At 64.7% G+C, this 56,738-nt stretch carries 53 protein-coding genes, 3 pseudogenes and 1 riboswitch (1 of these 57 running past the window's edge); of the genes and pseudogenes, 28 read left to right on the top strand and 28 right to left on the bottom strand.

Annotated features, from left to right (window positions below; genetic code table 11):
• The 9 genes from VIQ49_RS20120 to VIQ49_RS20080 form a co-directional block, all read left to right on the top strand.
• A protein-coding gene (locus VIQ49_RS20120) for an amino acid adenylation domain-containing protein (RefSeq protein WP_331887919.1) crosses the window boundary here: on the top strand, positions 1-904 show its 3' end. The gene continues 12,191 nt to the left of window position 1, outside the view; the window shows 904 of its 13,095 coding nt (coding positions 12,192-13,095); its start codon lies beyond the left edge, outside the window; it ends in the stop codon at positions 902-904.
• Positions 905-917: 13 nt separating this feature from the next.
• Positions 918-1,694, top strand: a complete 777-nt coding sequence (locus VIQ49_RS20115) for an SDR family oxidoreductase (RefSeq protein WP_331887917.1) — start codon at positions 918-920, stop codon at positions 1,692-1,694.
• 100 nt (positions 1,695-1,794) lie between these two features.
• The gene (locus VIQ49_RS20110; RefSeq protein ID WP_331887915.1) at positions 1,795-2,442 is read left to right on the top strand and encodes an isochorismatase family protein; all 648 of its coding nucleotides are present in this window, start codon (positions 1,795-1,797) and stop codon (positions 2,440-2,442) included.
• Complete coding sequence (locus VIQ49_RS20105; protein WP_331887913.1) at positions 2,426-4,072, top strand: (2,3-dihydroxybenzoyl)adenylate synthase; 1,647 nt, start codon at positions 2,426-2,428, stop codon at positions 4,070-4,072. The genes VIQ49_RS20110 and VIQ49_RS20105 overlap by 17 nt, the downstream gene beginning before the upstream one ends.
• 55 nt (positions 4,073-4,127) lie before the next feature.
• Positions 4,128-4,409: a phosphopantetheine-binding protein gene (locus tag VIQ49_RS20100; RefSeq protein WP_331887911.1), complete on the top strand. Its 282-nt coding sequence runs from the start codon at positions 4,128-4,130 to the stop codon at positions 4,407-4,409.
• Positions 4,406-5,908: a tryptophan 7-halogenase gene (locus tag VIQ49_RS20095; protein ID WP_331887909.1), complete on the top strand. Its 1,503-nt coding sequence runs from the start codon at positions 4,406-4,408 to the stop codon at positions 5,906-5,908. The genes VIQ49_RS20100 and VIQ49_RS20095 overlap by 4 nt, the downstream gene beginning before the upstream one ends.
• 2 nt (positions 5,909-5,910) lie before the next feature.
• Positions 5,911-7,206 carry a cation:proton antiporter gene (locus VIQ49_RS20090; protein ID WP_331887907.1) on the top strand — a complete coding sequence of 432 codons (1,296 nt, stop codon included), beginning with the start codon at positions 5,911-5,913 and terminating at the stop codon, positions 7,204-7,206.
• A 19-nt stretch (positions 7,207-7,225) separates the two neighbouring features.
• Positions 7,226-8,485 carry a lysine N(6)-hydroxylase/L-ornithine N(5)-oxygenase family protein gene (locus VIQ49_RS20085; RefSeq protein ID WP_331887905.1) on the top strand — a complete coding sequence of 420 codons (1,260 nt, stop codon included), beginning with the start codon at positions 7,226-7,228 and terminating at the stop codon, positions 8,483-8,485.
• A 40-nt stretch (positions 8,486-8,525) separates the two neighbouring features.
• Positions 8,526-9,299 (top strand): lipase, encoded by a 774-nt coding sequence (locus VIQ49_RS20080; protein ID WP_331887903.1) that lies wholly within the window; start codon positions 8,526-8,528, stop codon positions 9,297-9,299.
• A gap of 103 nt (positions 9,300-9,402) precedes the next feature.
• On the opposite strand, the gene VIQ49_RS20075 is transcribed toward VIQ49_RS20080, so the two are convergent.
• The 5 genes from VIQ49_RS20075 to VIQ49_RS20055 form a co-directional block, all read right to left on the bottom strand.
• Positions 9,403-10,005 carry a transglycosylase family protein gene (locus VIQ49_RS20075; protein ID WP_331887901.1) on the bottom strand — a complete coding sequence of 201 codons (603 nt, stop codon included), beginning with the start codon at positions 10,003-10,005 and terminating at the stop codon, positions 9,403-9,405.
• Between the two features lie 7 nt (positions 10,006-10,012).
• A riboswitch (cyclic di-AMP (ydaO/yuaA leader) is annotated at positions 10,013-10,212 on the bottom strand.
• Positions 10,213-10,514: 302 nt separating this feature from the next.
• Positions 10,515-10,763: a MoaD/ThiS family protein gene (locus VIQ49_RS20070; protein WP_331887899.1), complete on the bottom strand. Its 249-nt coding sequence runs from the start codon at positions 10,761-10,763 to the stop codon at positions 10,515-10,517.
• 1 nt (position 10,764) lies between these two features.
• Positions 10,765-11,856 (bottom strand): GTP 3',8-cyclase MoaA, encoded by a 1,092-nt coding sequence (gene moaA, locus VIQ49_RS20065; RefSeq protein WP_414731673.1) that lies wholly within the window; start codon positions 11,854-11,856, stop codon positions 10,765-10,767.
• Positions 11,857-11,931: 75 nt separating this feature from the next.
• Positions 11,932-12,444: a flavin reductase family protein gene (locus tag VIQ49_RS20060; protein WP_331887897.1), complete on the bottom strand. Its 513-nt coding sequence runs from the start codon at positions 12,442-12,444 to the stop codon at positions 11,932-11,934.
• 8 nt (positions 12,445-12,452) lie between these two features.
• Positions 12,453-12,704: a hypothetical protein gene (locus VIQ49_RS20055; RefSeq protein WP_331887895.1), complete on the bottom strand. Its 252-nt coding sequence runs from the start codon at positions 12,702-12,704 to the stop codon at positions 12,453-12,455.
• A gap of 153 nt (positions 12,705-12,857) precedes the next feature.
• On the opposite strand from VIQ49_RS20055, the gene VIQ49_RS20050 reads away from it, so the two are divergent.
• A complete protein-coding gene (locus VIQ49_RS20050) occupies positions 12,858-13,271 on the top strand; it encodes a cold-shock protein (protein WP_331887929.1) in 414 nt (137 codons plus the stop codon).
• Positions 13,272-13,294: 23 nt separating this feature from the next.
• Here VIQ49_RS20050 and VIQ49_RS20045 read toward each other — a convergent pair whose 3' ends face one another.
• Together VIQ49_RS20045 and VIQ49_RS20040 are read right to left on the bottom strand one after the other, a co-directional pair.
• A complete protein-coding gene (locus VIQ49_RS20045; RefSeq protein WP_331887893.1) occupies positions 13,295-13,825 on the bottom strand; it encodes a DUF2771 family protein in 531 nt (176 codons plus the stop codon).
• Positions 13,822-15,585, bottom strand: coding sequence for an MFS transporter (locus VIQ49_RS20040; RefSeq protein ID WP_331887891.1), 1,764 nt, complete (start codon positions 15,583-15,585; stop codon positions 13,822-13,824). The genes VIQ49_RS20045 and VIQ49_RS20040 overlap by 4 nt, the downstream gene beginning before the upstream one ends.
• A 286-nt stretch (positions 15,586-15,871) precedes the next feature.
• Between VIQ49_RS20040 and VIQ49_RS20035 the strand changes: the two genes are divergently transcribed.
• From VIQ49_RS20035 to VIQ49_RS20025, 3 genes are all read left to right on the top strand, one after another.
• Entirely contained in the window at positions 15,872-16,663 is a 792-nt protein-coding gene (locus tag VIQ49_RS20035) for a DUF3027 domain-containing protein (protein ID WP_414731672.1), read from the top strand.
• Between the two features lie 129 nt (positions 16,664-16,792).
• Positions 16,793-19,465 carry a sacsin N-terminal ATP-binding-like domain-containing protein gene (locus tag VIQ49_RS20030; RefSeq protein ID WP_331887889.1) on the top strand — a complete coding sequence of 891 codons (2,673 nt, stop codon included), beginning with the start codon at positions 16,793-16,795 and terminating at the stop codon, positions 19,463-19,465.
• On the top strand, positions 19,431-20,123 hold the full coding sequence (locus VIQ49_RS20025) for a phosphatase PAP2 family protein (protein WP_331887887.1): 693 nt from the start codon (positions 19,431-19,433) through the stop codon (positions 20,121-20,123). Before VIQ49_RS20030 ends, VIQ49_RS20025 begins: the two co-directional genes overlap by 35 nt.
• Here the strand turns inward: VIQ49_RS20025 and VIQ49_RS20020 are convergent.
• Positions 20,011-20,253: a DUF2530 domain-containing protein gene (locus VIQ49_RS20020; protein WP_331887885.1), complete on the bottom strand. Its 243-nt coding sequence runs from the start codon at positions 20,251-20,253 to the stop codon at positions 20,011-20,013. The genes VIQ49_RS20025 and VIQ49_RS20020 overlap by 113 nt on opposite strands.
• A gap of 168 nt (positions 20,254-20,421) precedes the next feature.
• Between VIQ49_RS20020 and VIQ49_RS20015 the strand changes: the two genes are divergently transcribed.
• A complete protein-coding gene (locus VIQ49_RS20015; protein WP_331887883.1) occupies positions 20,422-20,853 on the top strand; it encodes a MarR family transcriptional regulator in 432 nt (143 codons plus the stop codon).
• A gap of 30 nt (positions 20,854-20,883) precedes the next feature.
• On the opposite strand, the gene VIQ49_RS20010 is transcribed toward VIQ49_RS20015, so the two are convergent.
• The gene (locus VIQ49_RS20010) at positions 20,884-22,110 is read right to left on the bottom strand and encodes a GNAT family N-acetyltransferase (RefSeq protein ID WP_331887881.1); all 1,227 of its coding nucleotides are present in this window, start codon (positions 22,108-22,110) and stop codon (positions 20,884-20,886) included.
• A gap of 41 nt (positions 22,111-22,151) precedes the next feature.
• Between VIQ49_RS20010 and VIQ49_RS20005 the strand changes: the two genes are divergently transcribed.
• On the top strand, positions 22,152-23,021 hold the full coding sequence (locus VIQ49_RS20005) for an RNA methyltransferase (protein ID WP_331887879.1): 870 nt from the start codon (positions 22,152-22,154) through the stop codon (positions 23,019-23,021).
• Positions 23,022-23,057: 36 nt separating this feature from the next.
• On the opposite strand, the gene VIQ49_RS20000 is transcribed toward VIQ49_RS20005, so the two are convergent.
• The 4 genes from VIQ49_RS20000 to VIQ49_RS19985 form a co-directional block, all read right to left on the bottom strand.
• Entirely contained in the window at positions 23,058-23,837 is a 780-nt protein-coding gene (locus VIQ49_RS20000) for a DUF6928 family protein (protein ID WP_331887877.1), read from the bottom strand.
• 56 nt (positions 23,838-23,893) lie between these two features.
• A complete protein-coding gene (gene sepH / locus VIQ49_RS19995) occupies positions 23,894-24,988 on the bottom strand; it encodes a septation protein SepH (RefSeq protein ID WP_331887875.1) in 1,095 nt (364 codons plus the stop codon).
• A gap of 146 nt (positions 24,989-25,134) precedes the next feature.
• Positions 25,135-26,268, bottom strand: a complete 1,134-nt coding sequence (gene serC, locus VIQ49_RS19990; RefSeq protein ID WP_331887873.1) for a phosphoserine transaminase — start codon at positions 26,266-26,268, stop codon at positions 25,135-25,137.
• A gap of 96 nt (positions 26,269-26,364) precedes the next feature.
• The gene (locus VIQ49_RS19985; protein ID WP_331887871.1) at positions 26,365-27,492 is read right to left on the bottom strand and encodes a citrate synthase 2; all 1,128 of its coding nucleotides are present in this window, start codon (positions 27,490-27,492) and stop codon (positions 26,365-26,367) included.
• A gap of 124 nt (positions 27,493-27,616) precedes the next feature.
• On the opposite strand from VIQ49_RS19985, the gene pdxH reads away from it, so the two are divergent.
• Positions 27,617-28,306: a pyridoxamine 5'-phosphate oxidase gene (gene pdxH / locus VIQ49_RS19980; protein WP_331887925.1), complete on the top strand. Its 690-nt coding sequence runs from the start codon at positions 27,617-27,619 to the stop codon at positions 28,304-28,306.
• A 29-nt stretch (positions 28,307-28,335) separates the two neighbouring features.
• Positions 28,336-28,927, top strand: a pseudogene (locus VIQ49_RS19975) (MFS transporter); the annotation flags it as partial.
• Positions 28,928-29,012: 85 nt separating this feature from the next.
• Here the strand turns inward: VIQ49_RS19975 and VIQ49_RS19970 are convergent.
• Entirely contained in the window at positions 29,013-30,338 is a 1,326-nt protein-coding gene (locus VIQ49_RS19970) for an AarF/ABC1/UbiB kinase family protein (protein ID WP_331887869.1), read from the bottom strand.
• A gap of 169 nt (positions 30,339-30,507) precedes the next feature.
• Between VIQ49_RS19970 and VIQ49_RS19965 the strand changes: the two genes are divergently transcribed.
• On the top strand, positions 30,508-30,933 hold the full coding sequence (locus tag VIQ49_RS19965) for a pyridoxamine 5'-phosphate oxidase family protein (RefSeq protein WP_331887867.1): 426 nt from the start codon (positions 30,508-30,510) through the stop codon (positions 30,931-30,933).
• A gap of 43 nt (positions 30,934-30,976) precedes the next feature.
• Here VIQ49_RS19965 and VIQ49_RS19960 read toward each other — a convergent pair whose 3' ends face one another.
• The 6 genes and pseudogenes from VIQ49_RS19960 to zwf all read right to left on the bottom strand — a co-directional run bounded on the left by VIQ49_RS19960 (position 30,977) and on the right by zwf (position 36,440).
• Complete coding sequence (locus VIQ49_RS19960; RefSeq protein ID WP_331887866.1) at positions 30,977-32,020, bottom strand: oxygenase MpaB family protein; 1,044 nt, start codon at positions 32,018-32,020, stop codon at positions 30,977-30,979.
• A gap of 493 nt (positions 32,021-32,513) precedes the next feature.
• The gene (locus VIQ49_RS19955) at positions 32,514-33,374 is read right to left on the bottom strand and encodes a biotin-dependent carboxyltransferase family protein (RefSeq protein WP_331887864.1); all 861 of its coding nucleotides are present in this window, start codon (positions 33,372-33,374) and stop codon (positions 32,514-32,516) included.
• The gene (locus VIQ49_RS19950; protein ID WP_331887862.1) at positions 33,371-34,042 is read right to left on the bottom strand and encodes a 5-oxoprolinase subunit B family protein; all 672 of its coding nucleotides are present in this window, start codon (positions 34,040-34,042) and stop codon (positions 33,371-33,373) included. Before VIQ49_RS19950 ends, VIQ49_RS19955 begins: the two co-directional genes overlap by 4 nt.
• A 118-nt stretch (positions 34,043-34,160) precedes the next feature.
• Positions 34,161-34,490 (bottom strand): annotated as a pseudogene (locus VIQ49_RS19945) (glycoside hydrolase family 15 protein); the annotation flags it as partial.
• 287 nt (positions 34,491-34,777) lie between these two features.
• The gene (locus VIQ49_RS19940; RefSeq protein WP_331887858.1) at positions 34,778-35,068 is read right to left on the bottom strand and encodes a trehalase-like domain-containing protein; all 291 of its coding nucleotides are present in this window, start codon (positions 35,066-35,068) and stop codon (positions 34,778-34,780) included.
• On the bottom strand, positions 34,965-36,440 hold the full coding sequence (gene zwf, locus VIQ49_RS19935; RefSeq protein WP_331887856.1) for a glucose-6-phosphate dehydrogenase: 1,476 nt from the start codon (positions 36,438-36,440) through the stop codon (positions 34,965-34,967). The genes VIQ49_RS19940 and zwf overlap by 104 nt, the downstream gene beginning before the upstream one ends.
• Positions 36,441-36,992: 552 nt before the next feature.
• Between zwf and VIQ49_RS19930 the strand changes: the two genes are divergently transcribed.
• A complete protein-coding gene (locus VIQ49_RS19930; RefSeq protein ID WP_331887854.1) occupies positions 36,993-38,438 on the top strand; it encodes a cytochrome ubiquinol oxidase subunit I in 1,446 nt (481 codons plus the stop codon).
• Positions 38,431-39,441: a cytochrome d ubiquinol oxidase subunit II gene (locus VIQ49_RS19925; RefSeq protein WP_331887852.1), complete on the top strand. Its 1,011-nt coding sequence runs from the start codon at positions 38,431-38,433 to the stop codon at positions 39,439-39,441. Before VIQ49_RS19930 ends, VIQ49_RS19925 begins: the two co-directional genes overlap by 8 nt.
• Before the next feature lie 136 nt (positions 39,442-39,577).
• Here VIQ49_RS19925 and VIQ49_RS19920 read toward each other — a convergent pair whose 3' ends face one another.
• Positions 39,578-39,799: a hypothetical protein gene (locus VIQ49_RS19920; RefSeq protein ID WP_331887850.1), complete on the bottom strand. Its 222-nt coding sequence runs from the start codon at positions 39,797-39,799 to the stop codon at positions 39,578-39,580.
• Positions 39,796-40,044 carry a hypothetical protein gene (locus VIQ49_RS19915; protein WP_331887848.1) on the bottom strand — a complete coding sequence of 83 codons (249 nt, stop codon included), beginning with the start codon at positions 40,042-40,044 and terminating at the stop codon, positions 39,796-39,798. Before VIQ49_RS19915 ends, VIQ49_RS19920 begins: the two co-directional genes overlap by 4 nt.
• Positions 40,045-40,720: 676 nt before the next feature.
• Between VIQ49_RS19915 and VIQ49_RS19910 the strand changes: the two genes are divergently transcribed.
• From VIQ49_RS19910 to VIQ49_RS19880, 7 genes are all read left to right on the top strand, one after another.
• On the top strand, positions 40,721-41,638 hold the full coding sequence (locus VIQ49_RS19910) for an aldose 1-epimerase family protein (RefSeq protein ID WP_331887846.1): 918 nt from the start codon (positions 40,721-40,723) through the stop codon (positions 41,636-41,638).
• Positions 41,639-41,656: 18 nt separating this feature from the next.
• A complete protein-coding gene (locus VIQ49_RS19905) occupies positions 41,657-42,577 on the top strand; it encodes a carbohydrate kinase (protein WP_331887844.1) in 921 nt (306 codons plus the stop codon).
• Positions 42,578-42,693: 116 nt separating this feature from the next.
• Complete coding sequence (locus tag VIQ49_RS19900; protein ID WP_331887842.1) at positions 42,694-44,016, top strand: citrate synthase; 1,323 nt, start codon at positions 42,694-42,696, stop codon at positions 44,014-44,016.
• Between the two features lie 3 nt (positions 44,017-44,019).
• A complete protein-coding gene (locus VIQ49_RS19895; protein WP_331887840.1) occupies positions 44,020-44,379 on the top strand; it encodes an FKBP-type peptidyl-prolyl cis-trans isomerase in 360 nt (119 codons plus the stop codon).
• 133 nt (positions 44,380-44,512) lie between these two features.
• The gene (locus VIQ49_RS19890; protein WP_331887838.1) at positions 44,513-45,985 is read left to right on the top strand and encodes an alpha-amylase family glycosyl hydrolase; all 1,473 of its coding nucleotides are present in this window, start codon (positions 44,513-44,515) and stop codon (positions 45,983-45,985) included.
• Entirely contained in the window at positions 45,985-48,660 is a 2,676-nt protein-coding gene (locus VIQ49_RS19885) for an MGH1-like glycoside hydrolase domain-containing protein (protein WP_331887923.1), read from the top strand. Before VIQ49_RS19890 ends, VIQ49_RS19885 begins: the two co-directional genes overlap by 1 nt.
• A 94-nt stretch (positions 48,661-48,754) precedes the next feature.
• Complete coding sequence (locus VIQ49_RS19880; RefSeq protein WP_331887836.1) at positions 48,755-50,104, top strand: deoxyribodipyrimidine photo-lyase; 1,350 nt, start codon at positions 48,755-48,757, stop codon at positions 50,102-50,104.
• Between the two features lie 160 nt (positions 50,105-50,264).
• On the opposite strand, the gene VIQ49_RS19875 is transcribed toward VIQ49_RS19880, so the two are convergent.
• From VIQ49_RS19875 to VIQ49_RS19850, 6 genes are all read right to left on the bottom strand, one after another.
• Positions 50,265-51,014, bottom strand: a complete 750-nt coding sequence (locus VIQ49_RS19875) for an enoyl-CoA hydratase-related protein (protein WP_331887834.1) — start codon at positions 51,012-51,014, stop codon at positions 50,265-50,267.
• A 54-nt stretch (positions 51,015-51,068) separates the two neighbouring features.
• The gene (locus VIQ49_RS19870; protein ID WP_331887832.1) at positions 51,069-52,127 is read right to left on the bottom strand and encodes an ABC transporter substrate-binding protein; all 1,059 of its coding nucleotides are present in this window, start codon (positions 52,125-52,127) and stop codon (positions 51,069-51,071) included.
• Positions 52,128-52,236: 109 nt separating this feature from the next.
• A complete protein-coding gene (locus VIQ49_RS19865; protein ID WP_331887830.1) occupies positions 52,237-53,106 on the bottom strand; it encodes an ABC transporter permease in 870 nt (289 codons plus the stop codon).
• On the bottom strand, positions 53,103-53,804 hold the full coding sequence (locus tag VIQ49_RS19860; RefSeq protein WP_331887921.1) for an ABC transporter permease: 702 nt from the start codon (positions 53,802-53,804) through the stop codon (positions 53,103-53,105). The genes VIQ49_RS19865 and VIQ49_RS19860 overlap by 4 nt, the downstream gene beginning before the upstream one ends.
• A 119-nt stretch (positions 53,805-53,923) precedes the next feature.
• The gene (locus tag VIQ49_RS19855; protein WP_331887828.1) at positions 53,924-54,787 is read right to left on the bottom strand and encodes an ABC transporter ATP-binding protein; all 864 of its coding nucleotides are present in this window, start codon (positions 54,785-54,787) and stop codon (positions 53,924-53,926) included.
• Between the two features lie 95 nt (positions 54,788-54,882).
• Positions 54,883-56,367: a flavin-containing monooxygenase gene (locus VIQ49_RS19850; RefSeq protein ID WP_331887826.1), complete on the bottom strand. Its 1,485-nt coding sequence runs from the start codon at positions 56,365-56,367 to the stop codon at positions 54,883-54,885.
• A 165-nt stretch (positions 56,368-56,532) separates the two neighbouring features.
• Here VIQ49_RS19850 and VIQ49_RS19845 point away from each other — a divergent pair.
• Positions 56,533-56,738 (top strand): annotated as a pseudogene (locus VIQ49_RS19845) (type IV toxin-antitoxin system AbiEi family antitoxin domain-containing protein); the annotation flags it as partial.

Here is a 56,738-nt window from a genome sequence, read left to right as displayed (position 1 = left end):
CGCATTGCGGGTGATCTTCGATCGGCGCACCGTCGCCGGGATCGCCGACGCGATCGACAACGCCGACCACGAGGCACCGGCGGCCGATCCGATCGCGGTGGAACTGGCGCCGTCGACCACCGGCCGGTACATCTTCTGCGTGCACGCCAGTTCCGGTGTCGGGACCATGTATTCGTCGTTGCTGCCGCACCTGGCGGACGGCACCGGGTTGATCGCGCTCCAGGATCCCTCGCACGGCGGTTCGTCCCTCGACTTCGACCGCTTCGACGATCTGATCACGACATACACCGACGTGGTCCGTACCCATCAGCCCGAGGGCCCCTACGAGCTCGTCGGCTGGTCGTACGGCGGGCACATCACCTTCGGCATCGCGCGCGAGTTGGAACGTGCCGGTGAGGAGGTCAGTGGGCTCACGATCCTCGACACCCCGCCCATCACCGCCGATTCGCTGGACATCGATCCGGAACCTGCCGAACGCGAACGCGAGGCGATCCGGATGTTCGCGCACTTCGCGTCGTTGCCGTCATCCGATGTCGATGCGGTGTCCGCATTGTCGTGGGATGACGCCCGAGTCGAGATCGCGCAGCGGAATGCCCGTTCGGGCGGACCGATGGCCGACTTCGGTCTTGATGAGTCGCAGGCCTTCATGGTGTCGTACGCCCGCTGCCTGAAGCTGATGAAGCAGGAACCCACACGTGGCGAGCTCGCCGTACCCATCGACCTGGTTCTCGGCTACCTGCACTTCGGTACCGAGGACCAGACCGCTGCCCTGTGGCGAGAGCACTGCCGCAGTGATGTCCGGGTGGTGACGGTACCGGCGATGCACGAGCACCTACTCACTCCGGACGTGGTGAGCCAGTGGTTCCCAGGCGAAGGGTTCCCAGGCGAAGGGATTCCGAGATGAAAGGCGTTCCGAGATGAAAGAACCTGAGATCGCTGTTCCGGGTGTCAGTGGCACAACCGTCGTGATCACCGGTGCCGCCGGCGGAATCGGATCGGCGACGGCTCGTGCGTTCGCGCGGGCCGGCGCGCACGTGGTACTGACCGATCTGGATCCGCAGTCGACGGATCCGCCCCGGGATTTCGCGAATACGTTCATCCCGGCCGACGTCACCGATCCGGACGCCGTTTCGGACGTCTTCGAGCAGGCGCAGCGGATCCACGGTCGCGTGGATGCCGTGGTTCATGCAGCCGGCGTCTTGGCGACCGGCCCGGTGTCGGAGCTGACCGATTCCGACTGGGCCCGGGTGCTGACCGTCAATGCGACCGGAACGATGGTTGTGACCAGGGCGGCGGCGCGCGTCCTGCGGGGACCCGCATCGATCACGGTGGTCTCGTCCAACGCCGGGGCAACACCTCGGGCGGGGATGGCGGCGTACGCGGCATCCAAGGCCGCGGCGACGGCGTTCGTCCGGTCACTCGGACTGGAGTTGGCGCCGCTCGGGATCCGCTGCAACGTGATCTCGCCGGGTTCGACCGACACCACGATGCTTCGTGGGATGTGGGATGACGGGAATGGGACGGCTGCGACGATCGCCGGGGCACCGGAGAGTTTTCGCCTCGGAATTCCGCTCGGCAGGCTCGCGGCCGCCGACGATGTCGCAGGGTGCGCTGTGTTTCTCGCGTCGACTGCCGCGCAGCACATCACCTTGCACGACCTGCGCGTCGATGGGGGAGCGACACTTGACCAATAACCGATCAGGGTTCCAGATATGAAAATTAGTTAGTTGTGCCTAAACTAACTTCCCGGGGCGATTTTTTCAGTGACAAGGTGCAGAAAGTGAAGGGCCATCCGTGGCGATTCCGGCGATAGACCCATACGACCTACCGACTCTGTCGACGATCCCGGAGAACAAGGCCCCCTGGGAACTGGTTCCCGAGCGTGCGGCACTGCTCATTCACGACATGCAGAACTACTTCATCGACGCATACCAGGTCGACGCCGAACCGATGGCAACCGTCCTGCCGAACATCGCTCTGATCAGGCAGTGGTGCAGCCGGCTCAACATCCCGGTGATCTTCACGATGCAACCGGGTGATCAGCATCCGTCGCGCCGGGGACTGCTGGCCGATCTGTGGGGGCCGGGATTGACCGTGGGGCGCGATACCGAGGTGGTGTCCGAACTGGCGCCGGTCGAGTCGGACATCCAGGTGACCAAATGGCGATACTCGGCGTTTCAGCGCACAGATCTGCGGGCGCTGCTGGCACACCACGGACGCGATCAGCTGCTGGTGACCGGGGTCTACGCGCACATGGGCTGCATGCTCTCGGCGGCCGAGGCGTTCATGACCGACATCCAGCCGTTCTTCATCGCGGACGCAACCGCCGACTTCAGCCGGGACGAGCACGAGATGGCGCTGGGTTACGTTGCCAAGCGATGTGCCGTGGTCACCACCACCGATGATGTGACGCAGATCTTTCGCCATGCCGCCGCGGCCTGAGAAAAGCGCCGCCGTCGCGCCCCTCGAACTGGACGGCGTGGTGCCGTACCCGGCCGATGTGGCGCGTTCCTACCGTGAACTCGGATACTGGACCGGTGAAACCCACTGGAGCGCGTTCGAGGCTTCGGTGGCCCGGAATCCCGACGCCATTGCCGTGTGTGATGAGCGCAGGACGCTGTCGTACCGCGATCTGCGGAATCACGCCCTGGCAAGCGCGGACTCGTTGTCCACGATGGGAATCGGGCGAGGCGATCGGGTGGTTGTCCATTTCCCGAACGTCGTCGAGTTCGTCGAGACCACCTTTGCGCTGTTCGCGTTCGGGGCATTGCCGATCTTCGCGCTACCGGCCCACCGCGCCAGCGAGATCCGTTACTTCATCGAATTCGCCGACGCCACAGCGTATGTGACCGTCGACGAGGCGGCCGGCTTCGACTATGGGCGTCTTGCCGCCGAGATGAGAAGCGAGTTCGACGGACTGCTCACCGTGGTGCTGCCACTGGCGGCCGAGGTGCCGCCGTCGCCGACCCGCGGACCATACCGGTGCGACGCATTGCCGTCGGACGTTGCGTTCCTGCAGCTTTCAGGTGGGACAACGGGTCGTTCGAAACTGATCCCACGCACCCACGACGACTACCTGTATTCGGTGCGTGAGAGCAACAACATTTGCGGAGTCACCTCCGACACGGTGCTGCTGGTGGTACTGCCGGTGTCCCACAATTTCACGATGAGTTCGCCGGGGATCCTCGGCGCACTCCACGTCGGCGCGACCGTGGTGCTGGCACCGAACCCCAGCCCCGACACCGCATTCGCCTTGATCGAGAAACACAGGGTCACAATGGTCTCGGTCGTCCCGCCGGTGGCACTGGCCTGGATGAACTCTTCCTTGCGTGACACCCGTGACCTGTCGAGCCTGGACACGATTCAGGTCGGCGGGGCCAAGTTCAGCCAGAGTGCTGCGCAGCGAGTCGCAACAGACCTCGGCGCCCGGCTGCAGCAGGTGTTCGGGATGGCGGAGGGTCTGGTGAACTACACCCGCCTCGATGACGACACCACCACCGTCACCACCACCCAGGGGCGTCCGATCTCGCCGGCCGACGAGGTGCGCGTGGTCGATGACAACGACCGGGATGTTCCATCGGGCTCGGCCGGTCATCTGTTGACCCGAGGTCCATACACGATCCGCGGTTATTACCGCGCTCCCGAGCACAACGCGAAATCCTTTACTGCTGACGGCTTCTACCGCACCGGTGACATCGTGACGAGCGACGAGCGCGGCTACCTCACAGTGGTCGGCCGGGCGAAGGATCAGATCAACCGCGGCGGCGAGAAGGTCGCACCCGAAGAGGTCGAGAACCATCTCCTCGCGCACGAGCGAGTGCATGACGCATCGGTTGTCGGCATACCGGATGAGCACCTCGGCGAGCGCACCAAGGCGTACGTCGTGCTGAGGGCCGAATACCTGGCCGATCCGCCCGGGGCACTGGCGATCCGGCGATTTCTGCGGGAACGGGGCCTCGCCGCCTACAAGATCCCAGACGTCGTCGAGTTCGTCACCGAGTTCCCACGGACATCGGTGGGCAAGATATCGAAGAACGACCAACGGAGCGCGCCACCGCAGGCGGTTCGATGACGAACCGTCGACGTATGCGAAGGACCAACAACAGAAATGAACGAGGGTGAGTGAAGTGAGTGTTACCGCCGCACTGTCGAGGGAACAGATCGTCGCCGACATCGCCGGTCTGCTCGAGGTGGCACCGGAAGAGCTGACCGTCGAGACGAATCTGCTTGACGCCGGGCTCGATTCGATTCGTCTGATGTCGCTGGTCGAGAAGTGGCGCGCAGCCGGATCGCCCGGGGCCGATTTTGTGAATCTGGCCTCCGAACCGGTGGTCGGGGTATGGCTCGACGCGGTGGCGGTCGGGCCGGAAAACGTTGGGGAAGAACAGGACAGAGGAGCCAACCGATGACGGTGGTACGCGAAGAAGTGGACGTTGTTGTTGTCGGTGGCGGCCCCGGAGGCTCGTCGGCGGCCACCTTGCTGGCCAAGAGCGGCAGTCGGGTGATCCAACTCGAGCAGGAGCAGTTCCCGCGGTACCAGATCGGCGAATCACTGTTGCCGTCAACGATTCACGGCGTGTGCCGCCTGCTCGGCGTCGACAAGAAGCTGCACGAGGCCGGGTTCATGCACAAGCGCGGCGGAAGCTTTCGGTGGGGTAAGAACCCGGTGCCGTGGAACTTCCTGTTCGCGATTTCGCCGGAGTTCGCCGGCGACGCCTCGTACGCGTACCAGGTGGAGCGGATGAAGTTCGACAACATCCTGCTCGAACACTCCGCCGAATGCGGTGTCGATGTCCGACAGCGTTCGCGGGTGACCGGAGTTGCGAAGAACGCCGACGGGCGCGTGGACCGCGTGCAGTACGTCGATGCCGATGGTGGCGAGCACGAGATCACCGCCAAGTTCGTGGTCGACGCATCAGGCAACAAGACACGCCTGTCCCGCCATGCCGGTGCCGACCGGGTCTACTCGGAGCACTTCCAGAACGTGGCGATCTTTGGGTATTTCGAGGGCGGCAAGCGATTTGACGCACCTGACACCGGGAACATCCTCTGCGCGGCCTTCGACGAGGGCTGGATGTGGTACATCCCGCTCTCGGACACACTGACCAGCGTCGGAGCGGTGATCGCGAAAAGCCATGCGGCGAAGGCATTGGGGGACACCGAAGCATCCCTGCACGGATTCATCGATCGCTGCACCATCGTGAAGGACATGCTCAGTGACGCCACCCGCGTCACCGAGGGCACCTATGGAGAGGTTCGGGTTCGGCAGGATTACTCCTACGCGAACACGCGCTTCTGGGGCAACGGCATGGTCCTGGTCGGCGATGCCGCATGCTTCATCGACCCGGTATTCTCGACCGGGGTGCACCTCGCGACGTACTCGGCTGTGCTCGCCGCACGGTCGATCAACAGTGTGCTGCGCGGCGAACTCTCCGAGGAACGCGCGTTCGGAGAGTTCGAGGGCCGCTACCGCCGTGAGTACGCGGTCTTCTACGAGTTCCTCTCAGCGTTCTATGACATGGAACAGAGCGAGGATTCGTACTTCTGGAAAGCCCGTAAGGTCACCAACTTCGATCGTGACGACATGGCCGCCTTCGTCTCACTGGTCGCCGGTGGATTCTCGCAAGAGGACGCACTGACCGACCCGGACGCAGTCATCGCGAAGTTCAGCGCGTCGACCCAGGCCTTGACCGAGGCCGCCGAGAAGACCGGTGGAATGGACACCGACTCGGGGCAGCGGATGAAGCACATGTTCAACACACCCGTCGTGCGTGACGTCATGGAGGAGATGAATGCCTTCCAGGCTCGCGGCGCCGGCGGATTGATCGAGCCGCCGCTTCTCGACGGCGGTCTGGTCCCTTCGGCTGATGGTCTGGCCTGGGCAGAACCGGCACCGGTCATCGCCTGACCATGCCGATCGCCTCGGCGCCTGCGCCTTTCATCGACCAGCACGCCCTCCTGGTGCTGCTGTTGCAGTTGGCGTGTCTGCTTGCCGTTGCCGTCGTGATGGGCTGGGCGGCAAGGAAAGTGGGATTGCCCACGATTGTCGGAGAGTTGCTTGCGGGTGTGGTGCTGGGGCCGTCGATACTCGGTCTCGGCCTTCCAGACCTGCAGGCATGGTTGTTCCCGGCCGACGCCGGCCAGCAGAACCTCCTCGATGCGGTGGGGATGTTCGGGGTCATCCTGCTGGTGGGCCTGGCCGCCACCGAACTCGACACGGCGTTCATCCGGCGAAAGGCCGCGGTGGTCACGTCGGTCAGCGCGTTCGCATTCCTGGTCCCACTCGGGTTGGGCGTGGGTGCCGGCCTGCTGATGCCCCCGAGCCTGATCGGGGAGGGCACCTCGCCGACGGTGTTCGCGCTCTTCCTCGGTACCGCACTGTCCGTCAGCGCGATACCGGTGATCGCAAAGATCCTGACCGAGATGAAGCTGTTGCACCGCAACCTCGGTCAGGTGATCCTGGCGTCGGGCACCGTCGACGACGCGCTGGGCTGGATTCTGCTGGCGATCACGTCGTCGATGGCGACAGCCGGTGTCCGGACGGGTGAGGTGGCCCAAGCGGTCGCCGCGACCCTCGGCGCGGTTGTGGTCGCGGTGTGTGTGCTTCGTCCGGTGGCGCACAGGCTTTTCGACAAGTTCGAGGCATCCGAGCAGCGAAGCCACCTTCCGGTGGTCGTGGCGGTGGTGATCTTCGCGTGTGCAGGTGCCACGCAGGCCATGCACTTGGAGGCCATCCTGGGTGCCTTCCTCGCCGGCCTGATCGTCGGACAACGCAAACCCGAGTTGCTGGCGCCGCTGCGGACCGTCACGGTCACGATCCTGGCGCCGATCTTCCTCGCCACCGCGGGGTTGCGGGTAGATCTGACAGAACTGGCGCACACCGACGTCCTCGTGGCGGCGGTGGTGATTCTCCTCCTGGCCGTTGTCGGAAAGTTCATCGGCGCTTATGTCGGCGCCCGCATCGTCCGTCAACCACGGTGGGAAGCAGTTGCGCTCGGCGCCGGACTCAACGCCCGGGGCGCCGTCGAGATCATCATCGCCATGGTCGGTCTGCGGATCGGCGTACTCACCACCGCGACCTACACGATCGTGGTGCTGGTGGCCATAGTGACGTCGGTGATGGCCCCGCCGTTGCTGAAACTTGCGATGGCCCGGGTTGACCATTCGGACGAAGAGGTGGTGCGCGAGAAATTGCGCACCGCGTGAATACGAGGAGGGGATTCACATGACCATCAGGGATGGTTCGGCCGTGGACGTGGTCGGCGTGGGTTTCGGCCCATCCAACCTCGCGTTGGCGATCGCGATCGAAGAACACAATCGATCGGTGGATCCAGAGCGACGGATCGTGGCTCGCTTCGTGGAGAAGCAGACTCGTTTCGGTTGGCACCGCGGAATGTTGCTGCCCGGCACGACGATGCAGATCTCGTTCCTCAAGGACCTCGTCACGCAGCGCAACGCGTGCAGCGAGTACTCCTTCCTCAACTACCTTTCGCAGCGGGACAGGTTGTCCCACTTCATCAATCACCAGAGTTTCTTCCCGTCCCGGGTCGAGTTCCACGACTACCTGGAATGGGCGGCCGACAAGGTCGCCGCCGACGTTCTCTACGGCACGGAGGCGTGCGGGGTGAGCTGGGACGGTGAGTTCTTCGAGGTGCAGGTCGCCGGGAGATCGCCCGTCCGGGGACGGAATCTTGTTGTCGCCGCGGGATTCACCGCCAACCTGCCCGTCGGCGTGGAGCGCAGTGACCGCGTGTTCCACAACCACCGGCTGCTCGACCACCTGCACGCCCTGCCTGAGCAGAGGCACCACAGGTTTGTGGTCGTCGGCGCCGGACAGAGCGCCGCAGAGGTCACCGCGCACCTACACGACACATACCCGCGGTCCGAGATCCATGCCGTCTTCGGCAAGTACGGCTACACCCCGGCCGATGACAGCCCGTACGCCAATCGCATCTTCGATCCGGAAGCGGTGGTCGACTTCCACCGGTCCTCGACCGACCTCCGGCAACAACTTCTCGACTACCACCGGGGAACCAACTACTCCGCCGTCGACCTTCCGTTGATCGAGGAACTGTATCGGCGGGAGTACCAGGAACGGGTCAGCGGCAGCCGGCGGCTGTTCGTCCGGGGTGCCTCCGAGGTCAGCAAGATTCTCGACTCCGATTCGGGCGTCTCGGTGCGGATCTGTCACCGGCCGAGTCAGGTGTTCGAGGACATCGATTGCGACGCAATCATCTTCGCCACCGGATTCCGCCCCACCGGCCTCGTAGATCTGCTCGGGCCGCTGAGCGAGGAATGCGAAGCCGATGATCAGGGCCGTCCGCTGGTGTCGCGGGACTACCGCGTGCAGACGAGCGATCGGGTCACCGGCGCGATCTACCTTCAGGGCAACACCGAGCACACTCACGGCCTCACCTCGACGTTGCTGTCGAACCTGGCGATCCGCTCCGGCGAACTCGTGGAATCGCTCTCGGCGTCGCGGTAGACGTTGACAGTTCCACACGTGGAGTGGCTACTCTGTGGGCATGAAAACTAAGGGTTACCTTGCTTGTGTGTCCGTGGCGGTGGCGCTCGGGACCTTCCTGGCCGTGACAGCTCCTGCGGCGGCAGCGGATTCAGCGTCAGAACCCGCGCAGCCCGGTCAGCGCATCGTCATGTTGATCCCGGGACAGCAACCGTCTCCGGGTACGTCCAGTCTCGATCAATTCGATGACATGGCAGCACAACTGGCGGGGGAGGGCTACGTGGTACACCCGGTTGGCGTCAACGGGCTGGATCTGATCGCCGACTCATCTGAGATCGCCGACGCGGTAGACCGGGCCACCGCGGGTGTCGAGGTGGAATCCCTGGCGATCGTGGCCCACAGCTACGGTGGGCTGTCATCGCGCAGCTATCTCAAGACGCTGGGCGGCTCCGACATCGTCGATACCTACATCGCGATCGGGACACCCCAGTACGGCTCCCCGGGCGGTTGTGTGCAACTGCCTGGCTTCGGTTTCGACGGATGTCCCATCACCCCGTTCATCGCCGACCTCAACGCCGGGGACGACACCCCGGGCGACACCGGCTACGTGTCGATCCGCAGCGACGAGGAACTGGCCGATGGGCGTCTCGACGGCGGGCAGTGCCGGCTCGCACCGATCAAGGACCTCGTCCATGCTGTCGAACCTGCCGACGCCCGGGTGATCGATGCGGTGTCCGGAGCCCTGTCCGGAGAGTGCGCGGGCGAATTCGTCGACGAGGCGGACGGTGCCATCACCCTGGACAAGACGTTGTTCCCGGCGCCGACGACGGGTTAGCAGGGGCGGTGGCGGCCGCAAACCGCCACAAATTTGGAAAAGGACCCCACACGGACTTTGCGTCGCGTGTGGGGTCCTTCGTCTGGTGGCTCCCGATCGTTGATCAGGAAGCGGGGAGGTAACCCTTGTACTGGTTGAACAGCGCGAGCTGATCAGCGGTCAGGTCGCCCTGTGCGTTCGCCTGATCGAGGAGATCGTGGAGCGCGGGATCGGCGATCGAGGCCTTGATCTGGTTGACGGCGTCGTCGGTTGCCTGGGCCAGGTTCGGGAGCTCGGGCACGGCCGGGATCTCCAGGCTCGGGGCTGCGGACGGAGCCGGGGCCTCACGCTGGGTGGCGCCGCTCAGGCCGGTGCCACAGCTGGGCCATGCGCCCTTGCCCTGCGAGGCGAGAACACGCTCGGCAACAGCGATCTGCTGCTCCTTGGTGGCCTGGTCTGCGGACGGGGCGAACTCGCCGCCGCCGTGGCCGGTCCAGGTGCTCGGGGAGAACTGCAGGCCGCCCTGGTAGCCGTTGCCGGTGTTGATGGCCCAGTTGCCACCCGACTCGCACTGTGCGACCTGGTCCCACTCGGCGTCGGTGGCTGCTCCGGCGTTGCCGCCGCCCGCAAAGGCGAGGCCGGCGCCGCCGCCGATGACGGCAGAGGTGAGAGCGATTTTGGCGAAGGTGCGACCAGTGGTGGTCGACTGACGATGACGTCCGGACATAAGGTTTACTTCCTCTCTCCACGCGCCTACGAAGTCAGCTGTCGGGTTCGAGCGAGAGGTTGCTCGGTTCCGCTGGGCGGAACTACACCCCAAGGACTTCCTCGGTCGCAGGCGTTGACCGCCATCGACCGCGGGAATCCGGTGATCTCCAGGAGATGTTTGGGTCCCCCGCCCTCGTCCCTGAAATACGTTTGGAGTTTCCGGAACGCGGGACGAGGTTGGGCGCGGCGATCCGGGAATATTCAGTTGCAATGTGGCCGATGAGTTCGACCGAGTCAGACGGTACGTGCAAATCCACGCTGAGCACACACCTGCGGTAGACGCCCCAACTGCGTGTCCTGAGCAAGCTTTTGCCCCGATTTGGCATTTCTGCTGCTCATCGCTATGAGTGTCGTCCTGTGTCCGTTCCGTGATCCAAACGTTATGTGAGTAACATCACAGCGTCATTCGAAGGGATGATCGATCAAAGTGGGTCATTTGACCAGCATTGCGGACGGTGATCCGGGGGATCAACCGCCGGCGAACGGCGGGAGAACGTCGACGACGTCGCCGCCGGAGAGCTCGCGGGACCGGTCTCGGACCGCGATCGATTCATGCAGGTATGAGCATCGTTGCAACACTTCAGCCAATCGCGGATTCGATTGACTCAATTCATTTTCCAGATCGGCCAGCGTCGCTTTGTCAGTGAGGTGAATCACCATCTGCTCGACGCCGGCGGCCGCTTGCGCCGCGGCGAAGAATCGCACGCAGATCTCCACCTCAGCCCCCGATCGCCGACATCGGCCGCGAGGGCTGGAGGAACCCGGGTTCGTTGACGCCGTGGCCGGGGAGCTTGCTCCAGGTCGCCTGCCGCCAGCGCAAGGCGATGTCCTGATCTGAATGCGAAGTTGATCGTAGTAAAGTTCGGATGTCGGTCTCCGAGGCGGCGAACAGGCAATTGCGGAGCTGCCCGTCGGCAGTCAGACGGGTGCGGTCGCAGTCGCCGCAGAACGGTCGCGTCACCGAGGCGATGATGCCGACGCGGGCCGGCTCGCCCTCGGGTGTGCGGTAGCCGTCCACAAGCCACCGTTGGGCCGGTGCCGCGCCACGGGGTGCGGGGTCGGGCCGCAGATCGAACTCAGCGCGCAGCGTTTCGAGGATCTGATCGGCGGTGATCATCTTGGTCCGGGACCAGTGATGCTCGGCATCGAGTGGCATTTGTTCGATGATCCGCAGTTCGTACCCTTCGGCCAAACAGAACCGCAGGAGTTCGGTGGCGTCAGACAGTCCGGAGTCCGGATCGAGCACGGCGTTCACCTTGACGGGCCGCAGGCCGGCCGCACGGGCCGCAGACAGTCCGGCCAGCACGTCGGGCAGTCGATCACGCCGGGTGATGGCGGCGAAATGTGCCGCGTTCACCGTGTCGAGGGAGACGTTGACCCGATCGAGTCCGGCTTCGGCGAGCGCCTCGGCGCTGCGGGCGAGGCCCAGGGCGTTGGTGGTCAGAGCGATCTCGGGTCGGGGATCCAAAGCGGCGACAGCACTGATGATCTCGGTCAGATCCTTGCGCAGCAACGGTTCGCCCCCGGTGAAACGCACCGCGCGGACGCCGAGCTCGCGCACCGAGATTCCGACCAGCCGGACGATCTCCGCGGCGGTGAGCACCTCTGACCGGTCGAGCCAGTCGAGGCCTTCGGCGGGCATGCAGTAGGTGCACCGCAGGTTGCACCGGTCGGTCACCGATACCCGGAGGTCGCGTACCGCCCGTCCGAAGGTGTCGATCATCGGCCCGGATGTGGGCATGGCGGCATCGGTGTTCGTCTCCGGTCGCCCTTTGGGGCCGGTGGGCATGCCGAGTGCGATGGCTGTCACAGTCTCCAGCCTACGGTTCATCGCCGGGTCGCGGTGACCCGAGTAGCTCGAGCTGAGCGTCCCGAGGTGAAAAAGTCAGGCGCGACGTTGCAGTGCACGGAAGGTGCTGGCGTGGAACACCAGTGGCTCGTGATCGGTGTCGGCACGCAGGGCCAGCACTTTGAGCAGCACGAGGCTGTGGTCGCCCGCCGGGATCTCGTTGTAGATCTCGCAGGCGAGCTGAGCGACCGCGCCGCCGATGAACAACGCGCCGTCGCTGCTGGTTTCGAGATCGAGCCCGGTGAAACGCTCCTCGGCCGGGCCTGCGAGCTGCTTGCACTCCGCGTCCTGATCGTGTGCGAACACCGATACCCCGAGAACGGGCGCCGAATGCAGTTTGGGCCACGTGGTCGACTCGTTCTGCACGCAGAGCGAGACCAGAGGCGGATCGAGGGACACGGTGGCAAACGAGCTTGCCGCGATGCCGATCGGATCGCCGCCGTTCTGGTGGCATACGGCGACCACGCCGGTGGGAAAACAACTGTAGGCACGCCGCAGGGCCGAACCATCGCTGGTCGGTGTCAGGGCTCCGTCAATGTGATGGTTCATCTCGAGCGTCACCTTATCGGCGCGGTGTCGTCGCCGCCGGTTCCATGGACGTCGCGTCGCGCCCGGCGCCCTGATCGCAGGGCAAAAATCAGCCCGCACAAAAAGCCCAGAGGTGCACACATGATCAGCAGATAGACAAAGAGAGGCGCGGTCTCGCCGGTGATCGGTTCGGCGAGGAACAGCGCGATCAGGGCTATGATCCCGATCACAAACAATCCCACCGCGACCTGTAGTAGCAGGGTGCCTTCGCCTTTGCGCATGTGATCAACGGTAGTGCAGTGCCGCTCGGCCCGAAAAAGCCCCGGTGTCAGCGGTATGACCGAAGCGCTAGACTGACGAACGCGTCTGCTGGACCGATCCGTCACAGCGGGCGCTTTCGTTTTGGTCGATGCAAACAGATGAGGGTGAGCGCAGTGCCTACCGGCAAGGTGAAGTGGTACGACGCGGAGAAGGGCTTCGGCTTTCTCTCGCAAGATGATGGCGAAGACGTATACGTACGTTCGTCAGCGCTCCCCGCTGGAACCGAGGCACTCAAGCCCGGCCAGAAGGTCGAGTTCGGCATGGCCGCGGGTCGCCGTGGTCCGCAGGCCCTGACCGTCAAGATCCTCGACCCGGCGCCGAGTATCGCCAAGAACACCCGGGAAGCCCGGAAAGAGCAGCCCAAGCGGCACACCCCCGACGAACTCCACGGCATGGTCGCCGACCTGATCACGCTGCTCGAGGGCAAGGTCCAGCCGGATCTGCGCAAGGGGCGCTACCCCGATCGCAAGACCTCGCAACGTATTTCAGAGGTTGTCCGGGCTGTGGCCCGCGAACTGGAATCCTGACCGACCCTCCGGGTGGGATCGACCTACCCGGAGGCCGGAACCTCCACGCCGTCGGGACGGGTGTCCACACTCCACAACCCGCGCTGGATGAAACCCTCGCCCTGAACCTCGATCTGGGATGGTTGCTGGACCTCGAAACCGGCCAGCATCCGGTCCTTGGTGGACGGCAGGGTGATGGTCCGCTTGGATCCGCTGGAGTAGGTCGTCGCAGATCCTTCCAGACCGTTCTCGGTCAGATAGATCGCGATCAGGTTCCAGGGACCGACCGAGAGTTCTTCCGACACCGAGACCATGGCACTGTCACCGATGGCGACCGGGACACGTGACGACGGGTTGTCGAGAGAGCCTTCGCAGCTGGTCAGGTTGATGGTGCAGTATTTCAGGGGTTCCACACGCGCGAGTTTGTCGCCGCTGGCCACCTGCAGGTACGGGACGTCTTTGCTTTCGTGACCGACGGTCAGCGCGGCAACGGTGCCACCGACGACGGCCACAAAGAGGACGGCCACGATCGCCGTGATGATGACGAACTTCTTTTCGCCGGTCGACAAACTCATTCTTCGCGAGCACCCTTTTTCCGTGTGTTCTTGTTCCACGACTCCCGCACGGTGGGATCGACGTGGATTGCGCCGGTCGGCATCGTCATGTCAGGTCGTTTGCCGCCGAATCCGGGTACCAGGGTCGATCCTCGATTGGTGACGAATGTCTGGGCGAAGCCGAGAACCAAAATACCGGTGACAACACCGAATCCGATGGTCAGATTGGTCGGCATCAGGACGCCGAGCGACGCGCCGAAGACCCAGCCCATCTGAAGGACCGTTTCGGAGCGGCCGAATGCCGAAGCGCGGGACTCGTCGGGGAGATCGTCCTGGATGGACGAGTCCAGACACACCTTGCCGATCGCACTGGTGCCGGAGGCGACCAGGGCGGTGATCGTGACGAAGATGAGGTTTCCGAAGATCGCGGACAGCAGGGAGAATCCGGCGCAGGCACCGGTGACCATGACAACGACGCGCTGGGGGTTCTTCAGTTCGAGTCGGGTTCCGGTGGCATTGCCGATGAAGTTGCCGATACCGGCTGCGGCACCGACGGCGCCGAGCAGCGCCACCTGGGCCCAGCCGCTGCCGCCGCCCTGCTGTGATTTTGCATAGAAGGCGATGAACAGGGTCAGGAATCCGGTCAGGATACGGATGGTCCCGTTGCCCCACAACCCGGTCAGGACGTTGCGGCCCAACGGTTGCCGAATGCTTGCCGTCAGGGCCTTGACGGTCGATTTCTTGGCGTCGTCGGGCGGTGGCATCTGGGTACGGGCCGGTTCGCCGTGATACGTCAGCGTCGTCGGCACCTCGCCTTCGGTGACCTCGACCCACGACGGTATCCGCATACACAGGACGGCGCCGACGACGGTGATGACCGTCATCCACACCATCGCGCCCGGAACGTGCATCGGAAGGAATTTGCCGAGCAGCATCTCGAAGACGGCGGCGACACCGCCTCCGACGATGGTGCCTCCGACCAGACCGAAGGTCGTCAGACGAGAGTTCACCCGTGGCAGGTCGATGGACGGTGGCAGCACCCGCGGGGTCACCGCGGATTTGAGAACGCCAAAGGACTTGGACAGCACCAACATTCCGAGAGCGCACGGGTACAGCACCCACGGGTCATAGGTCAGTTGGCTCGACCCGGCGTCCCAACCGGAGTTGGCGATGACGAGCAGAGCCAGGATCGTTCGCCCGACGAACGTGCCGGCCATCGCGATTCGGCGGCCGCGTTGCAGTTTGTCGAGCAGTGGTCCGATGAGCGGCGCGATGATGGCAAACGGGGCGATGGTCAACGCGAGGTACAGGCCGACCTTGCCCTTGGATTCGGCACTTGCCGCGGCGAAGAACAGCGTGTTGGCCAACGCGATCGTCATCGCGGCGTCGGTTGCGAAGTTCACAACCGTGGGATAGGTCAACGCCGTCAGGCCGGATCGATCGGCGCCGTCCGCGGTGGCCGCCTGATGGATCTTCCCGAGCCCCTTCGCGGTCAGCTCGCGCCCGCGCAGTGCGGCAACCCGGGTGACGGTGAGCTTGCGCGGCATGGCGCGGGTGTTGTCGTCGCGGTGGTAGTCGGTCTCGTCCAGAGGTGGCAGATGCCGGTTCTGCGATGTCTGGGCCCGGGTGTCCTGGCGGCCGGGCGCACCCGGCGGTGGGTACGCGCCGGGCGGTGGGTACGCGCCGGGCGGTGGACCGCTGCGGGGCGGATTGTTTCGAGGTGGGAAGTTCTGTGGGGGCTGGTTCTGTGGCGGTGGATTCCGGGGCGGCGGCTTCTGCATCCCCGGGCCGCGGGGCGGGGGAGTCGGCTGCGAGGTGCGAGGGGGCCCACCATCCGCCGGATAGTTGGCGGATCCGGGATGCGCACCGGGCGCCGGGCGCGGGCGCCGGCGGGGATCGTGGCCGGGGGAACCATCATTGCCCCGCGCAACACCGCCCCGGTCCGAGGGGGTCGCACGAGGATCGTGTGGTTGATTTCCTCGGTTCACTTCCCTGATTGTTCCCTATGTCGCGACTACCGACCAACCCTCGGTCCCCGGGCGAGTTGCGATACGGCACACTAGAGGAGTGAACGCGGTTACTGAACAGCCAGAAACAGCGACCGATGCTGCGCAGCCCGACCAACAACGGGTTTCGTCGCTCCTGGCCTCGGCCGTCGATCAGGCGCGCGATGCCATCGACGCCGACGACCGGGAGATCGGGGACCACCTCGATGCCGTGACCGAGGCCGACTTCACCGTGACCCATTATTTCGAGGCCAACGTTCCCGGATACCGCGGGTGGCAGTGGTGTGTGGTCCTGGCCGGTTGCCCCGACAGCGACGACGTCACCATCAACGAGGTGGCGTTGCTCCCGGGGTCTTCCGCACTGACAGCCCCTGATTGGGTGCCGTGGGATCAGCGGGTCAGACCCGGCGATCTCAATCCCGGCGATCTGCTGGCGGCACCCGCCGACGACCCCCGGCTGGTACCCGGTTACGTCGACAACGGTGATTTCGATCTCGTCGATGAAGAAGCAGCTGTTGCCGAGGCAATCGGGCTCGGCCGCAAGCGGTTGCTGAGCCGGGATGGTCGTCTCGACGCCGCGCAGCGGTGGGTCGACGGCGATCACGGACCGGCAGCCGACATGGCTCGCAGTGCTCGGCACAATTGCCTCACCTGTGCGTTCTATCTACCGGTGGTGGGTTCGCTGCGCGCAGCGTTCGGCGTCTGCGCCAACGAGTTCTCCGCTGATGGCCATGTGGTCCATGCCGAGTACGGCTGTGGCGCCCACTCGGATGTGAAAGCCCCCGAAGGTGCCGGTAGCCCGGCGTTCGATGCTTACGACGACGGCGCGGTCGAAATCCACGCGAACTCCTGAGCGCGCGTGATGGCGCACTCCGGCGGGCGTCGCTCCTCGTCCTCGGCGTCCCCGGACGTCGGGGAATCCCCGACCGTTACCGACCCGTTTGGTGTTGACCGGTTGCGGGACGCGATCGTGGCGTCCTGGATGGCGTCGCCCACCCGGTTGCACGAGGACACCGCGGCTGAATCCGATCTTGTCGGTGTCGGATACCGCGATCGCCTGCTGACCGAGCTCGTCGCGAACGCCGCCGATGCGGCCACTGAAGCCGGTGCCGCCGGCCGGGTGGCGGTATGGATCGATGACGGTGCTCTGCATGTCGCGAACACCGGCGCCCCGCTCGACCGTTCCGGGGTGCAGGCCCTGACCGCATTGCGGTCGTCGAGCAAATCCGGGGAAGGTCTCGTCGGCCGGTTCGGTGTCGGGTTCAGTGCGGTGGCCGCCGTCACCGATCACGTCCAGATCCGCTCCCGTACCGGGTCCATCGAATTCTCCGCCGAGCGCACCAGGGCCCAGCTCGCAGGCACCGACCTCGCTGCGGATCCGGTGCCGACGCTGCGGCTGGCATGGTCGATCGATGCGCTCCCAGCGGCCGGCTTCGACACCGAGGTGGTGCTCGACCTCGATGGCGCGGTCGATGCGGCGACCATGCTCGCCGAGTTCTGCGTCGAGAGTGTGGAGCTGCTGCTGGAATTGCCTGCCATCGAGACGATTTCGGTAGGCTCGGAAACCTTCACCCGGACCCGCGACGATGACCTCGTCACCATCGGGGCGCAGCGGTGGCGTGAATACGTGGCACCACACACCCGATGGTTGCTCCCGCTGCGGGGCGGGCAGGTCACCGCGGTGGCGCCGGGTGTGCTCCGGGCACCGACCCGGACCGACGTCGAACTGACGGTGCCGGCGATCTGCATCGGTGACGTGAGGCTGACGGCGGATCGTCGTGGCCTGCATCCAGATGCCGATATAGCCACGCTCGCAATCGGTTACGCGGAGTTCGCCGCCCACCTGCCGCCCTCGGAACGGCTGGTGCTGATCCCGTCGCCGGGTTTCGCGGCCAGCCACGAGGACGATCGTCTGCGGACCGCGCTGATCGGGGATCTGACTCGGGGGCGGTGGCTGCCCGGTGCCGATGGGGAGGATCTGATTCCCTCGCGCGCCGATGTGCTGGTCGATCTGACGCCGGGGCTCGCGGCCTTGATCGGAGAGATCATCACCACGCTGGTGCATCCGGACCTGTCCGAGCGGTCGGCGCTGAGTCGGTTGCGCTCGGTGGGGGTCAGCGAGATCGGGCTTGCGCAGGTCGCTGCCCGGCTCACCGGCCTTCAGCGTGAACCAGGCTGGTGGGGAAGGCTTTACGCCGAACTGTTGATGCCGGCGCAGGGACAGGTGGACGAACTGGGCGCGTTGCCGGTGCCGCTGGTCGACGGCCGGACGATGCCCGGAGCCCGCGGCACGGTACTGCCGCCGTACGTCTCCGACGGCGTCAACGCCTCCGACGATGATGCGGATACGGCAGCACCGTCGTGGTTGCCGACCGTTCATCCGGACGCGGTACACGAACTTCTCGAGCGTCTCGGCGCCCGGCGGATCTCGGTCGGGGAGATGCTGGCGGATCCGGCGCTGAAGGCCGAGGTCGAGTCGGACCCGGAGAGTGAACAACTCGCTCGGAGCGTACTGGGTCTTCTTCGCGGATCACCGGATTCACCGGTTCCGGGTTGGCTGGGCTCACTGGCCCTGCCGACGAGCGACGGCGATCTTCGTCCGGCGGACGAACTCCTGCTGCCCGGCAGTCCGCTGGCTGCCGTGCTGGTTGAGGATTCACCATTCGGTGTCGTCAGTCCCGATTGGGTGGAGCGGTACGGGGCGGCGGCCCTGCGGGCACTCGGTGTCGGATGGGACTTCACGCTGACCCGGGAGGAGTATCCAACCGGCCCCGAACATGATCTGCCCGACGAATCGCAGTGGTGGGCCACGCTTGTCGACGCGCCCCAGACCCTGGTCGCCGTCCGCGATCTCGACCTCGTCGATCCGGACAGGTGGCCCCGCGCGCTGAGCCTGATGGCGACATCCCCCGACGTGGCCCCGCTGCTCGCAGACCGGCGCGGTTACACTGCCTGGTGGCTACGGCACTACGCCGTGATCGACGGGGTGCGGCTGGGCGGGTGGCGGGCTCCGAGCGACATCTCCGCGTCGGGTCTGATCGATCCGCTCGATCACCCGCACGCGGACGACATCGCCGGGGCCCTCGGCAGTGCCGATGTGGAAGACACCGAGCAAGCTCGGATGGTGTTGTCGCACTTGGCAGATGCGGGTCGCGAGATCACGCCGTCGGTGGCGTTGACCGCCCACACGGAATTGGCGCGTGCACTACGCGACGGCCGGGTCCACCTCGAACACCTCGAACCCCCCGAGGGGTTTCGCACGTTGGCCGGCACGGTCGCCGCGGACGCGGTCGTTCTGGACGCACCGTGGCTGGCGGCGGCGCTGGACCCGGCCCAGACCGTGTCGGTGATACCCGGTGAGTTCTCCCTGGCCACCAATCTTGCTGATCTGCTTGATATCCCGACCGCCACCGAGGAATTCGTCGGTGGACCGGTTGCCGTCGGCGTGGAATCGACGTGGGGTGCCCAGCCCTGGGCACTGCGATCTGCCCTGTCGCAGAATCGCGAGATGCCGGCCGGTCCCATTCGCGTGCACTCTGGGCTCGTCGTGGAACTGCGGCGAGGTGATGTCAGCGCCGAGCATCGGGTGCCGTGGTGGCGTGACGAGAGCGGGTTGATACATGTTGATGCAGAGTCCGGCGTCATTCCCGGCTGAACTGGCGCAGAACAGTGGCCAGGCAACGTCGTTCGGTCCGGATCAGTACGTGCTCGACTGGATGGTGGACCACCGGACACCCGCCTGGACAGCGGCGATGAGGGCGATCACCACATTGGGTAACACGGTGACGCTGTACCTGGTCGTGATCGTTGTTGTCATTGCTTTTGCGATTGCCCGAAAATGGCAGCTCGTGCTGTTCGTCGGTCTCGGCTCAGCGGTGGGTTCACTCATCATGGTTGCCCTCAAGGAACTGTTCTCCCGCGATCGGCCGCCCATACCGGAGCGGTTGATCGATCTGTCGAGCCACTCGTTCCCCTCGGGCCACGCCATGTGTTCGACGATCGTGTACGGATTGATCGCGGTGGCCCTCTATCAGGTGAGCCCCTGGGTGCGGTCGCATGTGTGGGTTCTGGTGTTCGCGCCGCTCCTCGCGCTGAGTATCGGTGTCTCCCGGGTCTATCTCGGAGCGCACTGGATGACCGATGTCATCGCCGGGTGGATCCTGGGGGCGCTGTTCGTGGCGGCCGCGACGTGGATCACGTTCAGGTCAGGCCCTGTTGGGCCGCCGGACTCCCTCTCCGCACCGCAAGCCTCTGCAGGTACACCACAAAACATCCGAAAAGACCCACCCCAAGCCCCACCAGGCAAATCGTGAGTGTGTTGTCGGTGCCGAGGTCCCAGATCGCCACGACGAGGGTGGCGATCAGCCAGGCTGTCATTCCGACGATGATCACCGGGCCGGGTGCGGTCCATCGGGCGGGTAGTTCGGGAAGTCCTGAGGCCATCGGGTCAGGATAATCGATTTTGACCACGTGTGAAGTCTGATCGTTCGACGACGCCCGTGGGTTGAGTATGCGCAACCGGTGTTTAGGGGTAGCTCAATTGTGAGGTGAACAAATGAAATGTGGGCTATTCATCACGCATTTCGTTCAGGCTCACCTATTCTCAATGCCGTGGACCAGAATGACGAGAAGTTGCCGAGTGACCTGGCTATTGCCGTGGTACGACTCACCAGGCATCTGCGTGGCCGCCGCGCGTCGTCCGTGGTATCGCTGACCCAGCTGTCGGCCCTGTCCACACTCAAACGTGAGGGGTCGATGACCCCCGGCGCCATCGCGGCCCGCGAGCGCGTCCAACCGCCGTCGATGACGCGCGTGATCGCCTCGCTCGCAGACCTGGGAATGATCAAGCGTGAACCTCACCCGACCGACGGCCGGCAGGTGATCGTGACCCTGACCCCCGCGGGCGATGCGTTGGTGGTCGACGAGGCGAACGCTCGCGAGGAGTGGTTGCGGGCTCAGCTCAAACGGCTCGATGACACCCAGCTGGAAACATTGCGTGGCGCGGTGGGCATCATCGAGGGGATTGTCACCGAGAGCGACTGAGGCGGCTGAGGTCAGGTGCCGCCCCGTTGCTCAGAAGAACGTGCCGGCCACCGGTTTGCGGTCGGTACTGAACGCCTGGTCGAACGCGTGCAGCGTGGGCCCGTCGACGGTCCACAGCCGTTGCGCCGCAGCGAAGTCAACAGCCCGATACGCCCCTAGGTACAGGCTGCCCAGCACCGCGATGTCCACCCGGACGGTGGGTTCGGCATCGGTCACGGTCACCGTCGCCCGGCTTCCGTTGATCGCCACGTTCCAGCGGCCACCGGATTCGCGGTAGGGGTCGGTGACCTCGAGCACGAACTCGGTGTCGTGCCCGTACTCCCGTAGCGAAAGCGCCTGTGCCACATTGAGTATGCGCAGCCACATGCTGTCCCGGATGCCCGTGACCGTCGGTGCCCGCAGGTCCGTGAGCTTGAGGGGGAGTGGATCGTCGACCGGTGTGGTGGCGGTGACCGCCGGGATCAGGTCGAGCCCGGACAGCACCCGCCACAGCTCGGTATGTGCCTCGTCGGTGACGGTGAAGATCTCGGAAACCTCTGCAATGGTGGAAGTTTCGGATTCGTGGTGAATTCGGTAGCTGGCGTAGCCGTCCGGATGCAGCAGGTAGTGGAGGCTGCTGCGCCCATTCCGGAGGATGGGCCGATCGGCGAAGATCATGTTCCACCACACCGATGTCCGGGCGAGGGCACCCGGGCGGGTCGCGGCCCAGCGGTCGTGGATCTCGGGGACCGATGCGCGGATCTGGTCGGCGTCGCCGAACCGGACCTCGGATTCGTCCGGCGCCGCTGACCGCAGGGCGGTCTTCCGCAGATCAAGGCGCACAGAGTTCTCGAAAGCTGCTGGACCGTAACCGAATCGCTCGTAGATGGTGCCTTCGGAGGCAGTCAGGATCGAGAAGACCGACTGCTCGCGTTCCCACTGCTCGAACAGTTCTGTGATCATCAGCCGGAGGATTCCGCGACGCCGGTGCGTTGCGGCGACCGATACCCAGGACAGCCCGGGCAGGCTCACCTGGTGGCCGCCGGGGATGGTCATCTTCATCCGGAAGAACATCGACACGCCCACCAGGACGGGGCGCTGCGGGTCCGAGGTGTCGTGGACCACCACGACGTCGCCGTCGGCGACTTTCGATCGGATGTCGGCCAGCGCCTCGTCGTCGAGTGGTTCGACAAAAGCGAACGCGCGCGCATCGACGATCGCGATGTCGGGCCAGTCGGATTCGGTTGCGCGACGAAGCGTCAGATTGCCTTTGCTCACCCCTCCAACTTGTCACATCGCGGGTCGGGCAGACTATCCGGATGGCCGGATCGAACACCCAACCAGGCGCTATCAGGTCGGATCTTGCAGCGATCGTGATCGATATCGATGATCCCGCGGATCCCCGGGTTGACGACTTTCGCGACCTCAACTCCGCCGACCGGCGCCCTGACCTGCCGTTACTGCCGGGCGGAACTCCGGGCAAGGCTCTTGTCGTCGCCGAAGGTGTGTTCGTTGCGCAGCGCATGGTGGCGTCCCGGTTCTTGCCGCATGCATTCCTGGGGGTGGACAAGCGGCTCACCGAGCTCGCACCAACCCTGTCCGGCGAATCGGTTGCCGGTGTGCCGTTCTATCGGGTCAGTGCCGATGTCATGGCGGAGGTGGTCGGATTCCATCTGAATCGGGGTGTCCTCGCCGTGGCGCGCCGCCCCGAGCCGCTTGCGCTCGCCGACGTGCTCGCCGATGCCCGGACGGTGGCCGTGCTCGAGGGTGTCAACGATCACGAGAACATTGGGAGTATCTTCCGGAACGCGGCAGGGCTGGGGGTCGATGCGGTGATCTTCGGTGGTGCCTGCGCTGATCCGCTCTATCGGCGATCGGTCCGGGTATCGATGGGCCATGTCCTCCTGGTGCCCTTCGCCCATGTCGACAGCTGGCCATCGGACTTGGAAGTTCTCCGCGACAACAACTTTCGGATCATCTCCCTGACACCCGACGCCGCTGCGCCACCGCTGTCCGATGCGGTGGACGCCGAGCGCGTGGCCTTCATGGTCGGGGCCGAGGGCCCTGGGCTGTCGGAGGCCGCGATGCGCGCCGGTGACGTGCGGGCCCGAATCCCGATGGCCCGGGGTACCGATTCGCTGAACGTGGCCACGGCTGCGGCACTGGCATTCTACGAGCGGGCCCGCTGACCCGCCGAATCGCCGGCTGATGCGGACCGGCGTCACTCAGGACTTGGGGCCGAAGCCGAACCAGCGGGCCACCCGGCCCGGAGTGTGCGGCTTCGCGTCGCCCGTTTCGCCGTGCTCGCCGTTGATCGCATCGGGGCCCGGCGCCAGCGCGAGTTCCACGTCGGCTTCGGTGGGCTGATAGCCCGCGGGGCGGATCGCGAAACCCGAGACGGTGATGTGTGCCGGGTCGGAGTCGTCGTCGCCGAGCGGTGTCGTGAATCGGAAGCCGAGCCATTCGCGGATGGCCTGTTCGGCGAACTCCTGTGGATGGAACGGCAATGCCTGCGGATCGGGTTTGGCGCCATCTGCGTACAACAACGGGTGCTCGCCGGCCCAGAACGGTCCTTCGAATATGAAAGGCAGACCGGTGTTTTCGTGAATCGTCACCGGGTTGGCCGAGAAGGAACGTCGCAGTGTGCCGTTCTCCCACCGGGCGAACGCACCCAGCGACGATTCCGGCTCGGTGTGCAGCACGATCACCGCATCCGCGGGCACTGCGGTGACCCACGACTCGGGCAGGGCGGACGGCGTGGTGGTCGAGAGGACCGGGCTGGTGACGACCACGAGTGAGCCGTAGACACCGACGAAGAGCTGATCATCAGCCGGAGTCGCGGCGGCTGCCAGACTTGCCTCGCCGATGGGTACTGCGGTGAGACCCGGGCACAACGCTCCGGCCAGGCTTGCCGCTGCCGCGGGATCGTGCTGCAGGCCTTGTCGGATAGCGGCTTTCGGATCGTTCGAGTTGACGAACCAGAGCATCGACGCCTTCGCTGCCAACTCAAGTCCTTTCGTGGGTGCCGACCAGTCTCACGTACCGAACAATTAAACCCGCCTCACGGGTTGCCGCTGCTGCGGACCCCGAGAAGTACATCCTCCCAGGCCGGGACGGAAGGCTTGCGGCTGCCGCGACCTCGTTTGCGGTTCGCATCCGATTTGTCCTGGACCTCAGGGCTTTTGGGGCCGGGTTGCGGAGCAGGCGATTCCGGGGCGCGAGTTGTTTCCGGTGTCGGGTCGACGTCGTGCGGGTCGACGTCAGCAGCGTCGGCGGTGACAGTGGGCACGTTGTCGGCGTCGTCCACCGGGTCGATGTGGTTGTCGGACGGCTGCTGTCGGGTTTGTGCAGAGAGCGGCCGCGGTGTGCGGCGGGCCCGCTGTTCGCCGGTAAGGGAGTCGGCGTCCACCGTGACCTCGCCCGAGCCGTCGGACTTCACAGTCAACCGCGCCGGACGCGAAATGGGTGACACCCGTGCCGCCTTGGGCGGCGTGTAGTCGAAGGAGAGTTCGGGATGATCCGGGTCGGAGCTGTCAACCATCGGTGGGACGGGGGCGACGCTACGCAGCGGCCGGCTCAGGTCCGGATCGATCAACTCGTCCGCGACCTCGTCGATCGCCTCGACCGTCCCCGAGTTGGAACCGGGAAGATAGCGCCAGTGAGCGCGGTTGACCGAACGCCCGACGCGCCAGCTCACCTGGACGATCCAGCGGTTGTCCTCGGCCTTCCAGGCGTCCCACTCGGTGTCGTCGGGATTGTGTCCACGGGCTCCGAGCGCGGCGGCAACCACCTCACCCAGCGTGGACAGCGCGGGTCCGTCGTAGCGCAGCGGGTGTGCGGCAGCGGCGAGTTCGGCAGCGCGGGAACGCTCGAGCAGAACCGGATGGGCGAAACGTTCGACACGATTGGCCGGCACCCCGGCGGCCGCGGCCACCTGGGCGACCGTGGCGCCCGCGCGGATCCTGGCCTGGATCTCGCGGGGCCGCAGGGTGCTCTCCATCTCGATCTCGATCTGTCCCATCCGGGTCAGATCTCCGCGGGCGGCTGCCCGCAGGGTGTCATCAGCAGGGATACGGAACTTCTCGCCCGACTCGGTGTCCTGACAGATCACCTTCTTGCCGTCCGGCTCGAGGCCGATGACTCGAAGCTCTCGCATCTGCTTCTCCTTCACGTCTCGGAGCTAGCCGGTGAATCTGTGTCGGTGTGCATTGGCGTCAGAGTAATCCAGTCAGGCCGAATTCGAGGGTGTGACACGCGTAAAAGTGCCAGCTCAGCAGGGGTGTGCGAAGTGGAGTGAAACGGCTACAGGGCGCCGACGACGTAGTCGATGCACTCGGTCAGGCGGCTGACGTCGTCGGGTTCGACGGCCGGGAACATGCCGATCCGGAGCTGATTGCGGCCGAGCTTGCGGTAGGGCTCGGTATCGACGACTCCGTTGGCGCGCAACACCTTAGCGACCGCCGCGGCATCCACGTCGTCGTTGAAATCGATGGTTCCGACCACCTGGCTGCGGTGTGCGGCATCGGCCACGAACGGGGTGGCGAACTCGCTGGCCTGCGCCCAGTTGTACAGGCGTGAGCTGCTGTCGGCGGTCCGGGCGGTGCACCAGTCCAAGCCGCCATTGCTGTTCATCCACTCGATCTGATTGGCGAGCAGCAGCAGCGACGCGACGGCCGGTGTGTTGTAGGTCTGGTTCTTGCTGCTGTTGTCGACGGCGGTCGGCAACGACAGGAACTCGGGGCACCAGCGATCCGATGCGCCGATGGTGGCGATCCGATCGAGCGCGGCCGGGCTCATCAGCGCGATCCACAGTCCGCCGTCGGACGCAAAGGACTTCTGCGGTGCGAAGTAGTACACGTCGGCGTCCGCGACGTTGACGGGAAGACCGCCGGCGCCGGAGGTCGCGTCGATGGCGATCAGGGCGTCGCCGGCGAGCTCAGGACGGCTCACGGGCAGTGCCACACCGGTCGAGGTCTCGTTGTGGGCCCAGCCGACGAGGTCGACGCCGTCGAACTGCTCGGAGGTGATCGTGCTGACGCTCGGTGCGGTGCCGGGCTCGGTCGAGATGACCACCGGATCGTCCAGGAACGGCGCCTTCTTCGACACGGTGGCGAACTTGCTGGAGAACTCGCCGTACGTCAGGTTCAGGGCGCGCTTGGAGATCAGACCGAATGCCGCGGCGTCCCAGAATGCGGTGGTGCCGCCGTTGGAGAGAACGACCTCGTAGCCCTCGGGGAGCGAGAACAGGTCGGCCAGTCCGCTGCGGATCGCGCCGACAACGTTCTTGACCGGAGCCTGGCGATGGCTGGTGCCGAAGACGGAGGCGCCGGTGTCGACCAGCGACTGCAGCTGCTCGGGGCGAACTTTGGAAGGGCCACAACCAAATCGGCCGTCGCTGGGCAAGAGGTTGGCCGGAATGGAGATCGATTCGCTCATGGCCATCAGTCTAGAGACCCCCGCCACGCCCGATGATGGTGGGTTTTGGTTAGCGTGACCTGGGGTTTTGTTCACCAGATCCCACCATGACGTGCGTCACTTCGGCGCGATGGTGTCCCAGCCCTCGACATCCTCGGGGCGCCGCGGTGCGGCACCCACATAGAGCGCAGCCGGACGGACCAGCTTGCCCAGCCGTTTCTGCTCCATGATGTGGGCGCACCATCCGGCGGTCCGTCCGCAGGTGAACATCGCCGGCATCATGTGCGTCGGGACCTCGGCGAAGTCGAGGATGACCGCGGCCCAGAACTCGACGTTTGTCTCGATCGCGCGGTCGGGGCGCCGTTCGCGGAGTTCGGTGAGCGCCGCCTGTTCGAGCGCTGCGGCGATCTCGTATCGCGGCGCGTTGAGTTCTTTGGCGGTGCGGCGCAGGACCCGGGCGCGGGGGTCCTCGGCGCGGTACACGCGGTGGCCGAAACCCATGAGCTTTTCTTTGCGGTCGAGGATGCCCTTGACCAGACCGCGGGCGTCCCCAGTGTGTTCGACTTCTTCGATCATCGGCAACACCCGGGCGGGCGCGCCACCGTGCAACGGTCCCGACATCGCGCCGATGGCACCGGACAACGAGGCCGCGACGTCGGCGCCGGTGGAGGCGATGACGCGGGCGGTGAACGTGGAGGCGTTCATGCCGTGCTCGGCGGCACTGACCCAGTAGGCATCGATCGCGCGGATGTGTGCCGGATCGGGTTCGCCCTGCCAGCGGGTCATGAAACGGGCTGTGACGGTGTCACATTCGTCGATGACCTTCTGGGGGACCGCCGGCTGGTGGATGCCGCGGGCCGACTGTGCGACGTACGACAACGCCATCACCGAGGCGCGGGCGAGGTTGTCGCGTGCGATCTGGTCGTCGATGTCGAGGAGCGGCTGGTAGCCCCAGATCGGTGCGAGCATCGCGAGACCGGCCTGCACGTCCACGCGGACGTCACCGGTGTGGATGGGCAACGGGAACGGTTCGGCCGGTGGCAGCCCGTCGCCGAACCGGCCGTCGACGAGCAGTGCCCAGACGTCGGAGAACGTGACGTTGTTCTCGACGAGATCTTCGATGTCGACGCCGCGGTACCGGAGATTCCCGCCGTTCTTGTCGGGTTCTGCGATCTCGGTGGTGAACGCGGTGACACCCTCGAGGCCTTCGACAAAACCTTCGGGTATTTCGACGTTGACTGCCATCGCTCGAGCTCCTTGCCGTTGCCCTGTGTTCATCCTCACTAGGACTGTAGTGCCAGAGGCGTTCTCCGGTGTGCCGGGAGTAGCGTTATCGGCCGTGGAACGCGAACCGATCGATCTGGCCAATATGCGGATGGCCTACGCGGCATCCGGGGGTATCGGGCGGCGGGGATCAGGGGACCAGGCGGCCGGTGCCGACGGCGTCAAGGACAATCTTGATCCGATCTGGCTCGCGGGTGATCCACCGTGGCTCGAACTGTTCGGCAAGTGGCTACACGAGGCCGTCGACGCGAGTATCCCGGAACCCAACGCCATGGTGCTGGGAACGATTGATGCCGCCGGCCACCCGTCGACGCGGACGGTCCTCTGCAAAGGTGTGGACGCCGGCGGGGTCACGTTCTTCACCAGTTATGAATCCGACAAGGGTCGGCACCTCGACGCGGTTCCACATGCGGCGGTGACGTTTCCGTGGATCGCGATGGAGCGGCAGGTCCACTTCCGTGGTCCGGTGACGAAGGTACCCGCCGAGCAAACCGCCGACTACTGGACCAAGCGCCCACGTGGTTCTCAGCTCAGCGCTTTTGCGTCCGAGCAGTCCGCGCCGATCGAGTCACGCGGAGCACTCGAGGACAAGGCGGCCGCCGTCGAGGCCCGGTTCGGAGGCGAACAGCAGGTTCCCGTGCCCGCCCATTGGGGTGGTTACGTGATCGAGCCCGTGGAGGTCGAGTTCTGGCAGGGCCGCGCGAACCGGTTGCACAATCGTGTCCGATGCACACTGGTCGACGCCCGATGGGCGGTGACAAGGTTGCAGCCGTAGATGTTTGACGGCTTGTCGGGTCGCCGCGCGTGACCCGCCGCTTCCTCGTTGACACCACCCCGCTCAAACACCCACATTTTCGTCGCCTGTGGTGGGCGAACATCGTCACGGTCATCGGTGCGTAGCTGACGGTGGTCGCTGTCCCCGCCCAGATCTATCAACTCACCGGCAGCTCCGCGTATGTCGGGCTGACCGGTGTTTTCGGGCTGGTGCCGCTGGTGATCTTCGGGATGCCGCGAGCGCTGTTCCCGCAGATGGCCCACGAGAGCTTCGGCGGCCCCGAAGAAGGTGGTTTCGCGTTTGCGTTGCTGTTCTCGGCGATTGCGCTCGGTGCGCTTGCCGGCGGCATCTTCTCCGGCTGGGGTGTCCCGGATCCATCGGCAGGGTCTGGCGGCCATCATCTGCGTGATCATCTGGGGTGTGGCCATCATCGGAGTCGGAATCTGTGTCGCATTCGCGGGCAACACAGCTCTTCCGATGTTGCCGATCACGGTGGGACTTCTCATGGTCTGTGGTGCGGCCGACATGGCGTCGTCGGCGTTCCGTCAATCGATCCTCTTGTCCGCCGCGAGCGATGAGATGCGTGGGCGGCTGCAGGGTGTCTTCATCGTCGCGGTCGCCACCGCCGGCGGCTGACCCCCCGCGCTCCCGAAAGTGGTGGCTTCTCGCGACCAAAAGCCCAGGTGAGAGCCGCCAAAAGCCACCACTATCGGGAGCGGGCGGAGTCCTTGAGGAGTCCGGCGGTGTAGCCGACGACCTGTGGGTCGGACATCGCCTTCCACCGCGGTGCCAGCAACTTCATATATCGCTCGACGTACAGGAGTTGTTTGCCGACGAGCACCAACTCACGGGGCAGACGGGCATCGTAGGTTTTGGCTAGATTCGCGAGCTGCCGGCCCAGATCGGCATAGGACATGTCACCGAGATCGGTGCCACCGATGGGGGCCGCGACCCGGCGCAGATCCTTGGCGGTGTCCCGGACCGAACCGGGCTTGCCGAAGGTGCCGAGTGCGGCCAAGGCCTGGCCCGCCGCCTCGTAGTTGCTGCGCATCAGGTTGCCGAGTAGTTCACGCACGATCAGGCGGGACTTGTCATCGAAGCGCCCGACTATGCCCCAGTCCAACAGGACGATTCGGCCTTGGGCGTCCACCAGGACGTTGCCGGCGTGCAGGTCGCCGTGGAAGATCCCATCGGTGAACGCGGATTCGAGCAGGGACAGCAGCAGGGTCTTCACGATCTTGGTGCCGTCGTGGCCGGCCCTTCGAATATCCGCCACATTGTCGATGCGGATGGCTTCGACGAACTCGAGGGTGATGACCCGTTCGGTCGTGTAGTCCCAGAAGACTTTTGGCACCCTGACCTGGTCGGAAAACCGCGAGCCGGAGATGGCGGCGGTCCATTCCTCCATCGCGGCCGCTTCGGTTCGAAAATCGAGTTCGGAGTTGAGGTTTGCGGTGAAGTCTTCGATCACGGCCTTGGCACTGAGCATGCGGCCGTACGACGAGAACTCCACTACGGCAGCGGTGCGTTGCAAGATCTGCAGATCGGCGGCCAGCCTCGCCTTGATTCCGGGGCGTTGAATCTTCACCACCACGTGCTCCCCGGACACCAGCACCGCTTCGTGGACCTGGGAGATGGAGGCCGACGCGATCGGTTCGGGATCGAACTCGGCGAACACCTCATCGGGATCCCGGCCGAGCTGGTCGGTGAGGAGCCTGCGGACCTGCTCGGGATCGGCCGGGGGAACACGGTCTAGCAGCGTGCGGAACTCATCGGACAACACCCGTGGGAACACTCCGGGGCTCGACGCGATCAGCTGCCCGAGTTTCACGTAGGTGGGTCCGAGTGCGGCAAAGGTGTTCCGGGTCTCTCCCGCGCCGGTGGCGGCGAGGTCGTCGGATCCGAGAGCGCGAGCGGCAAATCGGGCCCCGCCGCAGACGGCCTGCCAGGCGGTTGCCCCGATGCGCGCTGCTTCACTGCTCAGGGGCACCTTTTGCAGTGTGAGGGGCGCGGTCGGTGTGGTCGCTGTCATATGTCCTCCGCAGGTGAGGAGGTGCGGCGCTCGCTGTGCCCTCCTCAGACTTCAGGTGGTCAGAATGCTTGGTGGACATGGTAGGGCATTTCGACTCTAGCGGTTGTCGACGTCGACGTGTGACGCTGCTGGGGTGACCACCGGCGGTGGTCGGTGAGGAGTGGAAGCCATGGCATCAGGTGCTCCGGTCCGGACATTGACAGGCGATGAGTGCTGGGAACGATTGGCCCGGTCCGAGTTGGGTCGGGTGGTGGTCTCGGTGGACGACGAGATCGACATCTTCCCGGTCAATTACGTTGCCCACGAAGGGCTGATCTTCTTTCGTACCGCGCCCGGCAGCAAACTTCTGAAATTGACCATCAACTCGTCGGTGCTGTTCGAGGTCGATGCGGCTTCGACCGGTGAAGGCTGGGCGTGGAGCGTGATCATCAAGGGCAGTGCGCGGAATCTGGTGTCGGCCGCGGAAATTGTTGAAGCGGACAAGCTTCCGCTGACACCGTGGATCGCGACGTTGAAGTACGAGTACGTCGAGGTGACGCCAGATCAGGTCAGCGGCCGCAGCTTTGCGCTCGGCCCTGAGCCCGAGCGTTACTGACCCGGAACCCGCGGCGCAGCAACGGTGTTGATGCGCACAGCGGTCAGTGTGTGACCGGGCATTCGCCGGTGTCGTTGGACTGCCAGGGGAGTTCGGCCCGGCGGGTGGCGGTCACCGGGCAGTAGTGCATCGCGCTGCCGCGCACGGCCTCCGGTGGCAGGTTGCGCCGCGGGGTCTGGAGCAGTGGGGCGTCGGCGGGAACCCTGCCCGACAGCCGATCCCACGCATCCCGACACCGCGGATGCTTGCGATAGCGCTCGGGCAGTGCCTGCATGAAGGTGTTGACCGCCTTGCCGAAGCGCCGGAACCGTCGCTCGTCCTTCGTGGACCAACCAAAGCCCATCATGTCGCGGACCGCGGGGTGATAGAGCCCGACCGTCAGCCAGGTGAGGAATCGCTCGATAGGTCGGATCATCACCTTCCAGATCGGCTGCGGCACCCCACCCATCCACGGTGGCGGTGGGAGTTCGGAGATGTCGAGGACGGTGCGCACCGCCGGATGGTCCTCGAGGACGTTGCGGCACATGTGATCCCAGTATTCGAGGAACTCCTCGTACGTGTCGGGACAGGGACGGGTGCTCACGCCGTACATTGCGTACCATGCGCGCGATTCTTCGAAGAGTTGTCTCTTTTCGGCCTCTGTGATGGGCGGCCCGAAGACCTCCGCGCACCGGATGTTGCCGTACCAGAACGTGGCGTGCGCCCAATAGAAGACGTCGGGATCAAGTGCGTGGTACCGGCTGCCGTCGGGCATCGTGCCCTTGATCTCGCGGTGGTAGTCCCGCACCTCGTGACCGGTGTCGGTGGTGCCGTCGAAGACCACCCCGATGATCGGGTACAACGACCGGTTCAGGCGCTGCCAGCGTTCGCCGAAGAAGTCCGAGTGTTCCCAGACCGCAGCGCCGAGTTTCGGATGCATGTTCTGCATCGACCCCGACCACAGTCCGATCAGCATGCCGTGCCATCCGCCGAAGAACTTCCAGGTCACCGAGTCCGGGCCCAGGGGCAGCTCGGGTTCGGCAGCGGGGTTTACCGGCGCTGCCGGCAGCTGGATCGGTTCGGGTTGTCGCACCTCGGTCAAGGTCATACCTTCCGTCGACAGACTCGCTGATGACTCACGCTCATGATGGCTCGCTGAGACGAAACTCTAGATCTGTCTCAGCGGTGTGTCAACGTTCACCTGCCTGCTCGGCGGACCTACCCGGTCTCGTCGATCGGGCGCAGTATTCGAAGGACCAACTCGACGATTCGTTCGACCGGGCGTCGACGTACCAGTGCGGCGGGTCCAACGATTCGCGTCCAGATGGCGCGTACGGGGCGACCAGGGCTTTCGACCTCATCCTCGCCGAGGGGCTACACCCTCCATGCATCGCGTGCTGGGTTCGGCCGGTTCTACGCGACCGCTGGCCGACCCGAATGATGTTGCGAACGAGGCACTTGATCACCTCGCCGAGGGGCCGATCTGGATCTTCGGTGCCGACCAGCCGACCGGCGGATCACCGTTGGGTGCGGTGAGCCGGCGTGATGCCGTGGTGATGATGAGCAGCGGCAAAGTGTCGGCGCGGAAGTGGCCCTGCCGGCTAGTCCGCCACGAATCGAACTTCTCTGCCGGGGGTCAATTGTGCTGCCGCATAGATGGAGTCGGCCACCAGTACACCCACCACCGGGTAGCCCCCGGTGGTGGGATGGTCGGCGAGGAAGATGACCGGTTGCCCGCTGGGCGGTATCTGTATCGATCCGAGGGCCACCGGTTCTGACCGCATCTCACCGACGTCGCTGCGGTGGCGCAATCCCTGATTCCCGTCGAGACGCACTCCTACCCGGTCTGATGCCGGGTTGACCGTCCAGATACCGGTGTACAGCGCGGCCGGGTCTTCGAGGTGATTGATCCGCGGCCCCGCCGATGCGTACAGCGGCACCGGGCGGTGGGGGTCGAGTACGTCCCAGGGGGCCTCGGTTGCCGATGGCCACGGGCCGGTGAGGTCTCCGACGGCCAGTTCATCGCCGGCGCGCAGCGGGGCCGGGCCGAGTCCCGACAACAGATCGGTCGATCGTGACCCCAACACCGGTGCGACGTCGATACCGCCGCGCACCGCGACGTACGTCCGCAGGCCACTGCGGGGTGATGGCACGAACAGCTCGGCGCCCGCCGGCAGGACGGTTGCGTTGTGGTGCCCACGGTCCACGTCGTCGATCCGGGCGTCGGCAGGTGCGCCCGTAATCGCGATCAGTACCTGTCGCCGGGCGCGAAGTCGCAGTCCGCCCAGTGTGACTTCCAGGCCGGCGGCCCATTCGGTGTTGCCCACCAGTCGATTCGCCAATTTGAGTGCCCGACGGTCGGCAGCGCCGGATAACGGTACGCCGAGGTCGGCATACCCGGCGCGGCCCAGATCCTGGACTGTGGTGAGCGGCCCCGGAGCGACCACGATCAGGTCGGTCATGTGTCCGCCCGCACGTCGGTGAATCGAACCACCGCGCCTGGGGTCAGAAGCGCCGGACGCTCGGAATTGTTGTCCCACAGAGCGATATCGGTGCTGCCGAGGAGCCACCACCCGCCGGGACTCTCCCGTGGGTACACAGCGCTGTACCCGGCCGCCACGGCGACGGATCCGGCCGGGACACGAGGGCGCGACTGTTCCCGCCGGGGGAGCGCGGTCAGAGTGGTTGCGGTCGAACTCTGTTGGGGCACGAGATAGCCGAATCCGGGGGCAAATCCGATGAACTGCACGCGCCACAGCGTTTGGGTGTGTGCTCCGATGACTTCGCTGACGGTCATGGCACAGGTCTCGGCCACCTCGTCGAGGTCGATGCCGGTGTAGCGCACCGGGATCGCGATGGGCTCGACGGACGCGGAAGTGGCGGTGGTGCCTTCGGTGAGATCGACGCGACGCAACGCGCGCCGAATCGACAGCTCGTCGAGACCGCGTCCGGGTTCGGCCTGCACCAGCACGGTCTCCGCTGCGGGAACCACGTCGAGGACTCTGGGCAGGGACCCCGCGGCCATGGCCGACTTGAGGACCGAATGTGTCTTCAGGGTGGCGATGGAAGGGTGCGGATCACCGCTGAAGTCGAGGAGCATCGCGTCGCGTCCGGCGGGTAGTTCGCGCATCGTGGGCCTCCTGTCGATCCGTCGCTGCCCTACCGAGTAAATCAGCTGCGCGGTCAACGGAATGAACAAGAACGTGAGAACGCCTCGTTGCCCCGGCGATGCCAGGACCTCTGCGCGGTCAGGACAGTTCGGCGAGGAGGTCGGAGAAGACGATGCGGCCGGCGGCCTCGATGAGGGCCAGGTGTGAGAAGGCCTGTGGAAAGTTGCCCAGATGAGGCCCGGTGCTGGTGTCGTATTCCTCGGCGAAGAGGCCGAGTGGTGAGGCGATGCTGATCAGGCGATCCATCAGGTCGCGGGCACGCTGTGTCTCACCGACTAGGGCGAGCGCGGATACCAGCCAGAACGAGCAGATCAGGAAGCTGCCTTCTTTCCCGGACAGTCCGTCATCGGTTTCACCGGTGCGGTAGCGCAGCACGAAGCCGTCTTCGGTCGGGTCGTTCGCGATCGCCGGCGGCGTCCGCGGTGTGACGACTCCCGTCGACCAGGGTCCATTCGGCCTCTGCGCGTCCGTAGTCGAATACCGGCTCGCACACCAGCTCGATCGCCATGCTGCCGGACAGGCATCGGACCGTACGGACAAGCGTGTGATCAGCGTCCTCGTCGGCGGGCGGGTATGCGGCGTGGTGTGTCTTCGCCGCGAGTGGGGCCCATCGTCGAAGCTGTGCGGACCTCGACCCACCCGGTGGTGGTATTCCACACTGTGGCAATGGTATTCGTTGCGGGCTCGTGGTGGCACTACGCCGGGACAATGACCCCGAACGGGCCGATCCGAAAGGTACCGGCCCCGCGATCGAGTAGGGAACCGAAGACGCTGGGGGAGTCGAACGACGGTACACACAGCCAGTCGATCGCTCCGTCCCCGGCAATCAACGCACCGGTATGGACAGTTCGACAGGAAGGCGTGGTCGGAGATCGGCGGGAGTCACGACGGTACCCACGGTTCCGGCCCGCGGTCCTGGCCGGACTGATGTTTGTCCGCCGGCAACCACGGTTCGTACCAGCGGTCCTGCCCGGGAAGCAGGTCATTCGGCGGGCCCCACGATCCCTTCGGGTAGGGCTGCACTGTCGGTGGCGCGTCGAGCAGCGGTTGCATCACCCGCCACGCCTCCTCGACACCGTCCTGGCGGGTGAAGCGCGCGCTGTCGCCGACCATCGCGGCGTGCAGCAATACCTCGTACGGGGTGGCGCCCTCACCGCCCTCGTCGGCGAACTCCATGTCCATCGTGATCGGTTCGGGTGTTTTGCCCTCACCGCGTTGCGCCTCGGCCTTGATGCGGATGCCGGTCTTCGGATCGAGTTTGATCACCAGGTGCGCCGGGTCGGGTTGATGCGTGGCGTCGAAAAACCACACCGGGGGCGGGCGGCGGAACACCAGCCGGATCTCGGTCTGTGTCACCGGGAGGCACTTGCCTGTGCGGAGGTAGAACGGCACACCCGACCAGCGCCAGTTGTCCACCTCCAGGCGCAGTGCCATATACGTTTCGGTGGTGGAATCCGATGCCACCCCGTCGACGTCCCGGTAGCCCTCGTACTGCCCCCGGATGTAGTTCGCGGGATCTGCTGCCGGGATTGCCCGATACACATTGACCATCGCGTCCTTCAACGCCGCGGCGTGCGACGCCGACGGCGCTTCCATGGCTGCGGCGGCAACGAGCTGCATCATGTGATTGACCACCACGTCGCGCAATGCACCGACGGGGTCGTAGAAATGCCCGCGGTCCGCGACATCGAACCTCTCGGCCATGGTGATCTGCACTTCGGACACGTACTGGCGATTCCAGACCGGCTCGAAGATCGCATTGGCGAAACGTAGGTACAGCGTTTCGGAGAACCCCTTTTTGCCGAGGAAATGGTCGATCCGGTACAGCTGGGATTCATCGATGTACTGGTGGATTTCTGCGGCCAGCGCGCGTGCCGAATCGAGGTCGTGTCCAAAGGGCTTCTCCACCACCACTCTTGCCGAGTCTGTGAGGCCGGCATCGGAGAGACCCTTGATCACGGTCGAGAAGAGGAACGGAGGGACCTCGAGGTAGAAGACCGGATTGTGCTTCCCGCTCAGGTGTCGGGCCAGCTCGTCAAAGGTCTCGGTCTTTCCGAAATCGCCACTGACGTAGTCGAATCGTGCCGCGAGCCGTGTGAAGACGTCCTCGTCCACCGGCTCACCGCCCGCGGTCTCGATCGAGGTGCGAGCACGGTCGACCAGATCGGCAACCGTCCAGTCATTCACTGCGACACCGACGATCGGGCAGGAGATCAGCCCGCGTTTCTCGAGTCGGTACAGCGAAAGAAAAGTCATCACTTTTGCCAGGTCACCGGTGATACCGAAAATCACCAGCACGTCGGCGTTCGATTGGTCTTTCTCCGAAATGGTGGAACCGGAATCGGCGCTCGCTGTCATCGGCACGTCACTTTCGGAGATTGGGTGGCCACCGGGCCTGCTCATGGTACAGCCGTCCGGTCGAGTGGGCAGCGCATTCGGGTGAATTTTCGATTAATGCGCACTCAGGTAGCGATGGAAACGCTGCGTCGAAATATGTACGGGGACAGGATGAGTCTGTGCCGTACGCGCATCGCTCCCGGGGTGGTGGTTGAGGCCACCTAGGTATCGAATGTGTCGACCGCGAAGCGTATCCGGCTCTACTGTGCTGATATTGCATTGGCCATCCACACTGGATCGCTTTTCGGTACTCGAGTTTCATGCGCGCCCTCGCGTCGGGAGCGGGAGGGCGGCACCCCGGGTGGAAGCGGTGTTCGGCATCGTGCCGAACGATATCCGGTTTGCGTCGTTTGGCGACCATGGAACGGGTTCAAGGGTTTTGCAACGTCGAGGAGAACGCGATGCCCACAAGTGATCAATGCGCTGTCGTCGTGATCGGCGCCGCCGTTCGCCCGATCGGGCACCTCGCATGAGCCGCACGTACCCGTCGGTTCTCTCGGACGGCGCCATGTCATGAGCGCCGGCCAGTTGCTGTTGTCGATGCCGGAGGTGAATCCGGTGCCGTGGGCGCGTTCACAGATGGCGTTCACCCTGGCGTTTCACATCATCCTGGTTCCGCTGGGTGTCTCGTGGGCGTTCATGACGCTGATCGCCAACTACCGGGCGTTGAAACATGCGGACGCCGACGCGTTGCTGCTTGCGCAACGCTGGTCGAAGTACATGGCGGTCACCTTCGCCGTCGGCGCGGTCACCGGCACGGTACTGAGCTTCGAATTCGGCTTGCTCTGGCCGCGTTTCATGGGTCGATGGGGGGAGGTGTTCGGGGTCCCGTTCGCCTTCGAGGGGCTGTTCTTCTTCACCGAGGCGATCTTCCTGGCCATCTACATCTACGGGTGGCGTCGTCTGAAACCGTGGACCCACTTCTTCACGGGTATTCCGATCGTGCTGACCGGCATCCTCGGCAGCGCGTCCGTCGTCGCCGCGAATGCGTGGATGAACGCGCCGTCGGGATTCACCCTCGACTCGTCCGGTGCCGTCGTCGAGGTCGACCCGCTCGGTGTCATCTTCAACAAGTCGATGCCGCTGCAGTCGGCACACATGATCCTCGCCGCCTACGTCGTCGGCGGCTTCCTGGTCGCATCCGTCTATGCGGTCGGCATGCTGCGGGGGCGGCGAGACCGCTACCACCGCACCGGGTTCCTGATCGCGTTCACGGTGGCGTGTGTGGCGATCGTTCCGCAGATGGCGGTCGGGGACGCGCTCGCTCGGTGGGTGTACAACAATCAGCCCGCGAAGTTCGCGGCGATCGAACTCGTCCCCACCACCTCCAGCGACGTGCCCGAGACCCTGCTCGGCCACCTGAACGAGGACGGCACCGTGTCCGGTGGGATACCGATACCCGGACTGGCATCGTGGCTTTCGGACCCGAGCACCGGCAAGAAGACCGTGGTTCAGGGGTTGGACAGTTTCCCGGAGTCAGAGCGGGTGACGGTCCGGCAGGCGAACATCGTGCACCTGTCGTGGGACGTCATGATCGGACTCGGCACGCTGCTGTTCCTGATCGCTGTCTGGTACGCCGCGTCGTGGGTGTTCCGGCGAGACATGCCGCGCAGCCGATGGTTTCTGCGCATCGCAGCCTGTTGCGGGGTACTCGCCGTGATCACCATGGAAGCCGGCTGGATCGTCACCGAGGTCGGTCGGCAACCGTGGATCGTCTACAACTTCATGAAGGTCGAAGACGCGGCCACCGCCAACACCGGCGTCTGGATCACCTTCATCGCGGTATCCGCGGTCTACCTCGCCCTGGGCGTGACGACGATCCTGGTGCTACGCGGGATGAGCCGACGATTCCGCGACGCGGAGGCCCGCGACGGACCGGGCGACTTCACCGAGGACGACGTGCCGTACGGGCCGAACTCGGAGTCCGCCGAACCGGCGAAGGTGCCGACCGATGAGTGACGCCGTGGCGGTTGTGATGTTCGCCGCGGTCACGGCGTACGCCCTGTTCGGCGGCGCAGACTTCGGCGCCGGGTTCTGGGACCTGGTCGCCGGCGGAGCCCTCCGCGGCGAACGGCCGAGAGCGATGATCGACCGGGCGATCGGTCCGGTGTGGGAGGCCAACCACGTGTGGCTGATCTTCTGTTTCGTGGTTCTGTGGACGGCGTTCCCGACCGCCTATGCGTCGATCACCCTGACCCTCTTCGTGCCGCTCACAGTCGCTGCGCTGGGCATAGTGGCGCGAGGGGCGGGCTTCGCCTTCCGCAAGGCCGTGCTGCGCACCCGAGATCAGCGTCGGTTCGGTGCCGCGTTCGCCTCGTCGTCGGTCCTCGTACCATTCTGTTTCGGAGCCGTCGCGGGGGCGATCGCCGCCGGACGGGTTCCGCCAGGGGGTGAGGCCGGGGACCCCGTCGAGAGCTGGATGAATCCGGTCTCGATCCTCGGTGGTGTGCTCGCCGTGGTCGTTTCGGCCTGGCTGGCCGCTGTGCGTCTGACCTGCGATGCCCATCGCCTGGACGACGAGGAGATGGCGACCTACTTTCGCCGCCGTGCCGTCGGGTCGGCGGTCGTGGCCGGGGTCGTTGCGGCCGCGGGTATTCCGGTTCTCGCCCGCTGGGCGGACCACCTGTTCGACGGACTGACCTCTCGTGCACTGCCGCTCTTGATCGTGTCCGTCGTCGCGGGCGCGGTATCGCTGGTGCTCGTCGGCCGCGGCGACGACCGGTTCGCGCGTGCGACCTCTGCCGTCACCGTCGTCGCCGTGATCCTCGCCTGGGGCGTCGCGCAATGGCCATATCTGTTGCCGGAGTCGACCACCGTGGACGAGGCCGCCGCGCCCAGCGGGACATTGGCTGCGTTGCTGGTGTCCGCGGTGGCGCTGTTGCTGATCGTCGTCCCGTCGCTGATATTGCTGTACGTGCTCGACCAGAAGGATTTGTTGCCCGAGGAAAGCATCGAGGACTGAACCGAATCACTCTCGGGGATCGGTCAATCATGGTTCAGAGTCGGCCAGGAGTACCCATAAATATTGGTGCAGAACATATTTCGTCATATCGGATGGGATCCAGCATGGCGGTTTTGTCGCAACTGTGCGTTTGCCGTTACGCCGAGTAGACGATCAGGGCTATCAACGGCACTGCCAAGAATGTCAAGATCCCGCAGCTGATCTGGGCAACGGCGGATTGTTTCGCATTCAATCCGATCATCGCCGCAAACAGGCCGATCCAGATGTAGGGCGATACAAAGTATCCGGCGAAGCACATGGAGATCCCCAGTACGAGCCCGAGTGCGGTCCACGGTCCGAAATAGTGTCGCAGACTCATGGCGTCCAGAAGAGAATGTCGAACGTGGGGATGATGGACAGAAGGATGCCGACAACTGCGATCGCATGAACCACGGCGAGCGTGGGCGTGATGCCGCGTCGGCGAATCGCAAGTAGTGCGACGCCAAGAACTGTGGTTGAAATGACGCAGACTATGAGCGGATTCGGCAGTGCGCTGAAATCCGTGCGATCCCTTGCCAGGTGAGCCCACACGCCTGATGTGATTCCAGTGAGGGCAATCGTCAAACCCGTCGACAACAACCAGAGCCGGGAATCCCACCGGGTCGAAGGGGCTTTTCTCACGTTCACCTGACGATGACAGTCTGCGGTGGGTTGGATGCAGAACCTGAGTCAGTTCCATCAACGCGAGGCTGGGGTACAACCGCGCGGCTGCCTGGCCCAGCTTTGTTCTCGAAAAGGTCGTCGAAGCCATCAGGCTTCTCGCCGACTAGGTGCTGATCAAGTGTTTCCGGATCCCATCGGTCGATTTCAGCCAAAGTAGTCGTCACAGGGCGCGGTTTCCTCGGAGCCCGCTGGCAGTGTGCTCGTCGACCGACGCGAACGTACTCTTGGCAGCGTCGATCGAAATGCTGATCTCGGTCAGACTTCTCTCGACTGCGGAAACCGAAGACTCCAGGGCCGCGCCCAACGTTCGTATCGCGTAGTTTGACTGGATAGGCCAACTAGCGGTCAATGAACCTATTTCGGCGAGGTGTACGCGAAGTTCAGCCGCGGCGCTTGTGCCTTCGCCAAGGATTCCACTCGAATAGCGTGGCAACGCGTGCACATCCGCCTCGAAGTCGTGATCTGCCCCACAGTTTCTCCCCAGTCCCCAGTGAATTGCTGAGACCGTACCAGGCGGACCCGTGGATGCGTGTGTCAAGTCGCCGGACCAGGGAAGAGGGCGTGGCACACTGCAGTCGTGGCGGGATACAGCATTGAATCCGATGGGTACAGCGCAGAGATTGCGCAAACGGGTGCCGGGTTGCGGGCGGTCCGGTGGGGTGATCGGCTCCTGACCGAGACCTGGGAGATCGAACCCAGTGTCAAACCGCCGTTGTCGGCGGGCCTGGTGTTGTCGCCGTGGCCCAACCGAACCGGCGACGGCACGTTCACCTTCGACGGGGTCACTTATCACCTGCCGATCACGGAAGCGGGCCGCAACAACGCAAACCACGGTTTCGTGCGCATGGTCGATTGGAACATCCTCGATCAGACCGGCTCGTCGGTGACGCTGGGTGTGGCGGTGGGCCAGCATCCGGGGTGGCCGTTCGATCTGCAGTTGACCGCGGACTACACGGTCGGCGCCGACGGGCTGATCGTGACCCACACGGCCACGAACAACGGGGCCAAGACCGCCCCATATGCGTTGGGGCAGCACACGTTTGTTCGCGTCGGGGACGTTGCGACGGACGATTGCTCGCTGCAGCTCGCGGCGCAGAAGTATCAGCCGCTCGACCCGGAACGGCAACTCCCGGCCGGTGACCCGGTGGATGTGACCGGCACCGACTACGATTACCGGACCCCGCAAACGCTTGCCGGTCGATGGCTCGACACCCCGTTCACCGGCATGGTTGACCACAACGGCATCATCACCCACCGGCTGATCGGGACAAATGGCGTCACCGAGCTGTGGACGGACCTCAATTTCGGCTGGGCTCAGGCGTTCACCGCTGATCCCGGACACGAGCAGGCATACCCCGGCCGCGGTCGCGCGGTGGCGATCGAACCGATGACCGCCCCGCCCAACGCGCTGGCCTCGGGAACAGATCTGATCGTGTTGGAACCAGGTCAGGTATGGACCGGCCGCTGGGGTTTGAAGTACCGGGATCGGCCCTGAGATCGGAGTGATCACGCGATGAGAGAAATCGTTGTCTGTGGTGAGGGCCTTGTCGATCTCGTCCCGGCGGGGGAGGGTCCGCTCGCCGCGCTGACGCCGGCGCTCGGTGGTGGCCCCTACAACGTGGCCATCACCCTCGGACGCCTGGGATCGGCGGTGTCGCTGTGTTCACGGTTGTCGACCGACGGTTACGGGGAGGCCCTGACCGGGGCATTGCGGAGCGCCGGGGTGAATCTCTCGCTACTGCAGCGGGGTCCGGAACCGACGACGCTGGCTCTGACCAGTATCGGCGCCGACGGGTCAGCGCAGTACTCGTTCTACCTCGAGGGCACCGCGGATCGACTGGTGGAAGACCCCGGTCAGCTAACCCGAACCGTGGGCGCGCTCGCCTTCGGAACGTTGTCGATGGTGTTGGAACCGGGCGCGAGTACCTATGAGGACCTGTTGCGTCGCAGCCACGCGGAGGGACGGCTGACGCTGCTCGATCCCAACATCCGGGTCGGTGTCATCGACGATCCGGACGGCTACCGCAGCCGTTTCGCCAACTGGCTGCCCGACCTCGACATCGTGAAGGTCTCCGACGACGATGCCGCCTGGCTCGCCGAAGGCCCGTCCGGGACCGGACCGGCGCAATGGCTGAGGGCGGGTGTCGGCGCGGTTGTCATCACGCGCGGCGGCGACGGTCTGACCGCAGTGACACCCGATTTCACAGTGGAGGTCGAGGCCTCGGCAGTGTCGGTGGTCGACACCATCGGCGCAGGGGACACGATCTGCGGCGCCGTGCTGCACTGGCTAAGTCTGCACCGGATGCTCGACCCCGCCCAGGTGCGTAGCATGAGCCGTAATGACTGGTCAGATGCATTGACGTTCGCCGCGAAAGCGGCGGCGGTGACCGTCTCGAGGCCTGGGGCGGACCCTCCATGGGCGGGCGAGCTGTAAAGCGACTAAGTTGTGAACGGGTTGCGCAGCCGGTTCCACCGGTTCGACGACTCTGGATTGAAAGCATCAGTACCGGTCCACAAGATCGGTCAGCCCGTCGAAAAGGGGAAGACCCAGTGTCCGCCGAAACAGTGTCCGCCAATGGAGCCGCAGCGGAGGCAAACGCCACGTTCAGCTATCCCGGCGGAGAGATCAAGCTTCCTATCGTCAAAGCTACCGAGGGCAGTGATGGAGTCGGGTTGGGCAAGTTCCTTGCCGACACCGGGCTCACCACCTTCGACGGCGGATTCGTCAACACCGCGTCGACGAAGTCCGCGATCACCTACATCGATGGCGATGCCGGAATCCTGCGTTACCGCGGCTATCCGATCGAGCAGCTCGCAAAGGGTTCGAGCTTCCTGGAGGTCAGCTACCTGCTGATCAACGGTGAGCTCCCGACGCCGACCGAGCTCGATGACTTCACGAACAAGATCAGCCGGCACACCCTGCTGCACGAAGACCTCAAGCGCTTCTTCGACGGCTTCCCGCGCAACGCGCACCCGATGCCCGTCCTGTCGAGCGCTGTCAACGCCCTGAGCGCGTACTACCAGGATTCGCTCGACCCGAAGGATCCCGAGCAGGTCGAACTCTCGACGATCCGTCTGTTGGCCAAGTTGCCGACCATCGCGGCCTACGCGTACAAGAAGTCGACGGGTCAGCCGTTCCTGTACCCGGACAACTCGCTGAACCTGGTCGAGAACTTCCTGCGGATGACCTTCGGTTTCCCGGCTGAGCCCTACGTGGTCAACCCGGACATCGTCAAGGCCCTCGACATGCTGTTCATCCTGCACGCCGATCACGAGCAGAACTGTTCGACGTCGACAGTCCGCCTCGTCGGTTCGTCGCAGGCCAACCTCTTCACGTCGATCTCCGGCGGCATCAACGCGCTGTGGGGCCCGCTCCACGGTGGCGCCAACCAAGCCGTCCTCGAGATGCTCGACGAGATCAAAGAGTCCGGTGGCGACACCAAGGCCTTCATGAACAAGGTCAAGAACAAAGAAGACGGCGTCAAGCTCATGGGCTTCGGGCACCGCGTCTACAAGAACTACGATCCGCGCGCCGCGATCGTCAAGGAGACCGCGGATCAGATCCTCGAACTCCTCGGCGTCAACGACGACCTGCTGGACATCGCCAAGGGTCTCGAAGAGGTTGCCCTGTCGGACGATTACTTCATCTCCCGCAAGCTGTACCCGAACGTGGACTTCTACACGGGCCTGATCTACCGTGCAATGGGCTTCCCGACGCGGATGTTCACCGTGCTGTTCGCCCTGGGCCGCCTGCCCGGCTGGATCGCGCACTGGCGTGAGATGAACGCCGACCCGACCGGAAAGATCGGCCGCCCGCGGCAGATCTACACCGGATACACCGAACGTGACTACCTGAAGATGGATCAGCGCTGAGACATGAGTAAACCTGAGATCGCAATTCCGGAAGGCCCTGCGCCCACCGAACTGGTGAGCACCGATGTGACGATCGGAGACGGCCCCGAAGCCGTCGCCGGTGGTGTTGTCGATGTGCATTACGTGGGCGTCGAGTTCGAGACCGGTGAAGAGTTCGATTCGTCGTGGAACCGCGGTCAGTCCGCGAACTTCCCGCTCGATCGGCTGATCCCCGGCTGGCAAGAAGGCATTCCGGGCATGAAGGTCGGCGGACGTCGTCAGCTGGTCGTCCCGCCGCTGCTGGCATACGGCCCCGAGGGCGCCGGTCACCGGTTGTCGGGCAAGACCCTGATTTTTGTGATCGATCTCCTGGGTGTCAGCTAACCGCCACTCACAGTTCTCCGGAAAACCCTGCACGATTCATGTGCAGGGTTTTCTCTTGTCTTCAGTGATGCAAACGCCTGCATCTGCGGGGAACTCCTGCGCGATTTCCCGTCACCGGAGATAGGTTGACAGCGTGATCGCACAGCCCTTCATTTATGAGATCAACACGTGGCCGTGGTTGGCGGAACTCGGAACCGACCTCGCCGGCGTTCCTGACGACGTCTGGGATTCGATCGCCGATCTGGGTTTCGACGCGGTGTGGTTGATGGGGGTGTGGCGGCGCAGTCCCGCCGGCATCGCACGCGCCCTGGACGAGCCGGCAGTGGCTCAGAGCTTCCAGGATGTGCTGCCGGACTTCACCGTCGACGACGTCGCCGGATCCGCTTACTGCATCCGGGACTACCAGGTGGACGAGCGCCTCGGCGGCACTGTAGGTCTGGTTGCCGCGCGCAAATCCCTGGCAGAGCGCGGGCTGTCACTCATTCTCGACTTCGTCCCGAACCACGTCGCACCCGATCATCCGTGGATCCGCAGCAATCCCGAGTACTTCATCACCGGCAGTGTCGACGACCTGCGTGACGATCCGGAGTCGTTTGTCGAGATCGGCGGTACGGTCTTCGCCAACGGTCGGGACCCGTACTTCCCGGCATGGCGTGATGTGGTGCAGCTCAACACCTTTTCACCCGCACTCAGGAATCAGGTCGCTCAGACCCTGCTGTCGATCGCGGAGCAATGTGATGGCGTCCGCTGCGATATGGCGATGCTCCCACTCGACGACGTCGTCACCCGTACGTGGGGTGAGCGTGCGGGCAACCCACCCGCCGACGGATACTGGCCGACGGCCATCGCCGCGGTGCGGCGGGTCCACCCTGACTTTGTCTTCATCGCCGAGGCCTACTGGGACCTCGAATCACGGCTCCAGGAGCAGGGGTTCGACTACTGCTACGACAAGCGTCTCTATGATTCCTATGCCGGGCACGAGGGTGCCGACGCCGTTCGTGCGCGACTGAGCGCTGACACCGACCACCAGCGCGGTCTGATCAGATTCCTGGAGAACCATGACGAACCGCGCGCGGCATCAACCTTCGGAGCCGACGAACACAAAGCCGTGGCGGTGGCGACCCTGACCGGCCTCGGGGCAAAATTGATCTACGACGGGCAACTCTCCGGCGCTGTCCGGCGGGTACCGGTGCATCTCGGTCGCGGTCCGGTGGAAGAAGTCGACAAGGATCTCGCCGAGTTCTATCTCAGTGTGCTGGGGTCGCTGAGAGATCCCGTGTGGCGTACCGGTGACTGGGCGCCCTGCGACATCACCGGATGGGAGGGCAACACCACGTCCGGCAGTCTGCTGGCCTGGACCCGCCGTGGTGAGAGCCGGTGGCTGGTTGTGGTCAACCTCAGCGATTCGACGGCGTCCGGCACGGTGGCCACGCACTGGGATGATCTGCGAGGCAGTCGGTTCCGGCTGGTCGACACCACCCGGGACCTCGATTTCCTGCGCAGCGGCGATGATGTGTGCGATGGAATGTTCATTGAGCTCGATCCGTGGTTGTGGCATCTCTTCCGGATCGACGAGACCGAGACAACAACCGAGGAGCGTGTGTGATGGAGAATCGTCAGCAGCCACCGAGCGGCACGCGTGAACACGATCGGCTGGCGGAGGCCACCGGCCGCCTCGAAGACGGTCTGCATGACGCCAATCCGTGGTATCAGTGGGGTCCGTATCTGTCGGAAAGGGCCTGGGGCACGGTCCGGGAAGACTACAGCGACGACGGCGATGCCTGGTCGTACTTCCCGCACGACCACGCCCGGTCGCGGGCATACCGATGGAACGAAGACGGCATGGCCGGAATCTCGGACATCGGCCACGACTTCTGTCTGGCATTGGCTTTGTGGAACGGCGCCGATCCGATCCTCAAGGAGCGGATGTTCGGCCTGACCGGACCGCAGGGCAACCACGGCGAAGACGTCAAGGACTACTGGTGGTATCTGCAGGGGTTACCGAGTCATGCACTGCTGCAATGGCGTTACCACTACCCGCAGGCCGAGTTCCCCTATCAGGATCTGATCGACGAGAACGCCCGGCGGGGACGTGACGATTTCGAATACGAGTTGCTCGACACCGGGATCTTCGACGACAACCGATTCTGGATTGTCGATGTCACCTACGCCAAGGCGAGCGCCACCGACCTGTTGATGCGGATCGACGTCACCAACAACGGACCCGACGACCAGACCATCGACGTGATGCCGACGGGTTGGTTCCGGAACACCTGGAGCGCAGACGGCAACGGTGACCTGCCGGATCTGGCGATGCAGGACGGTGCGGTGGTGCTCGAGCATCACCGGCTCGGTGGTTATCGGTTGCAGGCGGCGGTCGCCGGCGACGGCACCCAGCCGCAGGTGCTCTTCTGCAACAACGAGACCAATGTTCCGAAGATCTTTGGCGGCGAGCCGATCACGCCCTACCCCAAGGACGGGATCAACGATCACGTGGTCTCCGGTGCGGCCACGGTGAATCCAGACGAGCGGGGTACCAAGGTGGCGTGGCGGTACCGGTTGTCGGTTCCGGCGGGCCAGACCGTCCAGCTTCGACTGCGTCTCGCCGATGCCGAATCAGCACTATTCGAAGATGGTTGGGCCGGTGCATTTTTCGATCAGATCATGGTCGATCGGCAGCGCGACGCCGACGAGTTCTACACTGCGCTGGCGCCGGCCGACATCGAACCCGAGCGTATGCGCATCCTCACCCAGGCCAGTGCCGGTCTGATCTGGAGTAAGCAGATGTACTCCTACGACGTGACCCGGTGGCTCGACGGGGATCCTGCGCAGCCGTCACCTCCGCCAGGCCATCGCGCCGGCCGCAACACGGGTTGGCGCCACGTCGATGCCAACGACATCCTCGCGATGCCCGACCCCTGGGAGTACCCGTGGTTTGCGGCCTGGGACCTGGCATTCCATGCGGTCCCGTGGGCGCATCTGGATCCGGCCTTTGCGAAGTACCAACTCGTGGTGCTGCTCCGGGAGTGGTTCCTGCACCCCAACGGTGCTCTGCCGGCCTACGAATGGAGTTTCGACGACATCAACCCGCCGGTCCACGCCCTGGCGGCGCTCCGGGTGTTCATGATCGACGGCGGCAAAGATGTGCAGTTCCTCGAACGTGTCTTCCAGAAGCTGTTGCTCAACTTCACGTGGTGGCTCAACCGGCAAGATCCGGAAGGCAACAACATCTTCGGGGGCGGATTCCTCGGCCTGGACAACATCAGTCCGGTCGACCGGTCCCATCTGCCGCCCGGCAGCACACTGGAGCAGTCGGACGGCACCGGCTGGATGGCGTATTACTCGAGTGCGATGCTGGAGATCGCCCAGCGTCTGGCCGACTTCGAACCGGTCTACGAGGACATGGTCACCAAGTTCCTCGAGCAGTTCGCGTTGATCGGCGAGGCGCTCGAGCGGTCCGGTCTGTACAACCAGCAGGACGGCTTCTTCTACGACCGGTACACCGACGCCACCGGCCGCAGTTCGGCCATCAAGGTGAAGTCGCTGGTGGGGGTGATCCCGGCGCTCGCCGCGGCGACGGTTTCGATCGATGACGCCGGCCGGGCCCAACGTCTCCGCAAACGCTTTCAGCGCCGTTTCCGGGATGTGGACCAACGAAACCGTCGATCGTGGCGGATTCGGTCGGATGAGGCGGGGAACACCACGGTCCTGCTGTCGGTGCTCAGCGTCGATCAATTGCGCAGACTCCTCGGTTCGGTCTTCGCAGAGGACGAGTTGCTGTCGCCGTATGGTCTGCGGTCGCTGTCGAAGGAATACACCGTGCCCTACGAACTGCCGAATGAGGCGGGCGCGATCATCGACTACGAGCCCGCCGAATCGCGCACCGCGATGTACGGCGGTAATTCGAACTGGCGTGGACCCGTGTGGTTCCCGGTCAACTACCTGGCGATCCGCGCGCTGGTGCAGTACGGGATGTTCTTCGGGGAGGAAACCAGGATCGCGTTTCCGACCGGGACCGACACCGAACGCACCTTCTTCGAGATCGCCCAAGAGATGTCGGAACGTCTCATCGCCATCTGGCTGCCCGACTCCGATGGCCGCCGGCCGGTCTACGGCGGCATGGAGATCTTCCAAACCGATCCGGCGTGGAAAGACAACCTGCAGTTCCACGAGTATTTCCACGGCGACAACGGCGCCGGTCTCGGTGCCACCCATCAGACCGGTTGGACTGCTCTGGTGATCGACCTTCTGGTGAATCCGCCGGGCGCTTCCAGCGACTGACCCTCATCCGGCAGTCGTGCCCTTCTGGCTGTTGGTCGTGCCGTACCGATGGCCGGCGGTGACATCTTCGCGTCGAGATTGGCACGATGGTGTGATGAGCGAACAACCGATTGTGTTGTGGCTGCGTCGTGACCTGCGCCTGAGCGACCTGCCACCTCTGTTGGCGGCCGAAGGGCGCCGGGTCTTGGTGTGCTTTGTCGTCGACCCGACTCTCGAGGCATCGTCGGGGGGTCGTCGCTTGTCGTTTCTCTACGATTCGCTGCGAGATGTCCACGATCAGCTCGACGGGTCGTTGCTGGTGGTCCGTGGCGTGGCCGAGAAGGTGATCCCAGAGATTGCCCGGGCGATCGACGCGGAGGCAGTCCACATCAGCGCCGACTACGCGCCCTACGGCATGCGGCGGGACAAGAAGGTCCGAAAGGCGTTGGGTGACATCCCGTTGTGTGCGGAAGGATCGCCGTACGCGGTGGCACCGGGACGGGTGTTGAAGGGCGATGGTGAGCCCTACCGGGTGTTCACCCCGTATTTCCGCCGGTGGCGTGAGCACGGCTGGCGAGCGCCGGCCGATACCGGTGTCGGAAGTGCAACCTGGATCGACCCGAACGACGTCTCCGGAGTGCGGGGGATCAAGATTCCGAAAGCCAAGGCCGACTTGGACTTACCTGCCGGCGAACGGGCAGCGTATGAACGCTTTGCGGACTTCATCGCCGCTGACGCCCGGGACTACAGCACCCATCGCGACCGACCAGACCTGGCTTCGACCAGCCGGATGTCGGCGTATCTCAAGTTCGGCAACATCCATCCGCGTGCGTTGCTGGCCGAACTCGAGAAGCATGAAGGCGAAGGCCGCGCCGCGTACATTCGGGAGCTGGCTTTCCGTGACTTCTACGCCGACGTCCTGCACCAGCGCCCCGACAGCAATTGGTGGAATCTCAACAAGAAATTCGATGCGATGGAACATGATTCGGGCGACGACGCCGATGCGGACTTCGCCGCGTGGCGGGAGGGCAGAACCGGTTTCCCGATCGTCGATGCCGGAATGAGGCAACTTCGTGACAGTGGGTTCATGCACAACCGGGTGCGGATGATCGTCGGATCGTTCTTGGTGAAGGATCTCCATCTCCCGTGGCAACGCGGCGCCGGCTGGTTTCTCGACCAGCTCGTCGACGGTGACATGGCCAGCAACCAGCACGGCTGGCAGTGGGTGGCAGGTACCGGTACGGACGCCGCGCCGTATTTTCGGGTGTTCAATCCGACGACTCAGGGCAAGAAGTTCGACCCGTCCGGCGACTATGTGCGGCGCTGGGTTCCGGAACTGCGGGGTATCAGCGGATCTGCGGTGCACGAGCCGGGCGCGCTGCGTCCAGACGACTACCCGGAGCCGATCGTCGACCACAAACAGCAGCGCCAAGTGGCACTCGACCGTTACAAAGCCCTCTCCTGACGGCCGCCGACCGTGCCCATCGAACCGTCGACCGTGCGGATCGAATCGCCGAGCGTGCTGAAACTGATTGCGCACGTGCAGTTTCGGCACGCTCAACGGCGATAATGGCACGCTCGACGGCGACAAGGGCACGCTCGACGGTGGGGTGGCGGCAGCCGGACTACCGCGCTTTCCACTCCGGTGGGCGTCGACCGAAGAACGCCTCGACACCTTCTCGCATGTCCTCCGAAGCGATGATGACGTCCTTCGCGCGTTCGGTGGCCTGCCACCCCGCGACATCGGCGTTTTCGGTTTGCTCTGCCAGCGCCGCGAGGGTCGCCCGCACCGCGACCGGCCCGGATTGGTTGATGTCATCGGCCAGAACCAGCGCATCGGCCAGGGCATGTCCGGGTTCGCTGACGACGTTGACCAGCCCGAGGTCATGTGCGCGCTGAGCGGTCAGGCCGGTCCCGGTGATCAGCAGCTGTGTGGCGATGTTCGGTGGGAGGGCCCTGGTCACCCGGAACAGTGCGCCCGACGTCGCGACCAACCCTCGACGGCTTTCCGGCAGCGCCATCTTCGCGGTGGTCGATGCGACGATGAGGTCGCACGCGAGCGCGATCTCCAGACCGCCACCCAGGCACGGACCTTCGACCGCGGCGATCAGTGGTTTGACCCGTTTGCGCCTGATCACACCGTATTCGCCGCCGCGGTCGGTGTAGGCGCCGACGCCCTCACGCAGATCGGTGCCGGCGCAGAAGACGTTGGGAGTGCCGGTGATGATCCCCGTCCACAGCTCGTCTTCGTCGTCGAGACGGTCGAGAGCAGCGCTGATACCCACCGCCATCTCGACATTGATCGCGTTGCGCTTCTCTTCTCGCTCGAGGTGAACGATGAGGATTCGGCCCTGCACTTCTTCGCGGATCGGCATGAACTGAACGTATCAATCCGAAGCGTCCGGACACGCTCGAGAAGGTCGGTCGTGTCAGATGGCCCTTTTCAGGTCGGGGTTCTCGGCGTAGACCTCTTCGATGAGTGACATGTCGAAGATCTGGTCGGCGGTGATGTCGTAGCCGGCTTTGGCCAGCGCCTCGATGTTGAGGTCGATCAGGGCCGGGGTCATCGTCAGCAGGCCGTTCGCCTTGGTCTCGTCGGAGACGATCAGCAGGTTCTGTGCCTGCGCTTCGAGGGTTTGCTCGCCGACTTCGAGTCCGAGGTCCTTGCCGTACTTGGTGACGGCCAGTTCGGCTGATTTGGCCGGGTCGGCGACGGCGTCGTACCAGCCCTGGATGTCGGCTTTGAGGAAGGCCTTGAGCTTGTCCCGTTCGTTGTCGATCGTTTCCTGGCGCACCACAAGCGTTTCGGCGACCAGCGGCAGGTTGAAGTCGGCGAACAGGAAGTTGGCGTTCGGGAACCCGCCCTCTGCCAAGGTGATCGGTTCGTTGGTCACATAGGACACCCAGCCGTCGACCTCGCCGGTGGTCAGCGGTGTCGGATCGTATTGGACGGTGATCTTCTGGACATCGGAGTCGGTCATCCCGTTGGCGGTGAGGAGTGCCTTGAAGACGTTTTCGTTGGAGGCCTGCACGCCGATCTTCTTGCCCTTCATCTCTTGCGGCGACAGAATCGGCGTTCCCTCGCCGGACACGATGCAGAAGGGGTTCTTCTGGAAGGTGGCGGCGATGGTCTTGAGAGCGGCACCCTGCAGGATGACCGGAGCGGTCAGCTGCGGCGCCGTCATACCGATCCAGACCTTGTTGGCTGTCAGACCGGTCTCGACACCGGTACCGGGCCCGCCGCCGGTGATGAGTTCGGGTGTCCCGAGTCCGCCGGCCTCGTAGTAGCCGTTCTCGATGGCGAAGTACTCACCGGCGAACTCGATGTTCTTCTGCCACGACAACTGCACCTTCGGGTTGGTGGTGCTGCTTCCGCTGGAGTCGCTGCTACCCGAGCTACAAGCGGCCAGCACGCTGGCGCTACCCACGGCTCCACCGGCGATGAGGGAATACCGAAGAAACGATCGGCGGTCGAACGTGTAGGCCATGTGTTGACTCCTTGGTTGTGATTGCTCGCCGCTGACGTTAGGCCGGTTCGGTTTCCGCGGTATTTCGGGTGCGAATTAGATTGTTACAACAGGGCTTTGCTCGAATCGGTCAGGTGGGCTTGGTGCCCATCTGTGCGAGGACGAGCTTTTCGGCAACACCGACAAAGGCGTACACGACGATCGATGCGACGGTGATGACCAGGACGGATGCCCACAGCTCGTTGTAGGCCGCCGCCGGTAAGGCCTGCTGCAGCGTTGCGCCGAGACCCTTGTTGGTGCCCAACCACTCCGCGACGGTGGCGCCGATCATGGCGCCCGGAACCGAGACCTTTGCCGCGGCAAACAATGCCGGCACCGCCGATGGCAGCGATGCCATCCGCATCGCGGTCCAGCGGGTGCCGCCGTAGGCGACGATCACGTCGTTGATCTGCCGCGGTGCGTTGGCCAGTCCGGTCATGATCATCACCAGCGCGGGGAAGAACACCACGATGCCGCCCATCACCGCGACCACTGCCACACCCCGACCGACCACCAGCGTGATCAATGGGGTCATCGCCACCAGCGGCACCGACCGCAGCAGCATCGCGATGGGCATGAATGTCTGGGCCACCGGCCGGAACATCACGAACAAGGCCGCTGCGATGATCGCCGCGCTCATCCCGCAGACGAAGCCGATTCCGGCGTCTTTCAACGTGATCCACAGGTTGTCCATGATCTCGCCGCGATCGGCAGCCGAGGTCGGTTCGGTGAACAGATAGTGGAAGACATCCACCGGGGTCTTGCCGATGATGGGCCCGATGTCGGGGAATGCCAGCAGGAACAGCCACCAGATCACCAATATCAGGATGAACGAGATCACCAGCGAGCCGACGAATTTCGCTATCTCCCAGGTGATGGCCTTGGCATTGCCCGAGCGCGCCCGGGCGGCGGCCTCGGCCGGGACCGGTGCAGTCGGCGGGGCTGTTGTGGTGGCGGTCATTTGCTGCCTGCCGTTCCGGTGCTGTAGCGGGTGACGTACACCGAGATGACAGCGACGATGGCGTAGCCGATGCCGGCCACCGCACCGGTGAGCAGGGCGATCGCCCACACCGCAGGGATGTCGCCGGCCTGCTGGGAGATGATCAGCGCCGGGCCCGCGCCCTTCTCGGGCATGGCCAGGAACTCGCCGAGCACCGCGCCGAGGACTGCTGCCGGGGCGGCGATCTTCAATGCGGCAAAGGTGGACGGTAACGCTGACACGATCCGCACCCGGATCAGCTGTGAGATCGCGCCGCCGCCATACACTTTGACCAGATCAAGGCTGGCCTGGTGCGGTGATCGCAGCCCGGACAGGGTGCCGATCATGGTCGTGAAGAACACTGAGATGGCTGCCAGGAACACGATCATAGTCTGTACCTCGGCGAATGCGACCTGGATGATCGGTGCCACCGCGATGATCGGTGTGCAGTAGCTGATGATCGCCAGTTGTGTTGCCACGCCCTCGATCAGCGGGATGACGACCACGAGCAGAGCCAGACCGATAGCCAGCACATTGCCCCAGAAGAATCCGCGCAACGACAGTTCGATGGTCGGACCGAAGTTGTTGGCGTAGTATTCCCAGCCCTTGTCATGGATCGTCTCGACCACGGCCCACGGCGTGGGTATGGTGCCTTTGAACCATTCGAAATGCCCGGCCATCGACCACAGGAGCAGCACGGCGAGGATGCCGATTGCTCCTGCACCCCAACGTTTTCCGGCGATCTGTGCGCGACCGCCCAGCCTGGCCCCCACGGAAGGCCGGTCAGCGGTGAGGGTACTCACGCCACCCCCGCCGATCCCTTGCTGCCGAACAGGAGACCGCTGAGGTGATCGTGGAGTGCGTGGAACTCGGGTGTCCTCATCATGTCGGGCACGCGGGGACGGGGCAGGTCGATCGTCACGGTTTCCAGAATCGTTCCCGGACGCGGGCTCATCACGGCAACCACATCGGAGAGGAAGACGGCCTCGCCGATGCCATGGGTGACCATCAGCGTGGTTGCCGGCTTCTCGGTCCAGATCCGGAGGAGTTCGATGTTCAGGCGTTGCCTGGTCATGTCGTCGAGGGCGCCGAACGGTTCGTCCAGGAGCAGCGCCGTCGGCTTGACGACGAGCGCGCGCGCGATGGACACGCGCTGACGCATACCACCGGACAACGTCGCAGGTTTCGCCTTCTCGAAACCTTTGAGTCCGACGAGTTCGATGAGGTCGGTGATGGCTTCGGAGTCGACGGGCATACCCGCGACCTGCAGAGGCAGTTTGATGTTCGCTTCCACACTGCGCCAGGGCAACAGGGCGGAGTCCTGGAAGGCGATACCGAGTTCGTGCTGCGACTGCAACTCCTTGGGCGACCGCCCGTTCATCAGTGCGGTGCCGGAGGTGGATTCCTCGAGTCCGGCGAGTATCCGGAGCACCGTCGATTTGCCGCAACCGGACGGGCCCAGCAATGAGAGGAACGCACCCTCGGAGGTCTGCAGGTCGACGTCGTGGAGTGCGGTCACCGATGATCCACCGCGTATGCCGCTGGTCTTGAACTCCTTGGTCAGACCCGAGATGTTGATCCCGGTCCCCAGTGGACGGCGTTTGGTGGCTACAGACGGTGCTGCGTCTGTTTCTGTTACTCCCGTGGGGTCAGCAGGGCTCATGCAGGGGGACGTTAGGCCGCTGCGGTTTCTTCTGGATTACACAGGCGTTACTGCGAGTTGGAGATGCCGATGTGTGGAGACGAGGTCGAGCAGCGCTATCGGGAACTCTCGATCAGTGACCACTGGTGCAGCTCGCGCGCGGTGAACTCGTTCGACGTGATCGCACCGAAGGCCGCGGCTTCTCGCACGAACCGTTCCGGCGCGTCGGGGAGCGCATCAGGACCGTCGAGCCGGAAGCAACTCGGTGCCAGCGGGCCGAAGAGGAGGGCCCGGCGCAGGCCGGGCCAGTTGTCCAGTAGAGGTTCGACACCCGCTGCTCGCGCAAACGTCACAGCGGCCAGGTTCATCCGGGTTTTCTGGGGCAGGCCGCGCCGCGCCCGGTAGGCCGCGACCGCCCGCCTCTGTTCGGCTTCGGCAACCGGCGGAATGACTCCGCCCCACGTGTACGCCAACCATCGGGCCTGCAGTTCCAGCGGGACGAAGAGTCCGCCGGATTGGTCCCACATACCCATGAAGGCCAGGCCCGGGAGGTCGGGATGGAAGGTGTACCGGTCACTGTCCAGATGCAGGTTGTCGATGTCGAGCGTGGTGCGGATGTCCTCGTCCAGGAACGGGATGTCGAGGTCGAAGCCGGTGCCGAACACCAGGCCGTCGAATACGTCCAACGGTCCGTCGCCGAACGACACCGCCGCGCCGCTGATCGATTCGATCCACGGTCGCACGGTGATCCGGCCTTCTGCCACCAGCGGTAGGAACTGCTGGTTGAGGGTGACCCCGGCCGCGAAGATCGACGGGTTCGGCACCGGGGCACCGTATTGCTCCGGGCTGCCACCGGCCTCGACCACCATCTCCTTCAGCTGCCGATCGATCTCGGCAGGGTCGAGCGTGTCATCGGCGAGGACGCCGTAGCGCGTGAACATCCGATGGTCAGAGGGAACGCCGGCGGCGAACTTCGGCAGCACGTACCGCTGCCGCCGTTGGGTGAGCACCACCCGGTCGGCGCCCAGTTGTGCGAGTTCGGCAGCTATCTCGAGCGCACTGATTGCGCAGCCGGCCACCAGAACTCGGCGGCCTTGGTACGCGGCCGCGCCCCGGTAGTCATAGGACGAGATGACGCCTGCCGGGCCGTCGAATGTGTCGAGACCCGGCACGGCGGGAATCGCCGGCTTCTGGAAACGACCGCTGGCCACCACAACCCGGTCGAATCGCTCGGTGGTGCCGGTGTGGCCCACCAGCCACCCGTCGCCGTCGCGGCTGACCAAGTCGACCCGGGTGCCGAATCGGGTGCGTGTGATGAGATCGAACATCTCGGCGTATCTGTGCAAGTAGGCTCGGATTTCCTGGAATGGCAGGAACACCCGGTCGGTGACGTGTTCGAGGTCGCTGAACGCTGTCAGGACACGACTGGTGTTGGTGTACATGGTCGGCCAGATGCCGCTGTGCGCGGTGAGGCCGGTCCATTGCCCGCCGACCATCGGTCCCTGTTCGAAGATCGTCGGGTCGAATCCCTGCGCGAGCAGCCACCGCGCGGCCACCAGCCCACCCGGCCCGGCACCGATCACCGCAACGCTTTGCGTCATCGGCGAAGTGTGACACGACAAGTCACGACGGACCCTGAGATCGTCGCGATCTGGGGTGGCAGATAGCAATATGCCGGCGGCGGGTGATCTCGGGGACGATCTCAGGGGGTGGGCCACCGATGGCTCGCCGTGCGTCCGATAGGTATGAAGTTTGGTGTTTTCAGCTTGGCTGAGCTACGGCAATTGGGACTCGACGACTGGGATGTTCGCAAGCGAGTCCGGGAAGGATCGCTGATTCGGCTACGTCCCGGCTGGTATGCGACGCCGAGCGCGGATGCCGCTGTGGTGGAAGCCGTCCGAAAGGGCGGAGCACTCGGTTGTGTATCAGCGTTGCGTCGTCACGGACTCTGGGTACCCCCTGGCTACGACGG

The sequence above is a fragment of the Williamsia sp. genome, from assembly GCF_036566845.1.
Classification (GTDB): Bacteria; Actinomycetota; Actinomycetes; order Mycobacteriales; family Mycobacteriaceae; genus Williamsia.
The sequence above is the reverse complement of the archived record's forward strand: the minus strand, read 5'-3'. Positions and strand labels throughout refer to the sequence as shown.

What these genes read in the sequence shown, in the direction of transcription:
- VIQ49_RS19855 (WP_331887828.1), bottom strand. Translation starts at nt 54,787, where the DNA reads ATGAGCCCTGCTGACCCCACGGGAGTAACAGAAACAGACGCAGCACCG.
- VIQ49_RS20075 (WP_331887901.1), bottom strand. Translation starts at nt 10,005, where the DNA reads ATGTCCGGACGTCATCGTCAGTCGACCACCACTGGTCGCACCTTCGCC.
- VIQ49_RS19960 (WP_331887866.1), bottom strand. Translation starts at nt 32,020, where the DNA reads ATGACCTTGACCGAGGTGCGACAACCCGAACCGATCCAGCTGCCGGCA.
- VIQ49_RS19950 (WP_331887862.1), bottom strand. Translation starts at nt 34,042, where the DNA reads ATGCGCGAACTACCCGCCGGACGCGACGCGATGCTCCTCGACTTCAGC.
- sepH (WP_331887875.1), bottom strand. Translation starts at nt 24,988, where the DNA reads ATGCGAGAGCTTCGAGTCATCGGCCTCGAGCCGGACGGCAAGAAGGTG.
- VIQ49_RS19955 (WP_331887864.1), bottom strand. Translation starts at nt 33,374, where the DNA reads ATGACCGACCTGATCGTGGTCGCTCCGGGGCCGCTCACCACAGTCCAG.
- VIQ49_RS20090 (WP_331887907.1), top strand. Translation starts at nt 5,911, where the DNA reads ATGCCGATCGCCTCGGCGCCTGCGCCTTTCATCGACCAGCACGCCCTC.
- VIQ49_RS20020 (WP_331887885.1), bottom strand. Translation starts at nt 20,253, where the DNA reads ATGGCCTCAGGACTTCCCGAACTACCCGCCCGATGGACCGCACCCGGC.
- VIQ49_RS20030 (WP_331887889.1), top strand. Translation starts at nt 16,793, where the DNA reads ATGGCGTCGCCCACCCGGTTGCACGAGGACACCGCGGCTGAATCCGAT.
- VIQ49_RS19925 (WP_331887852.1), top strand. Translation starts at nt 38,431, where the DNA reads ATGAGTGACGCCGTGGCGGTTGTGATGTTCGCCGCGGTCACGGCGTAC.
- VIQ49_RS20005 (WP_331887879.1), top strand. Translation starts at nt 22,152, where the DNA reads ATGGCCGGATCGAACACCCAACCAGGCGCTATCAGGTCGGATCTTGCA.
- VIQ49_RS19930 (WP_331887854.1), top strand. Translation starts at nt 36,993, where the DNA reads ATGAGCGCCGGCCAGTTGCTGTTGTCGATGCCGGAGGTGAATCCGGTG.
- VIQ49_RS20060 (WP_331887897.1), bottom strand. Translation starts at nt 12,444, where the DNA reads ATGAACCATCACATTGACGGAGCCCTGACACCGACCAGCGATGGTTCG.
- VIQ49_RS19885 (WP_331887923.1), top strand. Translation starts at nt 45,985, where the DNA reads ATGGAGAATCGTCAGCAGCCACCGAGCGGCACGCGTGAACACGATCGG.
- VIQ49_RS19965 (WP_331887867.1), top strand. Translation starts at nt 30,508, where the DNA reads ATGGCATCAGGTGCTCCGGTCCGGACATTGACAGGCGATGAGTGCTGG.
- VIQ49_RS20045 (WP_331887893.1), bottom strand. Translation starts at nt 13,825, where the DNA reads ATGAGTTTGTCGACCGGCGAAAAGAAGTTCGTCATCATCACGGCGATC.
- VIQ49_RS19985 (WP_331887871.1), bottom strand. Translation starts at nt 27,492, where the DNA reads ATGGCAGTCAACGTCGAAATACCCGAAGGTTTTGTCGAAGGCCTCGAG.
- serC (WP_331887873.1), bottom strand. Translation starts at nt 26,268, where the DNA reads ATGAGCGAATCGATCTCCATTCCGGCCAACCTCTTGCCCAGCGACGGC.
- VIQ49_RS19905 (WP_331887844.1), top strand. Translation starts at nt 41,657, where the DNA reads ATGAGAGAAATCGTTGTCTGTGGTGAGGGCCTTGTCGATCTCGTCCCG.
- VIQ49_RS20085 (WP_331887905.1), top strand. Translation starts at nt 7,226, where the DNA reads ATGACCATCAGGGATGGTTCGGCCGTGGACGTGGTCGGCGTGGGTTTC.
- VIQ49_RS19970 (WP_331887869.1), bottom strand. Translation starts at nt 30,338, where the DNA reads ATGACAGCGACCACACCGACCGCGCCCCTCACACTGCAAAAGGTGCCC.
- VIQ49_RS20025 (WP_331887887.1), top strand. Translation starts at nt 19,431, where the DNA reads ATGTTGATGCAGAGTCCGGCGTCATTCCCGGCTGAACTGGCGCAGAAC.
- VIQ49_RS20040 (WP_331887891.1), bottom strand. Translation starts at nt 15,585, where the DNA reads ATGCAGAAGCCGCCGCCCCGGAATCCACCGCCACAGAACCAGCCCCCA.
- zwf (WP_331887856.1), bottom strand. Translation starts at nt 36,440, where the DNA reads ATGACAGCGAGCGCCGATTCCGGTTCCACCATTTCGGAGAAAGACCAA.
- VIQ49_RS20055 (WP_331887895.1), bottom strand. Translation starts at nt 12,704, where the DNA reads ATGCGCAAAGGCGAAGGCACCCTGCTACTACAGGTCGCGGTGGGATTG.
- VIQ49_RS20080 (WP_331887903.1), top strand. Translation starts at nt 8,526, where the DNA reads ATGAAAACTAAGGGTTACCTTGCTTGTGTGTCCGTGGCGGTGGCGCTC.
- VIQ49_RS19940 (WP_331887858.1), bottom strand. Translation starts at nt 35,068, where the DNA reads ATGACCTGCTTCCCGGGCAGGACCGCTGGTACGAACCGTGGTTGCCGG.
- VIQ49_RS19870 (WP_331887832.1), bottom strand. Translation starts at nt 52,127, where the DNA reads ATGGCCTACACGTTCGACCGCCGATCGTTTCTTCGGTATTCCCTCATC.
- VIQ49_RS19850 (WP_331887826.1), bottom strand. Translation starts at nt 56,367, where the DNA reads ATGACGCAAAGCGTTGCGGTGATCGGTGCCGGGCCGGGTGGGCTGGTG.
- VIQ49_RS19875 (WP_331887834.1), bottom strand. Translation starts at nt 51,014, where the DNA reads ATGCCGATCCGCGAAGAAGTGCAGGGCCGAATCCTCATCGTTCACCTC.
- VIQ49_RS20095 (WP_331887909.1), top strand. Translation starts at nt 4,406, where the DNA reads ATGACGGTGGTACGCGAAGAAGTGGACGTTGTTGTTGTCGGTGGCGGC.
- VIQ49_RS19860 (WP_331887921.1), bottom strand. Translation starts at nt 53,804, where the DNA reads ATGGCCGGGCATTTCGAATGGTTCAAAGGCACCATACCCACGCCGTGG.
- VIQ49_RS19920 (WP_331887850.1), bottom strand. Translation starts at nt 39,799, where the DNA reads ATGAGTCTGCGACACTATTTCGGACCGTGGACCGCACTCGGGCTCGTA.
- VIQ49_RS19865 (WP_331887830.1), bottom strand. Translation starts at nt 53,106, where the DNA reads ATGACCGCCACCACAACAGCCCCGCCGACTGCACCGGTCCCGGCCGAG.
- VIQ49_RS19880 (WP_331887836.1), top strand. Translation starts at nt 48,755, where the DNA reads ATGAGCGAACAACCGATTGTGTTGTGGCTGCGTCGTGACCTGCGCCTG.
- VIQ49_RS20115 (WP_331887917.1), top strand. Translation starts at nt 918, where the DNA reads ATGAAAGAACCTGAGATCGCTGTTCCGGGTGTCAGTGGCACAACCGTC.
- VIQ49_RS19895 (WP_331887840.1), top strand. Translation starts at nt 44,020, where the DNA reads ATGAGTAAACCTGAGATCGCAATTCCGGAAGGCCCTGCGCCCACCGAA.
- VIQ49_RS20105 (WP_331887913.1), top strand. Translation starts at nt 2,426, where the DNA reads ATGCCGCCGCGGCCTGAGAAAAGCGCCGCCGTCGCGCCCCTCGAACTG.
- pdxH (WP_331887925.1), top strand. Translation starts at nt 27,617, where the DNA reads ATGCGGATGGCCTACGCGGCATCCGGGGGTATCGGGCGGCGGGGATCA.